At 53.2% G+C, this 57,671-nt stretch carries 44 protein-coding genes and 1 pseudogene (1 of these 45 running past the window's edge); 25 read left to right on the top strand and 20 right to left on the bottom strand.

Features of this window, described 5'->3' with window-relative positions; all coding sequences use genetic code 11:
* Nucleotides 1–92: superoxide dismutase (locus tag IKB43_06900; GenBank protein MBR2469863.1), on the top strand; the 92-nt coding region annotated here is incomplete at its 5' end.
* A gap of 18 nt (nucleotides 93–110) precedes the next feature.
* Nucleotides 111–743 carry a PH domain-containing protein gene (locus IKB43_06905; protein MBR2469864.1) on the top strand — a complete coding sequence of 211 codons (633 nt, stop codon included), beginning with the start codon at nucleotides 111–113 and terminating at the stop codon, nucleotides 741–743.
* 299 nt (nucleotides 744–1,042) lie between these two features.
* Here IKB43_06905 and IKB43_06910 read toward each other — a convergent pair whose 3' ends face one another.
* The 6 genes and pseudogenes from IKB43_06910 to IKB43_06935 form a co-directional block, all read right to left on the bottom strand.
* Nucleotides 1,043–3,172, bottom strand: a complete 2,130-nt coding sequence (locus IKB43_06910) for an elongation factor G (GenBank protein MBR2469865.1) — start codon at nucleotides 3,170–3,172, stop codon at nucleotides 1,043–1,045.
* A gap of 241 nt (nucleotides 3,173–3,413) precedes the next feature.
* Nucleotides 3,414–4,070 (bottom strand): EcsC family protein, encoded by a 657-nt coding sequence (locus tag IKB43_06915; protein MBR2469866.1) that lies wholly within the window; start codon nucleotides 4,068–4,070, stop codon nucleotides 3,414–3,416.
* A gap of 51 nt (nucleotides 4,071–4,121) precedes the next feature.
* Nucleotides 4,122–5,972 carry an MBOAT family protein gene (locus IKB43_06920; protein ID MBR2469867.1) on the bottom strand — a complete coding sequence of 617 codons (1,851 nt, stop codon included), beginning with the start codon at nucleotides 5,970–5,972 and terminating at the stop codon, nucleotides 4,122–4,124.
* An 812-nt stretch (nucleotides 5,973–6,784) separates the two neighbouring features.
* Nucleotides 6,785–7,732, bottom strand: a pseudogene (locus IKB43_06925) (hypothetical protein).
* 44 nt (nucleotides 7,733–7,776) lie between these two features.
* Complete coding sequence (locus tag IKB43_06930; protein ID MBR2469868.1) at nucleotides 7,777–9,504, bottom strand: hypothetical protein; 1,728 nt, start codon at nucleotides 9,502–9,504, stop codon at nucleotides 7,777–7,779.
* A gap of 132 nt (nucleotides 9,505–9,636) precedes the next feature.
* On the bottom strand, nucleotides 9,637–10,935 hold the full coding sequence (locus IKB43_06935) for a histidine--tRNA ligase (GenBank protein MBR2469869.1): 1,299 nt from the start codon (nucleotides 10,933–10,935) through the stop codon (nucleotides 9,637–9,639).
* 156 nt (nucleotides 10,936–11,091) lie between these two features.
* Between IKB43_06935 and IKB43_06940 the strand changes: the two genes are divergently transcribed.
* A complete protein-coding gene (locus tag IKB43_06940) occupies nucleotides 11,092–13,020 on the top strand; it encodes a hypothetical protein (GenBank protein MBR2469870.1) in 1,929 nt (642 codons plus the stop codon).
* Between the two features lie 612 nt (nucleotides 13,021–13,632).
* Here IKB43_06940 and IKB43_06945 read toward each other — a convergent pair.
* Complete coding sequence (locus tag IKB43_06945) at nucleotides 13,633–14,061, bottom strand: hypothetical protein (GenBank protein ID MBR2469871.1); 429 nt, start codon at nucleotides 14,059–14,061, stop codon at nucleotides 13,633–13,635.
* A gap of 491 nt (nucleotides 14,062–14,552) precedes the next feature.
* On the opposite strand from IKB43_06945, the gene rpsO reads away from it, so the two are divergent.
* The 4 genes from rpsO to nadE all read left to right on the top strand — a co-directional run bounded on the left by rpsO (nucleotide 14,553) and on the right by nadE (nucleotide 20,680).
* Nucleotides 14,553–14,825 (top strand): 30S ribosomal protein S15, encoded by a 273-nt coding sequence (rpsO, locus tag IKB43_06950; protein MBR2469872.1) that lies wholly within the window; start codon nucleotides 14,553–14,555, stop codon nucleotides 14,823–14,825.
* 21 nt (nucleotides 14,826–14,846) lie between these two features.
* Nucleotides 14,847–17,099 carry a polyribonucleotide nucleotidyltransferase gene (gene pnp / locus IKB43_06955; GenBank protein ID MBR2469873.1) on the top strand — a complete coding sequence of 751 codons (2,253 nt, stop codon included), beginning with the start codon at nucleotides 14,847–14,849 and terminating at the stop codon, nucleotides 17,097–17,099.
* A gap of 310 nt (nucleotides 17,100–17,409) precedes the next feature.
* Nucleotides 17,410–19,101: an HD domain-containing protein gene (locus IKB43_06960; GenBank protein MBR2469874.1), complete on the top strand. Its 1,692-nt coding sequence runs from the start codon at nucleotides 17,410–17,412 to the stop codon at nucleotides 19,099–19,101.
* 34 nt (nucleotides 19,102–19,135) lie between these two features.
* A complete protein-coding gene (gene nadE / locus IKB43_06965) occupies nucleotides 19,136–20,680 on the top strand; it encodes an NAD(+) synthase (protein MBR2469875.1) in 1,545 nt (514 codons plus the stop codon).
* A 131-nt stretch (nucleotides 20,681–20,811) separates the two neighbouring features.
* Here the strand turns inward: nadE and IKB43_06970 are convergent, their stop codons facing one another.
* Together IKB43_06970 and IKB43_06975 are read right to left on the bottom strand one after the other, a co-directional pair.
* Entirely contained in the window at nucleotides 20,812–21,414 is a 603-nt protein-coding gene (locus tag IKB43_06970; GenBank protein MBR2469876.1) for a peptidylprolyl isomerase, read from the bottom strand.
* A gap of 47 nt (nucleotides 21,415–21,461) precedes the next feature.
* Complete coding sequence (locus IKB43_06975) at nucleotides 21,462–23,936, bottom strand: U32 family peptidase (protein ID MBR2469877.1); 2,475 nt, start codon at nucleotides 23,934–23,936, stop codon at nucleotides 21,462–21,464.
* A 47-nt stretch (nucleotides 23,937–23,983) separates the two neighbouring features.
* Between IKB43_06975 and IKB43_06980 the strand changes: the two genes are divergently transcribed.
* The 8 genes from IKB43_06980 to IKB43_07015 all read left to right on the top strand — a co-directional run bounded on the left by IKB43_06980 (nucleotide 23,984) and on the right by IKB43_07015 (nucleotide 32,724).
* A complete protein-coding gene (locus tag IKB43_06980; GenBank protein ID MBR2469878.1) occupies nucleotides 23,984–25,981 on the top strand; it encodes a tetratricopeptide repeat protein in 1,998 nt (665 codons plus the stop codon).
* Nucleotides 25,982–26,142: 161 nt separating this feature from the next.
* Nucleotides 26,143–26,595 (top strand): nucleoside-diphosphate kinase, encoded by a 453-nt coding sequence (gene ndk / locus IKB43_06985; protein ID MBR2469879.1) that lies wholly within the window; start codon nucleotides 26,143–26,145, stop codon nucleotides 26,593–26,595.
* A gap of 36 nt (nucleotides 26,596–26,631) precedes the next feature.
* Nucleotides 26,632–27,477, top strand: a complete 846-nt coding sequence (locus IKB43_06990) for a succinate dehydrogenase cytochrome b subunit (GenBank protein MBR2469880.1) — start codon at nucleotides 26,632–26,634, stop codon at nucleotides 27,475–27,477.
* A 17-nt stretch (nucleotides 27,478–27,494) separates the two neighbouring features.
* A complete protein-coding gene (locus IKB43_06995; protein MBR2469881.1) occupies nucleotides 27,495–29,408 on the top strand; it encodes a fumarate reductase/succinate dehydrogenase flavoprotein subunit in 1,914 nt (637 codons plus the stop codon).
* Nucleotides 29,409–29,416: 8 nt separating this feature from the next.
* Nucleotides 29,417–30,184, top strand: a complete 768-nt coding sequence (locus IKB43_07000) for a succinate dehydrogenase/fumarate reductase iron-sulfur subunit (GenBank protein ID MBR2469882.1) — start codon at nucleotides 29,417–29,419, stop codon at nucleotides 30,182–30,184.
* 286 nt (nucleotides 30,185–30,470) lie between these two features.
* The gene (locus IKB43_07005) at nucleotides 30,471–31,262 is read left to right on the top strand and encodes an amino acid ABC transporter substrate-binding protein (protein MBR2469883.1); all 792 of its coding nucleotides are present in this window, start codon (nucleotides 30,471–30,473) and stop codon (nucleotides 31,260–31,262) included.
* On the top strand, nucleotides 31,262–31,921 hold the full coding sequence (locus tag IKB43_07010) for an amino acid ABC transporter permease (protein ID MBR2469884.1): 660 nt from the start codon (nucleotides 31,262–31,264) through the stop codon (nucleotides 31,919–31,921). Before IKB43_07005 ends, IKB43_07010 begins: the two co-directional genes overlap by 1 nt.
* 8 nt (nucleotides 31,922–31,929) lie before the next feature.
* Nucleotides 31,930–32,724, top strand: a complete 795-nt coding sequence (locus IKB43_07015; protein ID MBR2469885.1) for an amino acid ABC transporter ATP-binding protein — start codon at nucleotides 31,930–31,932, stop codon at nucleotides 32,722–32,724.
* A 55-nt stretch (nucleotides 32,725–32,779) separates the two neighbouring features.
* On the opposite strand, the gene IKB43_07020 is transcribed toward IKB43_07015, so the two are convergent.
* The gene (locus IKB43_07020; GenBank protein MBR2469886.1) at nucleotides 32,780–33,751 is read right to left on the bottom strand and encodes a KamA family radical SAM protein; all 972 of its coding nucleotides are present in this window, start codon (nucleotides 33,749–33,751) and stop codon (nucleotides 32,780–32,782) included.
* Nucleotides 33,752–33,791: 40 nt separating this feature from the next.
* Between IKB43_07020 and efp the strand changes: the two genes are divergently transcribed.
* Entirely contained in the window at nucleotides 33,792–34,376 is a 585-nt protein-coding gene (gene efp / locus IKB43_07025) for an elongation factor P (protein MBR2469887.1), read from the top strand.
* A 120-nt stretch (nucleotides 34,377–34,496) separates the two neighbouring features.
* On the opposite strand, the gene IKB43_07030 is transcribed toward efp, so the two are convergent.
* Complete coding sequence (locus tag IKB43_07030; protein MBR2469888.1) at nucleotides 34,497–35,483, bottom strand: hypothetical protein; 987 nt, start codon at nucleotides 35,481–35,483, stop codon at nucleotides 34,497–34,499.
* Between the two features lie 111 nt (nucleotides 35,484–35,594).
* Nucleotides 35,595–36,014, bottom strand: a complete 420-nt coding sequence (locus tag IKB43_07035; protein ID MBR2469889.1) for a hypothetical protein — start codon at nucleotides 36,012–36,014, stop codon at nucleotides 35,595–35,597.
* A 121-nt stretch (nucleotides 36,015–36,135) separates the two neighbouring features.
* Between IKB43_07035 and thiL the strand changes: the two genes are divergently transcribed.
* Nucleotides 36,136–37,113, top strand: a complete 978-nt coding sequence (gene thiL / locus IKB43_07040) for a thiamine-phosphate kinase (protein MBR2469890.1) — start codon at nucleotides 36,136–36,138, stop codon at nucleotides 37,111–37,113.
* A 134-nt stretch (nucleotides 37,114–37,247) separates the two neighbouring features.
* On the top strand, nucleotides 37,248–39,047 hold the full coding sequence (gene tadA, locus IKB43_07045; protein ID MBR2469891.1) for a Flp pilus assembly complex ATPase component TadA: 1,800 nt from the start codon (nucleotides 37,248–37,250) through the stop codon (nucleotides 39,045–39,047).
* A 28-nt stretch (nucleotides 39,048–39,075) separates the two neighbouring features.
* On the opposite strand, the gene IKB43_07050 is transcribed toward tadA, so the two are convergent.
* From IKB43_07050 to aroE, 7 genes are all read right to left on the bottom strand, one after another.
* Nucleotides 39,076–40,365, bottom strand: coding sequence for a MiaB/RimO family radical SAM methylthiotransferase (locus tag IKB43_07050; protein ID MBR2469892.1), 1,290 nt, complete (start codon nucleotides 40,363–40,365; stop codon nucleotides 39,076–39,078).
* A complete protein-coding gene (locus tag IKB43_07055; GenBank protein MBR2469893.1) occupies nucleotides 40,362–41,642 on the bottom strand; it encodes a SpoIID/LytB domain-containing protein in 1,281 nt (426 codons plus the stop codon). Before IKB43_07055 ends, IKB43_07050 begins: the two co-directional genes overlap by 4 nt.
* Nucleotides 41,643–41,777: 135 nt before the next feature.
* Entirely contained in the window at nucleotides 41,778–42,320 is a 543-nt protein-coding gene (gene def / locus IKB43_07060; GenBank protein ID MBR2469894.1) for a peptide deformylase, read from the bottom strand.
* Between the two features lie 2 nt (nucleotides 42,321–42,322).
* Nucleotides 42,323–42,691 carry a preprotein translocase subunit YajC gene (yajC, locus tag IKB43_07065; protein ID MBR2469895.1) on the bottom strand — a complete coding sequence of 123 codons (369 nt, stop codon included), beginning with the start codon at nucleotides 42,689–42,691 and terminating at the stop codon, nucleotides 42,323–42,325.
* Nucleotides 42,692–42,755: 64 nt separating this feature from the next.
* On the bottom strand, nucleotides 42,756–43,739 hold the full coding sequence (locus IKB43_07070; protein ID MBR2469896.1) for a GDP-mannose 4,6-dehydratase: 984 nt from the start codon (nucleotides 43,737–43,739) through the stop codon (nucleotides 42,756–42,758).
* 88 nt (nucleotides 43,740–43,827) lie between these two features.
* Entirely contained in the window at nucleotides 43,828–45,441 is a 1,614-nt protein-coding gene (gene aroB, locus IKB43_07075) for a 3-dehydroquinate synthase (protein MBR2469897.1), read from the bottom strand.
* Complete coding sequence (aroE, locus tag IKB43_07080; protein MBR2469898.1) at nucleotides 45,441–46,313, bottom strand: shikimate dehydrogenase; 873 nt, start codon at nucleotides 46,311–46,313, stop codon at nucleotides 45,441–45,443. The genes aroB and aroE overlap by 1 nt, the downstream gene beginning before the upstream one ends.
* A gap of 83 nt (nucleotides 46,314–46,396) precedes the next feature.
* Between aroE and der the strand changes: the two genes are divergently transcribed.
* The 3 genes from der (at nucleotide 46,397) to IKB43_07095 (ending at nucleotide 49,546) form a co-directional block, all read left to right on the top strand.
* The gene (der, locus tag IKB43_07085; protein ID MBR2469899.1) at nucleotides 46,397–47,824 is read left to right on the top strand and encodes a ribosome biogenesis GTPase Der; all 1,428 of its coding nucleotides are present in this window, start codon (nucleotides 46,397–46,399) and stop codon (nucleotides 47,822–47,824) included.
* On the top strand, nucleotides 47,772–48,407 hold the full coding sequence (gene plsY / locus IKB43_07090) for a glycerol-3-phosphate 1-O-acyltransferase PlsY (GenBank protein ID MBR2469900.1): 636 nt from the start codon (nucleotides 47,772–47,774) through the stop codon (nucleotides 48,405–48,407). Before der ends, plsY begins: the two co-directional genes overlap by 53 nt.
* A 107-nt stretch (nucleotides 48,408–48,514) precedes the next feature.
* Complete coding sequence (locus IKB43_07095) at nucleotides 48,515–49,546, top strand: NAD(P)-dependent glycerol-3-phosphate dehydrogenase (GenBank protein MBR2469901.1); 1,032 nt, start codon at nucleotides 48,515–48,517, stop codon at nucleotides 49,544–49,546.
* On the opposite strand, the gene IKB43_07100 is transcribed toward IKB43_07095, so the two are convergent.
* Nucleotides 49,543–50,487 carry a flippase-like domain-containing protein gene (locus IKB43_07100; protein MBR2469902.1) on the bottom strand — a complete coding sequence of 315 codons (945 nt, stop codon included), beginning with the start codon at nucleotides 50,485–50,487 and terminating at the stop codon, nucleotides 49,543–49,545. The two genes, IKB43_07095 and IKB43_07100, sit on opposite strands and share 4 nt — an antisense overlap.
* A gap of 58 nt (nucleotides 50,488–50,545) precedes the next feature.
* Here IKB43_07100 and IKB43_07105 point away from each other — a divergent pair, with 58 nt between their 5' ends.
* The 4 genes from IKB43_07105 to dnaE all read left to right on the top strand — a co-directional run.
* Nucleotides 50,546–51,169 (top strand): class I SAM-dependent methyltransferase, encoded by a 624-nt coding sequence (locus IKB43_07105; protein ID MBR2469903.1) that lies wholly within the window; start codon nucleotides 50,546–50,548, stop codon nucleotides 51,167–51,169.
* 38 nt (nucleotides 51,170–51,207) lie between these two features.
* The gene (locus tag IKB43_07110; protein MBR2469904.1) at nucleotides 51,208–53,082 is read left to right on the top strand and encodes a hypothetical protein; all 1,875 of its coding nucleotides are present in this window, start codon (nucleotides 51,208–51,210) and stop codon (nucleotides 53,080–53,082) included.
* Between the two features lie 6 nt (nucleotides 53,083–53,088).
* Nucleotides 53,089–54,057: a glycosyltransferase family 2 protein gene (locus IKB43_07115; GenBank protein MBR2469905.1), complete on the top strand. Its 969-nt coding sequence runs from the start codon at nucleotides 53,089–53,091 to the stop codon at nucleotides 54,055–54,057.
* Between the two features lie 99 nt (nucleotides 54,058–54,156).
* Nucleotides 54,157–57,671 carry the 5' portion of a DNA polymerase III subunit alpha gene (dnaE, locus tag IKB43_07120; GenBank protein MBR2469906.1) on the top strand. The gene runs 361 nt beyond the window's last position, so 3,515 of the gene's 3,876 nt are visible here — the first part of the coding sequence; it begins with the start codon at nucleotides 54,157–54,159; its stop codon lies beyond the right edge, outside the window.

The following is a 57,671-nucleotide window of genomic DNA, read 5'->3' on the forward strand; positions in this document are numbered from 1 at the left end:
ACTACATCGACTACCGCAACCGCCGTCCGGATTACCTGAAGGCGCTCTGGAGCATTGTCAACTGGGAAGAAGTCAACAAACGCCTTGGCTAGTTGTTCAACGAGCGGCTTATGGACAACGAATTGACGCTTTTGATAGGGAAGGGCGAAAAGATCCTGTACGCAGGTAAGCCGGATAAGACGTGCTTCATTTTCGAATGCATTTTCAATCCGCTACTCCCGTTTGCGGTATTGTGGGGGCTATTCGACATGTTCTTTATCGGGGCGGCTTTCTCTTCGGATAAGGCGGACGAAGCAGCCTTCTTTATCGTTCCCTTCATGGCGCTCCATCTGATGCCGGTGTGGATTTACTTGGGCGGGGCGCTGCTCTCGTTCAGGCGGTATCGCAATACGGCCTACATTGTCACGGATAAGGGAATCTACGCATCCGGCGGTATCTTTGGGAGAACTTACAAGTCAAAGCCGTTTGCGGAACTTTCGCATGTGGATTTGCACCGCGGCATTTTTGATCAGTGGTTTGGCGTGGGCGATATCATTACGACCTCTGCTCAGGCTAATCCCGCAACGCTGAATGGGCGTAGAACATCTACCAACGCGGGTATTTCTATTGACAGCATCGCCAATTATGCGGAAGTGTACAAGCTCGTGAAACAGCTGCAAGAAGACATCTACACCGACGTGATGTACCCCAACGACTTGCGTCCCGCGGAAAATCATGGGTATAAATCCAGGTATCGCGGGTAGAGGCTTTGGATTGTGCTTGAGCAAAAAACAGTATTAACCGGGGGCGGTTGCGAGAGAAACGGCAGCGTAGTAAGTAACTTAGCCGAGTCAAGCCGTTTCGGTCGTCCGTGAGCAACAAAGCCCCCGGTATTAACCGGGGGCGGTTGCGAGAGAAACGGCAGCGTAGTAAGTAACTTAGCCGAGTCAAGCCGTTTCGGTCGTTCGTGAGCAACAAAGCCCCCGGTATTAACCGGGGGCGGTTGCGAGAGAAACGGCAGCGTAGTAAATAACTTACCCGAGTCTAGCCGTTTCGGTCGTAATTATGCTCTAGCCTTGGCCTTGTCGCCGTACTTCTTGATCAGTTCTTCCTGGATGTTCTTCGGCACCGGAGCATACTTGGCGAATTCCATGGTGAATTCGGCCTTACCCTGGGTCATGGAACGCAGGTCGGTAGCATAACCGAACATTTCAGAAAGCGGGACTTCGGCGGTAATGGTGGTGGTGCCCATTTCTTCGCTAGTTCCGGTGATGGAACCGCGGCGCTGGGACACGTTACCCACGACGTTACCCTGGAATTCCGTCGGCGTGGCGATTTCGACCTTCATGATAGGTTCGAGAATCTGGGCACCGGCCTTGGCGAAAGCTTCGCGGAAAGCCATGCGGGCGCAGATCTGGAACGCCATGTCAGAGGAGTCCACCGGGTGGAACGCACCGTCCTGGACTTCCATCTCGATACCCACCACCGGGAACCCGATGAGGGAACCGGCTTCCATGCAGCTCTGGAAACCCTTGTCGCAAGAGGGGATGTATTCCTTAGGAATACGGCCGCCCACGACGGAGTTCACGAAGTTGTAAACCTTGTCGGAGTCGCCTTCCACAGGCATCGGGCGCATCACGCCGGACATCTTAGCGAACTGACCCGAACCACCGGTCTGCTTCTTGTGGGTGTATTCGAACTTGGCTTCGCGGGTGATGGTTTCGCGGTAGGCCACCTGCGGGGCACCGGTCTGCACGTCCACCTTGTATTCGCGACGCATACGTTCGATGTACACGTCCAGGTGAAGTTCGCCCATACCCTTGATGATGGTTTCGCCGGATTCCTTGTTCACTTCCACCTGGAAAGTGGGGTCTTCCTTGGTGAAGCGGTTCAGGGCCTTGGACATGTTGTCCAGGTCGTCGCGGTTCTTGGCTTCAATCACGAGTTCGATAACCGGGTTAGGAACGTGCATAGAAGTCATGTTGTAGTGGTTCTTGCCGTCGGTAAAGGTCGTACCGGAGGCGCAGTCGATACCGAACAGGGCCACGATGTCGCCAGCGCCGGCTTCGGTGATATCCACCATTTCGTCGGCGTGCATACGCACGAGACGGCCCACGGACACCTTCTTTCCGGTGGCCATGTTGGTAATCATGTCGCCCTTCTTGAGGGTGCCCTGGTACACGCGGATGTAGGTGAGCTGGCCATAGCGGTCGTTCACCAGCTTGAACGCGTAGCAGACGAGAGGAGCGTTGTCTTCGGACTTCAGGACAACTTCGGCTTCGTTGTTGTCCAGGTCGAGGGCCTTGTTTTCGACGTCGGTCGGGCAGGGGAGGTAGTCGATAACGCCGTCCAAAAGCTTCTGAACGCCGATGTTCTTGTGGGCAGAACCCATGAACACGGGAGTGATGTCCAGACGGATGGTGGCTTCGCGGATGGTCTTCTTGATGAGGGCCTTGTCGATTTCATCTACACCGTACTGGCCTTCCATGGCCTTTTCCATAATTTCGTCGCTGTAGTCAGCGCAGCAGTCGATGAGCTTGGTGCGGTATTCGTTGGCCTGATCCACCAGTTCGGCGGGGATATCCTTTTCGATCATGTCGTCGCCGTTGGCGCCTTCGAAGTAGTAGGCCTTCATTTCCACCAGGTCGACCACGCCCTTCAGTTGGTCTTCGAGACCGATAGGAATCTGCATCACGCAGGGCTTGTGGTTCAGCTTTTCGCGGAGCATTTCGGACACGCGGAGCGGGTTTGCACCGGAGCGGTCGCACTTGTTCACGAACACGACGCGCGGCACATGGTAGCGCTTCATCTGGCGGTCAACGGTAATAGACTGGGACTGCACGCCTTCCACGCCGGTGAGCACCAGGATAGCGCCGTCCAGCACACGGAGAGAGCGTTCCACTTCGATAGTGAAGTCCACGTGCCCCGGGGTATCGATGATGTTGATGGAGTCCTGTTCACCGCTCTTGGTGTGGGTCCAGTTAGCAAACGTGGCGGCAGACTGAATCGTGATGCCGCGTTCGCGTTCAAGTTCCATGGAGTCCATCGTGGCGCCGACGCCGTCTTTACCACGAACTTCGTGGATAGCGTGGATACGCTTTGTGAAGTAGAGGATGCGTTCGGTGAGGGTAGTCTTACCCGAGTCGATGTGGGCAGAAATACCGATGTTTCTGTGTTTTTCGATGTTTTTCATTTTTTATTCCACAAATGGAGTTGATGTTTGTTTGAGTTGCGCCCAAATGTAGAAAAAAAAGCCCCCGTTCTCAAGGGCTTGCCATCCACAGGTGCCTATAGTGAGCAAAAAAGCCCCAGTTATTAAACTGGGGCGTTTGCGGTCTTTATAAGGGGGCTATTGTAGGTAATAAACTCCGGCCCTAGCCCCCTGGCTCGCACTTCGTTGCTCACCACCCCGAAAATTCGGAAAAGAAAGGCTTTTATGCGGTAGGTTCGTCGGTGGACTGTTCGTCGCAGGGCTTTTCGTCTTTTTCCTGATCTGCCAGTGCCCTAAAGTAGGCGGCAGCCGTCTTTCCGACTTCTAAGGTGTCGTAGAAGGCGTAGGCACCGTTCCCGAGGGCCCCGATGGCCGGAATTGCCCGCAAAAGAGTCTTGCCCAGCAGCTTGGAGGAGATGCTGGCCCCGATTTTTGCAAGAATGGCCTTGATGGCGGTAGCGGAAAGCTTCTGCACGATAATCCTGCTGCCCGTGCGGACGGCAATGTCCCGCAAAAGCTGGGCGGCACTGTGCCGGAACAGGCACCAGATCATGGCTTCCCGGCTGAGCAGGGCCAACTTGCCGTAGCTGGCGGCAATGTCCGCTACCAGCTGGGCCTGAATTTTCCAGATGGCGGCAATGTCCGGGATGGCAGTAAGGATACCCGTGATGCCTGCGGGTATAGAAAGGGAGGTGCTGACCGTAGCCGATTTCCAGGCGGCCCGCTGGGCCAACAGCCTGGCCTTGTCGTCGGGGTTCTGGATGGGGGTATAAAGGGAACCGGGGATATCCGTAATCAGCTCGAAAAGGAGGGTGGAAGCCTTTTCCGATATCTTTTTCAGGGTCTCTTTCTTGTCTTGCTTTACAATTTCTTCGGCCATAGGAACCTCTGCCAGGGAATGTAGTAAATCGAGTTAAAAAAAGCTAAAACTCTAGAACTGGAAGTAGATAAACGGGCAGCTGTCGGCGCTCATGAACTGGTACATCACGAAGATGATGAACGCCGTGCTTGCAACCATCAGGGGGATGGGCTGCGAAGCGAACATGATGCGGTAGCGGCTCTTGAATTTTTTGGGAATCCAGTGGATAAGCATGCCGGCTACAAACACCAAAATGATGTTGATGTGTTCCCAGGCGATGGTGCCGAGAGTATCCCACTTCCAGGCGGTGCCCATTTGCTGGACCATGTTCTTGGCGGTGTTCCAGGCCACTTCGTTGGCCTCTGCCGGGTCCAGGTTGGAGCCTGCGCGGAAGAAAAGGCGGGTAAAGGTGATGAACACGAAGGTGAGGCTCACGTTCCAGGCCACATAGAGCCAGTGGAAGGTCTTGTCGCTGAACAGGCGGAAAACCAGCACGGAATAAATGCCCAGGAAGAGCACGCCGAACCACACGGTGGTAATGGCGAAAATGGCGATGTGGGTCTGCTTGAATGTGATGGCGCTGACGGCAAACAGCAAGAATGCGGCGACGGCACGGAAGTTGATGCTCCGCTTGACCCAGATCTTGTTGAACACCTGGCCGAAACCATTGAGGCCACCCCAGATGATAAAGTTCCAGCTGGCGCCGTGCCACCAGCCGCCTACGACCTGTGTCGCCATGGCGTTCATGTTGGTGGTGATAAACTTGCGGGAGTCGGGCTTGACGTAGGCATAAATGGCGATGTAGAGGAAGAATACGCCCAGGGCGACACCCACCCAGACACTGCCCGAAAGTAAAACGGCCACCAGGCTTAGGAATCCCATCCAGAAGAAGGTGCCCACAGAGGCGCCACGGTTACCGCCCAGCGGGATGTACAGGTAGTCGCGCCACCAGCTGGAAAGGGAGATGTGCCAGCGCCGCCAGAATTCCGTGGGGGAGAGCGCCTTGTAGGGGCTGTTGAAGTTCTGGGGCAGGCGGAATCCCATCAGGAGCGCCACGCCGATGGCGATGTCGGTGTAGCCCGAGAAGTCGGCATACACCTGCAGCGAATAGGCGAACAGGGCAATCAGGTTTTCAAGTCCGGTGAACAGCAGGGGCGTATCGAACACACGGTCCACGAAGTTGGTGGCCAGGTAGTCGCTCAAGATGACCTTCTTGGCAAGGCCGTTCAGCACCCAGAACACGGCAATGCCGAAGGTGCGGCGGGGGAGGAAATATTTTTTGTAAAGCTGCGGCACGAACTTGTCGGCTCGCACGATGGGGCCCGCCACCAACTGCGGGAAGAAGGTGAGGTAGAACCCGAAATTCAGGATGTTGTCAACAGCCTTGATTTTTCCGCGGTAGATGTCGATGCAGTAACTGATGGCCTGGAAGGTAAAGAAGGAAATGCCCACCGGCAAGATGATGGTATCTACTAGGGAATTTGTGCCGAACATCTTGTTGCTGGCCGCCGCAAAGAAGTTATAGACGTGCAGCTCGATGCCGGTAAAGTCCCGCAGGGCGTCCAGGAAGAAATAGGAATACTTGTAGTAGCACAGCACCAACAGGTCGATAATGACCACGATGATCATCCAGAGTTTCTTTTTCCAGTGCTGTTCGGCCTTTTCGATCCACTTGCCGATAAAGAAGTTCGCCACCACGCAGAACACGAGAATGCACACGTAGCTTCCGCTGGTCTTGTAATAGAAGAACATGCTGGTGGCAAACAGGAATGCGTTCCGGAGCAAAATGCGGTTCTTGACCAGGGTGAGGATGGCGAACACCACGGCGAAGAAACCCCAGAAGTAGAACTGCGTAAACAGCAGTGGACTGTTCGGGTCAAACGAAAACGTTCTAGTAAGATATGGTATCAAGTAATCCAACATAAAGTGTCATCCTGTTACCTGTTGCCTCTTTCGTCTTTCGTCTGTAGGGCCGTAGGCCCGTTCTCTCGTCTAGTCTGTGCGGGTAAATTGGCGATGTGGTCTTGGTAGGCCTGGATAAGGGCCTTGTAGAACAGGTCGCCCAAAAGGTTGTAGCCGGACAGGTTGAAGTGGACCTTGTCCTTTTTGGCGAGGCTTGCGTGTTCCCACTTGGCCATGGAACCCAGGCCGCCCATGATACTGAACTTGTCCCAGACGCCAGCCTTGTGCTTGTCGGCCAGCATAAAGAAGGACTTGCGGGCCACTTCGCCATTGCCGTGCTGCACGAACTTTTTCCGCTTGACCTTGCGGAACATGTCGTTGTTGGTCTCGAAGATAAACGCCACGTCGGGGTTTACCCTCTTGAACCGTTCGATCAGCCTGTCGTAATCTTCACGGAACTGCTTGTCGTTAAAGCGCTGCACGTTGGCATCGTTGATGCCGATGGCAAAAATCACCAGGTCCGGTTTAAAAAACGCCATCTCTTTTTCGAACTGTGGGCAGACTTCTTCGAAGTAGTCGTGGACCTTCGCACCGTTGATGCCTACGTTGGTGTAGATGATTCCCGGAGAGTCGTTTTCGGAAAGGATTCCCGTGAGGGTGAATCTGGGCCGTGCATTTTTCTTGACCGAGTCGGGGACGGCTGCAGGTTCCGTGAAGCAGTGGTCGTCGGGATTGTTGGTGGGGTCCTGTTCCCCTTCTTCGTAGTTGATGTTCGCCTTCTTGGCGGCCAGTTCGGCGCACCGGTCGCGGGCCGTAGAATCTTTGGTCTTGGCTTCTTCGCGGGCGAGACAGGCGGTGTCCAGCACGTCGCATTCCCCCTGGAACATGGAGTCCCGCGCCACCTCTGGCGCTGCGTTTTGCAGTTGTGCGTTCTGCAGGTTCAGCACGTTGGCCGGAACTTTTGCCTTCTCTGTCTTGCTGGAATCTTTGCCGTCCAAAACCGCACCTCGAGCCTCGGGCCCCGAGCCTTTCTCGTCTGACTTCAGCGAATCCGTCTTCAGGGAATCCGCCAGCCTGGCGAGGGAATCCTGCAGCAGGGAGTCGTTGATGAACTGCGCTATGGAAGCCTGTTTTAAGGAGTCCATCCAGCGGAACTGAATCTGGATGGTGTCGATGGGACGCGGACTTTCGAAAACGTAACTCTGGCTTATGGTGTCGTGTACGCCGTAGATGTCGGTGGAATCCACCCGCAGCACGGGAACCACGTCGTTGTTGTCGCTGTAGCCGAACAGGCGGAAACGGGTCTCTCCCCAGATGGGGGCGGAGTTGTACTTGTCCAGCATCAGGGTGATTTCGGCACGGGGGTCGCTGGTGCTGACCGCAATGCCCAGCAGTCCAAGCGGTTTAGAAATTTCGCGCTGGACGTTCTTGTTCTTGTCCCAGATGCCCTTGTAGTAGCTGGCGTAGCTGGAGGGCGTGTTGGTGCGGGCGGCGGAGTAGGGGAACACGAAGCCGCGGCCCGCCGAGGCTCCCGGGTATTCCTTGATCATGTGTTCGCGGATACGGCCCGAAATCACGTCGGCTTGCAGGTGGGATCCGCCTACGTGCATGATTCGCACCTGCCCCTTGTTCTCGAACACCAGAGTGTCCATCTTTTCGAAAAACTTGGTGAAGGCCTCGTTCCCTTTGGGGAACTGGATGATGTTTAAGGTGGTGTCGATAAAGTCGTACTTGGCAAGGTCCAAGCTGTAACTGCCGGGGGCGATGGTCAGGTCCTTGGCAAAGGCCGAAAGGGCCGCGAGGGCGACGACGAGGAGGAAGCGGATCATGGGGCGGCATCCTCCTTCGTTACGCTAGAATCCTGTGTGGGGGTGTTAGGGGGTGTCCCCCTAGGCGAAGGGGTAGCGGATGACGCGTCAGCGCCAGGAGCGGGGGGAAGGCTTTCCCCCTTTGTTTCGCTGGCAGAACTGTCTTGCCCTAATTCCGAATTCTGAACTCCGAATTCCGAATTCTCCTTCCACTGTTGCAATTCCTTCATCTTTTCGTCGTTGAGGCCGTGGCGGTCGCGGAACTTGAAGTAGTCGTAGTGCATGCGCAGTGCCGCGCAGAACAGGTCTCCCATGTAGGCGGCGCCCCTGCGGGTGAAGTGGATGTGGTCGGTGAAGCCGAGAGCGGGTTCGCGGTTTGCCCACTTGATCATGGAGCCGTTTCCGCCCATGACCCGGTGCATGTCCCAGTAGGCGGCGCCGTTTTCGAGAGCCACTTCGCGAAGGGTCTTGATGGTGAGGGGGAGGCCCGGGTAGGTTTTCCATTCGCCATCCACCTGTTTTGCCATGTCGGCGGGGCCGATGAACAGGATGTCGGCGTCGGGGTTCGCCTTCTGGATAGCCTGGATTTGCTTGGTGATGAGTTTCTTGGTCCAGTCCACATTGCCGCTGTTGGTGCCCGGCACCAGGTTGCCGCCGTATTCCATGATGATGAGCCGGGCGTTCATGGCCTTGTAAGATTCCGCCAGCAGTTGTGAATCGATGCGGTGGAAGACCGTGCCCGAAGAGCCGCGCATGGCCACGTTATCGACGGCCACACCGTAGGCGCCGTCGGCGGAAATAGCGTAGATTTCGGCGCTTCCGTCCAGGTAGATTTTGATGTTGGAGGTGGTGTCGGGGAGTTTCCAGGTATAGACGTTGAGCTTGGTGAGCCGTTCTACTTCGGGGGCGGCCGCCGTCTCGAAGGCAGTGCGCTTTTTCACCTTGAAGGTGCTGTCTTCGTTCAGGCCCACGGTATCTGCGTAGGTGCGCTGGTAAACCAGCTTGAGCCGTAGCGACCCACGCTTGCCGGCGAGGACCTTTACCGTAGAGTAGCCGCCTACGTGGGGGAAGGCGTTCTTGCGGTCTTCCCGTTTCTTGATGCCGATGACGGCGGATCCTTCCAGGTCGGCGAACTGGGCCAGGGGGCCGTAGCGGTTGTGGTCCGCCTCTTCTTCCTTGGGACCGAACAGTATGTAGCGCTTGAGTTCCCCTTCGTTCCAGTGGCTGGTGGTCTGGGATGGGATGGTAAGGATGGGCGGCATCATGCCCGGACCTGCGCCGCCGAATTCGGCCTGCAGGTCTTCGCGGATGGTGGCGGAAATGCGGTCTTCTTCCAGCTGGGAGTCTCCGTAGTGGACGATGTGGACTACGTTGCTGTCCAGTTCCGCGAGCTGAAGGTGCAAGAAGAAACGGTCGAACCAGGCGGGGTCATCGCCCGGCAGGTCGAAGCGGGTCTTGCCGCTCTTGAAAAAGTCCTCGTAGTACTTGAGGGAGTCGCTGTAGGCCGCAAATTCCTTCCTCTTGGTGGCTTCCATCATTTCCCGGATGGCCTCTTCGGGGTCCACGGCCGTGGAGTCGGCGGCGGAGTCCTTGGGCGCCTGCTTTTCGAAGATGTCGGTGAGCTTCGGGTAGCGCAGGGTGTATTCGCCCACCTTGATGCCACCGTCAGGATAGACTACGGCGATGACGCCGAGGACGACGAACAGGCTGATGATGGAAAGAAGGACTTTGAGGGGGGACATCATATAGTAGGCAGTAGGAAGTAGTTATTAGTTACTAGTTACTAGTTACAAGAGATTTTTAGATACAAGAAGTGTTTTGTTGTCTGCAACTCTAGTAACTCGTAACTTAGAACTTGGAACTGTCGCAAAGCGACCTTAGTCTTTTCTCACCTCGGTTTTTAAGCGTTCAACGATGGCGTCTGCGTTACCCACGAACATTTCGCCGGTGCGCATGTCCTTGTATTCGAACTCGCCGGCCCCTGCCTTGGAACCATCCACATAGACGACGATTGTGGCACCCTGGTAGTTGGCCTGGTCCAGCTGCTTGCCCATCTTCATGGGGGCGAGAGGGTGGGACACAACGTTTCCGCCTGCGCGGAACATCTGGGCGGTCTCGAAGACCTTCTTCATGTCGTTTGTGAAGCTTGCGATGTAAAAATCCACGCTCTGCTTGGGGCTGGGGAGCAATTTGTGTTCGGCCAAAAGGTCTGCCAGCACCACGTCGCCCATGCCAAAGCCCACGCCCGGGATCCGCTCGCCGCCCAGTTTTTCGGTAAGGCTGTCGTAGCGGCCGCCGCCGGCGATTGCGCGCATGGATTTGCCCTTGTCGAAGACTTCGAACACGATGCCGGTGTAGTAGGCGAGACCGCGGACAATACTCAGGTCCAGGTTCACGCAATCGCCGTAGCCCGCGGCAGCGAGCGTCTCAAACAAATCTTCGATTTCTTTGAGTGCGGCGGCCGCGTTTTCACTCTTCACGGCGCTGCGGACTTCTTCGAGGCTCTTGCAGCTCATGAAGTCGTCCAGCTGCTTGATCTGTGTTTCGGAGAGGCCTGCTTCGGTGAGAGCCTTGGCAAACGCCTCGGGCCCGATTTTCAGGCGGCGGTCCAGCACCGGGTAAACAAGGGCCGGGTTCGGCGCACCGATTTCTTCCAGGTAGGTGGCCAAGAGCTTGCGGCTGGAGACGCCGATGGCAAATTCGTTGTCCTTCAGGCCGAACTTGCGGAGCATGGTGGCGATGGCTGCCATCAGGTCGGCTTCGGCGTAGATGCTTTCGGTGCCGATAATGTCCATGTTCAGCTGGAAGAATTCGCGGAGACGGCCCTTCTGTGCCTTTTCGTAACGGAATAGGCGCGGCATAGAGAACCACTTGAAGGGCTTCTTCAGTTCCCGGGCCTTCTGGATGACCAGGCGGGCAAGGGTCGGGGTCATTTCGGGGCGGAGCGCGATTTCGCGGTCGCCCTTGTCCTTGAAGTTGTAAAGCTGGCTCACGATTTCTTCGCCGGACTTGCCCGTATAAAGCTCCAGATGCTCGAACATGGGGCCTTCGTATTCTTCGTAGGCGAAACTTGCGGCGGTGCTCCGCCAAGTGTCAAAGATGTAGTTCTGGATGCGCTGCGCTTCCGGGTAAAAATCGCGGGTGCCCTTGGGCAACTGAGGGATAGAAATGCTCATAGTGGGCGAAAATTTAGAAAATTGGGCGTTTTGCGGGCTGAAATGGGTTGTGAAAGTCCGTTGAAAAAGGGTCGTTTTACATTTTTTTCCTAATTAAGTGTGCTTTCCCGTTATAAAAAGAATATATTACTGAAGGGGAGCATTTGGAAGGTGTCTATGAGTCTTTTTCAAGGAAGAAGTTTTGTGGTGTTGTGCATGGTGGCCGCCAGTTCCATGTCGGTTGCCTTCGCCAAACAGGTGAATGTTTCTACTACCACCGAATTGACTTCGGCTACTTTGAATGCCAAGGCGGGGGATACCATCTGGGTAGCTTCGGGCAAGTATGAACTGCCCTCATCCAACTGCCAAAACGACAAGTTCGTGAACGAGACTGGCCGCGATTGTGGCCGCATCTGGCTTGGTGCCGACGGTACTGCCGCGAATCCGGTGGTCCTCGCAGGTTCGGACCCTGCAAATCCTCCTGAGATTTATGGTACTGCAGTCAACAGCAACTACGGTATCCACGTAACGGGGAATTACGTTGTTCTTAAAAACCTGAAAATCCATACCTTCAGTAAGGGCGTGGTGTTCGATAATTCTGTCGGTGCCCTGATGGAAGACTGCGAGGTGTACCACACGGGAACGGAACTGGTCCATGTTCGGGATTCCAGCCAGCAGGTGACCTTGAACCGCAACTTTATTCATGGTTCTGGGTTCGATGTTGCCCAGTACGGTGAAGGTATTTATGTTGGCACTTACTATAAGGGTTGGGCGTCGTCGCAGCAGTCCGATAAGAATGCCGGTTTTTGGGGCGAAAGTGCATCGCAACACCGTTATAGTGGTTATGACTGGCGCGTGAATGATACGAAGATTACATGCAATATTGTGAAGGCGACAACGGCCGAGAACATTGACGTGAAGGAGGGAACTGTCAGGGGCGTTGTCCAGGGTAACATGTTTATTGGGGATAGTACCAATTATGATGGCCAGGTGGACCATGATGATGCGAACATCGACATGAAGGGTGCTTCCTGGACCGTTACCGGAAACTACTTCTACAATTCGCTCAAGCAGGGATTGCCCTACTACAATTCCCATTTCCGTTACTATGTAGAGGAAGTGGTGATGCCTGCAGATGGAAATAAATCGGGATCCAATGTAGGCAAGTATGAATCTTTTGTCAATTATCCGGTCACCGCCGATAAGTATGCCCAGAAAGGCTGGTGCGACAACAGCGGCACTGACAAGAACGACTGCGTAGAAAGCAAGAACCACGTGGTAGAGGAAATACGGGATGTCCGCAATGACTGTGCGGAACTTTTCAAGATACCGGAGTCTGGCATCGGGTATTCGTCAAGCTTTACGCCGCCGTCCAGTGCGTCGGTCAACCCGTCCAGTTCTTCTTCGGCCATTTCCTCTTCGGGAAGTACCTCTTATGAGACCGTGCGTTACGAAGCGGAAGATGCGACTTGCACCGGGTGTACTGAAAAGACAAATCAGGCTGCATCGGGCGGTAAATATATGCGCACCGAAACGACGGGTAACATCACCTTCAATGTCAATGTACCTACTGCTGGGACATACACGGTCACAATCCGTTTCAGCAACACCGCTTCAAACGCCAAGACTCAGGATATCTACGTAAACGGAACCAAGGTGAAATCCCAGGAATTCCCGGTGACCCTTGAAGGAAACTTGGGCGGGGCTGCCGCGGCCTTTGAGGATATGCCGGTTCAGGTATCGCTGAAGGCGGGGGCCAATACCTTCGCTATCATCAAGAACTGGGGGCATGTGGACATCGACTACATCGAGGTGGCTGTTCCTAATCAGAGCGGTCCGTCGTCTTCGGCGTCGGTGACATCGTCCACGTCCGCAATACCCGCCATTACGGTAAACGGCTCCTCGTTCAGGGCCTATGCCGTGGGCAAGTCCATTCATCTTGAAGGGGTGCGTCCAGGCCAGGCTTGCGCTGTGTTGGACATGCAGGGGAGGGTGCTACACTCTGGCCGGATTCCTGCGGCGTCGGGCGTTTCTGTTAGCGTGACCCGCGCAGGTGTTTACCTGGTGCGGGTCGGCTCTGGGGTGCAGGTCGTGAAGGTTCGCTAGAAATCACTTATTTCAATTCGAATTTTCTCGAAATCGCCCACTAAATAGTTCTTCTGTTTAGTGGGCTTTCTATTTCTCTCGGCTCGTAAAAAGCCTCGATAAGAAATACTTTCTGAATATACCTTTATTTGTGCGGGTTTGTTAGCGGTTGGATCGCTGGTTGCGAGCCCATTTTTCGAGGTTGTTTGCGGGTTTTACTCTCTAATCGTCGCAAAAGTTGTCGTATTGTATTTGAACAAACGGAGGGCAGTCTTTGCAAATTTTGTTGCCGTAGTCTACGAAAATTTTGGAGTTGCTGTGTCGCTTGATGAAAAATTGGTAGGTTTCGGTAATAGTAGAATCTGGTTGTCTGTAGGATGTGATTTTTATTGTCCAGTTGAAATTTTCTAGGTCGCGATTGTCTTGACTCCAGGAAAAATACTCGCTGGTGTCTTTCGTTGAATAGATCAAGGAATCTCCGGCTGCGATTTCAACATATAGGGAGTCCGTATCTGCGGATGTGTGAACGATAATTCCGCTTCCGCATAACAACTCGCCAAAAAGAGTTGAATTCAGATCGCAGGAACAAAGCAGAAGGAGTAGAAGGGCAATCAAAAAACGCATAAGAGACCTTTAACTATTCTTTTCGATTAGTTTGTAATCGGCCAATTCGCTGCATTCTTTTGTGGGCGGTGTGTTGAACAGTAAAAATCCTTCAGGCTGCTTTGTCAGATAAATGGCGGTAACTCCGCTACCGACATCTATGGTGTATGGGTTTGCCTGTAACCATTGATCATTGCAGAAAAATTCAATTTGAAGTTCGTATTCGGAATCTAGCCTGTTTCCAGCGAGTGTTGTTTTTAGGTCCTTTGTTCCAATCTGTTGTAATACAGTGTCTTTGTCGTGAATAACGGTTATTTTTAGAGAATCGGCGATAGGTGGATGTTCCGTGTGGATGCCGACATGGACTTCATCGTAGTCTGCGTCGGGAAAGCGGTCGCATTGGCAAAAGAGCAGAGGCAATGCCAAGATGAGTATTTTGGCGATGGTGGAAGATTTCATATCGGTAATATACATTATTAGGAATTTTGTTGTATGGGCCGCCATGACATTGACGGGGTGTTAGGGGCGGAGCCCCTAGGAGAGGGGGTAGGCGAAATATAGACGAGAGATCGCTGCGCTGGTAGACGAGAGACGAAAGATAATCTTAGCCGCGTTTTTCTCTCGTCTTTCGTCTGTAGGCACGTAGTGCCGTTCTTTCGTCTAATATGGAGCCGAGGGGGAGGCTTCCCCCTTTGTAAGGAGAGGAGATCCCCGCCTTCGCGGGGATGACAAGAGTGTGGCGGGCCTCGCAATGTCAAATTAGGGCGAAATTCCCGCTATTCTAGTAACTAGTAACCAGTAACTAGTAACTTTTTTTCCTATCTTTCCCCCCAAGTTGCATTTTTGCCTTGGTCCTGCGTCCAGATTCGCCAATTCCACTGGGCCTAAAGCAGGGAAACTCGGGCATAAACATGTAATTAGTTAAACAATCAAAAAAAGGAATGGCTATAATGGCTACTATCACTAAGGAAAAAGCTGCAGAGCTCACCGCCAAGTTCGGCGCCAACGAAAAGGATACCGGAAACGTCCGCGTGCAGGTCGCTATCCTCACCGAAAAGATCAAGAACCTGACCGAGCACATCAAGACCCACAAGAAGGACTTCCACTCCCTGCGCGGGCTCTCCATGATGGTCGCAAAGCGCAAGAACCTCCTCAAGTACTACGGCGAAAAGGACATTGTCGCCGCTCGTGCTCTCATCAAGGAACTCGGTCTCCGCGGCTAATCTGCGGACTGGAGATAATCTATGTCTATTGATGCATATCATCAAAAGTACGGCAAGATGCTGGACCCCAAGGAAGTGTCCGTGACACTCCCCGACGGTCGCGTCATTACGTTTGAAACGGGCCGTATTGCAAAGCAGGCACGTGGTGCTGCCGTCGCCAAGATGGGCGACGCCTTCGTGCTTTCTACCGTTTGCTACGGCGAAGAGAAGGAAGGCGATTTCTTCCCCCTCACCGTCGAATACCGCGAAAAGGCCTACGCTGCCGGTCGCCTGCCGGGCGGCTACAACAAGCGCGAAGCCGGTCGACCCTCCGACGAGGAAACTCTTTCCGCCCGTATCATCGACCGCCCGATTCGCCCGATGTTCCCCGAGAACTTCACCCGCGAAGTCCAGGTAATCGTGCAGGTTCTTTCTGCTGACCGCAAGTTTGCACCGGATGTGCTGGGCGTGTCCGCAGCATCCCTCTCCATCGGTCTTTCCGAACTGCCCTTCGAACAGCAGGTTGCCGCCGTACGCGTGGCCGTTGTCGATGGCCAGAACATCGTGATGCCCACCTACGAACAGATGGCCTGCGCCGATCTGGACCTGGTGGTCGCCGGTACCGAAGATTCTGTCTGCATGGTGGAAGGCGGTGCCTACGAAGTGTCCGAAGACACGATGATCAACGCAATTCTCGCCGGTCACGAAGCCATCAAGCTCATGTGCAAGGCCCAACAGGAACTGGTGGACCGCTGCGCTAAGCCGAAGATGGAACTCAAGCCCCAGCACGTTGGCGAAGCCCACGAAAAGCTTCTCGCCACGGTGAAGGAAGTCGTGTGGGACGAACTGAACAAGGACGTCCACTCCAACATGGTGAAGACCGACTTCTATCCGGCTATGGCAGACCTCTGTGCGAAGATGCTCGAAGACGAACGCATTCTCGCCATCATCGGCAAGGACGAAGAACAGGATCCTGCTCTCGTTGCAGACGCGAAGGCAATCTTCAGCGACTACGAACGCACAGCCATGCGCGAAATGATCCTGAACGAAGACGTGCGCCTCGACGGCCGTACGACGACCGAAGTCCGCCCGATCGAAATCGAACTCGGCGTTCTCCCGAGCGCTCACGGTTCTGCGATCTTCCAGCGTGGCGAAACCCAGGGTCTCGTGGTCTGCACGCTGGGCTCCAAGGCCGACGAACAGCGCTACGAAAGCCTGCAGGGCGAAGGCTCCAAGAGCTACATGCTGCATTACAACTTCCCGCCGTACTGCGTGGGTGAATGCAAGCGCCTCGGCATGAGCCGTCGTGAAATCGGTCACGGCCACCTGGCCGAACGCTCTCTCGCTGCCGTTCTTCCGCTGCCGGAAGACTTCCCGTACACCATCCGCGTGGTTTCCGAAATTCAGGAATCCAACGGTTCTTCTTCCATGGCCTCTGTTTGCGGTGGCTGCCTCAGCTTGATGGACGCTGGCGTTCCTATCAAGGCTCCGGTCGCAGGTGTCGCCATGGGCCTCATCTCCGAAAAGGGTTCCGTGAAGGAAGGCGGCAAGATCAAGATCCTGACCGACATCACCGGTACGGAAGACCACCTCGGCGATATGGACTTCAAGGTGACGGGTACTGCCGAAGGTATCACTGCCTTCCAGATGGATATCAAGATCCGCGGCATTACTCCGGAACTCATGCGCGAAGCCCTGGAGCAGGCTCGCCAAGGCCGTCTGCACATTCTCGGCAAGATGGCAGAACTCGGCCTCGCCGCTCCGCGCCCGCACGTCTCCGAGAAGGCTCCGACCATGATCAAGATGCGCATCCCGACGAACAAGATCCGCGACGTCATCGGTTCCGGTGGTTCCGTGATCAAGGGCATGCAGTCTCAGACGGGTTGCACCATCAACATCGACGACGATGGCAACATCGACATTGCCGCCCCGAGTGGCAAGGCCGCTGCAGTCTGCCGCCGCATGATTGAAGAACTCACTGCCGAACCCGAACCGGGCCGCAAGTACAAGGGCAAGGTCAAGACGATTCAGCCCTTTGGCGCATTCGTCGAAATCCTGCCTGGTCGCGACGGTCTTGTGCACATCTCCGAACTTGCCGACCACCGCGTCGATAAGGTCGAAGACGTTGTTCACGTGGGTGACGAAGTCGAAGTGCTCTGCCTCGGTGTTGACCCGAAGGGCAAGGTGAAGCTTTCCATGAAGGCGCTCCTCCCTCCGAAGGCTGCCCCGGCTGAAGCTCCGGCCGCAGAAGCACCTGCTGCAGAAGCCGCTCCGGAAGCTCCGGCTGAAGGCTAAGCAGACAAATTAACGCTTTGGCTTAGATAAATTAAGCATCCCGCCCAATTGAGGACGGGATGTTTTTTTGCACCGAAGATGCCCACGCGAAAATACGCAAGCCAACATTTCTGTCGAGAGCAAAGCGTATTTGAGCGTGTCGGGAGGGTCTTAGGGAGGGCTTGTGCCCTCCCTATTCATTAAAGCGACGTGATAATTCCGTAACAATAAAAACAGATTCCGCGCGAATAATTCCAAAATAATTTGTTCAAACCGAAAAATTCAATATATATTTAATGTTGGAAGCTTGAACGAATAGGGGTGTTTGGCAATGCTCGTTGCTTATTTTGCAACTCTCTGCGTTATCGCAGCGATTAACATGATACTCCAGTATCGTGTTAATTCCAAGCAGAATGGACACTACTCCCTGCTGTTTTTCTCCGTATTCATTTCGTGCTTGGGCCACCTGATGCTGGCCCTGTCCTCTGGCCGGGACGAGGCAGTCCTTGCGAACAAGGTGATATACGCGGGGACCATCTTTTTGCCGCTTTTCACCTTCGATGCGAGCCTGTCCGTTTGCAAGATTCGCATACCCGCCTTGGCTCACGACCTGTTCATGCTGGTGGTGTTTGTCATTTTCGGCATGTCATTGACGGTAGGTTTCAACGATTTTTACTACAAGTCTATCGAATATATCCAGATTGAAGGTGCTGGTAACTATACCGCCGTGTACGGGGTTGGGCACGCCATTTTCAACTGTCTCATGGTTGGCTATGTGGTCTGCAATGTGACACTGATTGTCTATGCCTTCATGAAAAAGAAGAACGTGTCATTTAATAGCCTTATCGCCCTTTCGCTGATCGAAATCGTTTCCATTTTGTCGTTTTTTACGTCACGGTTCTTTGAATATGACACCCTGATTATGCCTGCAGTTTACGTGTTCGCCCAGTTTGCGCTGCTCTACATTTGTTACCGGGTCAAGCGTTACGACGTGGAACAGTTTATTTCCCAGGTGCTGGAAGGCAGGAATACGGACAGCTTTGTTTTGGTTACTTCGAAATACAATTACCTGGGCTGCAACGAGGTGGCTTTCGAGACATTCCCGAACCTGAAAAAATGCAGGATCGATTACAGGTTTCCCAATAATTCCAGGTTGAACCGGCTGCTTATTGTGTGGATTAAGGAAATGTCAAAGGGCATATTTGTCACTGAGAAAAAGTTCAAGAAGGCGGACAAGTTCTACAAAATCAGGTACGCCGAACTCCCTCTTTCTAGGCGAGAAAAGGCGTTCATGTTCAAGATAGAAGACGAGACCGCCATCCACAACTACATCAATATGCTGGGTGCCGACAATGTGCGCCTGGAGCAGATGCTCAAGGACAACGATTCCCAGATTCACACCCTTCAGGAACAGATGCTGGTTGGCATGGCCCACATGGTAGAAAACCGTGACAGCAATACGGGAAGCCATATCAAGCGTTCTAGCAACGTGGTCTCGATTCTTGTGGATTACCTGCGTAACAAGGATAGCCGCAGTCTTCCGGATTTCTTCTACGACACCTTGATTACGGCGGCTCCCATGCACGATATCGGCAAGATTGCCGTGGATGACCGTATCTTGCGGAAACCCGGTCGTTTTACTCCGGAGGAATACGAAGAGATGAAGAGTCACTCCGAGAAGGGCGCCATGATTGTCGAAAACCTGCTGACTTCGGTGGAGACTCCTGAATTCGTGAAAATCGTGTGCAACGTGACCCGCTACCACCATGAACGTTACGATGGGGGCGGCTATCCGAACAAGCTGAAAGGGGAGGATATTCCTTACGAGGCCCGCATTATGGCGGTGGCCGACGTGTACGACGCCCTGGTGAGCCAGCGTTGCTACAAGGAGGCCATGTCCTTCGACAAGGCCTATTCCATTGTCGTGGAAGGAATGGGCTCCCAGTTCGACCCTTCGCTCAAGGAGTGCTTCGAGGCCTGCCGTGCCAAGCTGGAGGCCTACTACCGCGGGCTGAAGGAATAAAAACCTATATTTTCTGCAAAAAAACGGAGCTTATATGAAAATCTTTATGGCTCAGCTTTTTGTGCAGGCTGGAAAACCCGAAGAAAATTTTGAGACAATAAGGGTCGCCGTGGAAAGAGGCAAGGCGGTCGGTGCCGACCTGGTGCTTTTGCCCCAGAACGCTATCGAAGGTTCTACCATGCTGGGCTCCCTGGGGGACGAAGTCGAGTTTCTCCAAAAATGTGGGGGCTTCAGGGACAAGGTGGCGGAACTTTCCCAAGGAATCGAAATCCTGCTGGGCGGGAGCGACATGCTTTCCGAAGGTGGAATGTTTTTTAGTAACGGTAAGCCTGCCAAGTGGGGCTACGATTTCGAGGTTCTTTCTGGACTTTCCACCTTTACGGAAGGCAAGAACCTGGTTGTCCGCAACGCCTGTGTGGGCCATGCAAAAAAATTGCAGTGGCCGATTTTCTACCTGGATTTGGTAGGTACCGAAAACAGCGGCAAGAACATTTACGCCATGGACGGCGGCAGCGGCATTTGGGACAAAAGCGGAAACCAGGTGTTTGCCATGCCCCGGTTTGAATCGTCGGAATGCCTGGTAGAGGTGGGTGAGGACGGTTCTGTTTCTGGATTCCCACAGAATACCGTTGTGGAGCCTGACCGTATTGCCCTTATCCACGATGCCTTGGTATTCATGATTCGGGAGAACCTGAAAAAGTTCCATATTCCCCGCATGGTCATCGGGGCTAGCGGCGGTATCGACAGTGCCGTGTCGGCGGCCCTCTATGCGGAGGCCATCGGTGCAAAGAACGTTTACCTGATCAACATGCCCACCCGTTTCAATTCGGCCACCACCCGGAATGCGGCGGCAGACCTGGCGAAGAATCTGGGCAGCCCCTACATGGTGGCGCCTATTTCTGCCATCGTGGAGTCCGTTTGCAACAGCTTGGGACAGTGCAAGTTCGAAGGGGACGATACGCCCATAAAGGTAGAAGGCATCAACCACGAGAACCTGCAGGCCAGAACCCGCTCGGCATCGGTGCTGTTGACGGTGGCCTCTGTGCTTGGAGCGGGCATTACCTGCAACGGCAACAAGAGCGAGGCTACCGCTGGTTACTGCACCCTGTACGGGGACAGTTGCGGTGTCATGTGCGCTTTGGGCGACCTGTGGAAAACGGACGTGTATGCTCTGGCCCGTTACATCAACCGCGACAAGGAAATTATCCCCCAGGCCTCTATAGACGTGCCTGCCAGCGCAGAACTCAGCGACGCTATGAACGTGGACGAAGGAAAGGGCGACCCCATCAAGTACCCGTATCACGACAAGCTTTTTGCCGAATGGGTGGAATGGGGGAGCAGTCTGGAAAGCACGGAAGCCCGCCTGGCGGCAGGCTTTGAAAGCTACTGCAAGGATTTGGGCGTGGATCTGGAGTATTTCAAGTCCCTGTTCAAGACTCCCGAAGAGGCTTTGCAGGACATGCGGGCCTGGCACAGGCGTTTCCGTGGGATTGCCCTGGCCAAGCGAATCCAGTTCCCGCCAATACTTTCTGTTTCGGGTCACGCCTTCGGCGCGGAATACCCGGAATCGCAGGTGTAGATTAGGATCTAGGGGCTAGGATTTAGGGGCTAGGGGCGAGAACTGACGGAGACAAGAAATTAATGTGAAATGTGTGATGTGAAATGATAAGTTAAGAATAATTCATTCCACACTTCACATTCCACATCGCCTCACACCCCGTGGTGCTTGTCGTGGTTAGGGCAGCCGCAACCGCCCTGTCCGTCGCAGTTTTCCTTGTGACCTTCGCCACCGCATTCGCACTCGTGGCCTTCTTCGCCGCACTTGCAGTCCCCTTCGCCCTTGCCGCCACAGCAGCAGTGGCCCTTGGGGTTCAGCTCCTCTTCGGTGGCCTCGCGTACAGAAACAACTTCGATGGCGAAGTTCAGGTTCTTGCCCGCCAGTTCGTGGTTGGCGTCGATGACCGCCTTGTCTGCTGAAACGGACTTGACCCGAATGGGCATGGGGCCCATGGGCGTCTGGGCGTAGAAAATCATGCCGGGTTCTACCTTTTCTACCCCCTGGAACACGTTCAGCGGGACCTCTTGGGCGAGGGTTTCGTCGTATTCGCCGTAGCCTTCGGCGGGGATGACCTTCACGTCGAACTTGTCGCCAACGTCATGGCCCACCATGGCCTTTTCAAGACCGACCACGATCATGTGGGCGCCCTGGATGTACTGGAGCGGTTCGCGACCTTCGGAAGAGTCAATGACTGCTCCTTCGTCGGAGGTGAGGGTGTAGTGCATCTGGACCACGGTCTTGTCGGCGATTTTCATGTTTTATCCTTGTGTGATGGGGTAAAAAGTAGGCGAAATATAGAAAATTACGCTTTCTTGCGGTCGTGCCAGACGCTTTCATTGAATAGCTGGCCTTCGGATAGACCGTATTTTTCTTCGACTCCTGCCATACGGGTGGCTTCATCGATGGAAATCCTTCCGCGAATGGCCTGGGTGTAGATGGAAACCTTGCGCCGCACCGTTTCGGCGTCTTCTTGCAGCATTTCGAGACGGAAATGGCTTACGGCGTTTTTTTGCAAATCCGGCAACAGTTTCAGCGCCGATTGGGGCTTGCCAACGAACAACGTGTTTCGGCATTCGGCGTCACTTTGCAGAAAATGCCGCTCTCCCTTGTGGTCCAGAATTTCCACCTTGTGCTGGGTGCAAATCTTGCCGCATTCGGGGAACCGCCTGCCGGTAGTGAGGGCACGGGCGAACGCGCAGTATTCGGAATGGAACGCGGGCATGTACTGGTGGAGCGTGAGTTCCAGGCGGCTTCCGTCAATGCTGTTCAGAAGGTCAAAAAGTTGGGTGCTGTTCAGGTCCCAGGAGGGGTGAAGCGTTTGCAACCCCTGCGAGAGCAACCAGTCGTAGCTCAGGCTGTTGGCGGCGTTCAGGCTGTAATCACCGGCGAGCGGGATGCCGCTTTCGCGTAATATGGCCAGTGCACCGAGGTTTCGCACCAGCGCAAAGTCGGGGCAAAGTCGCAGGATGTTCTTGAGGTAGTGGCTTTCGCCGGGCTTGTGGATGCGGAGGGTGGCCATGCCTGCCTTGAAACCGAGTTCACGAATTTGTTCTAGGGGCTTGTCGTATTTGACGCCCCAGTCAAAGTCCATGATGATGCTCTCTATATCAAGGCCTTCAAGGGCGGCAATTTGTTCAGGACGGCGGACAAGGACCGAGATGAGGGGTCGTGCGGCGTTTCCACCCTCAACCTTCATGCCAAACTTCACACTGTTGAGAAGTGCCCGTCCCGCAGTGGCGCTCGGATTCAGTTCGTGCCATTCGCAGCGTTTGTTGTCGAGCTGTTCTATGGCCTTCTGGCGGAGTGTCCGCAGGAGTTTTCCCGGAATGAAGGCTCCGCCCTCGATGTCGACTTTGAGTTTCCCGAGGCGGTAGGCAGTTCCACTTAGTGCCGAAAGTTCCTTTTGGGCAAGTTCGCGAAGTCCATTGGCGGCGTCGGCGTCCTTGTTTCGTGATGCCTCCAGAACGGTTTCGCTTTCGGCTATCGCTTTGTTCTGGAATCCATCGCTTACCTCCAGGTGAAGCTTTTTCCCGATGTCACCCGAAAGGACCATGTCGACGGGGATTCTTTTCATGAATTCCCTGTCGGTAAAGGTCTTGCGCAGTTCCCGTTCCAGGGCGGGAGAGTCGTTGCGGTAACATTTCATTCCCGCAGTGACTTTGCGGGTGTCGAAATCCTTGCCGAATGTCAGGGTAAGCGTTTTTCCCTGCACCTTGATACCGTAGAGCCTCGAACCTATGCTGATATCCCTTTGCGGATCTTCAAAGAGTATTCCGTCGCCAGGGCGGGGGAGACCAGCGTTGTTTTCAATGTCAATCTGCCCGCACCCCACCTTCATAACCGTTCCGAGGAACATTCCGTGGTGGTTGCTGAAGGTGCCGTCTACAAGTTCCTGGTGGTTGTCGCCGTCGAGCCAGCCTGTCCTAAGCCCGCGGCTGAAGAGCACTTCCAGGGGCTCGGTGTCTATGTCTTGCAGGGGCTGGCTGTCAAGAGCCTTGCGGTAGGTTCTTGAAACCGCTGCCACGTATTCAGGACTTTTAAGGCGACCTTCAACCTTGAGTGAATCCACGCCGATTTCTTCAAGGTCGTTCAGTTTCGGGAGAGCACACAGGTCGTGAGGGCTGAACAGGTATTTGGCGTCGGTATCCCGATATTCCTTTCCGTCCACGAAAATGCGGTAAGGAAGCCTGCAGCTCTGGGCGCATTGTCCCCGGTTGGCGCTCCGGCCTCCGAAGTTTTCGCTGGTGAGGCACTGGCCTGAGTAACTCACGCACAGAGCCCCGTGGATAAAAACCTCCAGTTCCAAATCTGTGGCGGATTTTATGGAGGCAATTTCTTTTAGGGAAAGTTCCCGTGCCAGGACGGCGCGGTTGAATCCCAATTGTGCCGCCAGGTTCACCGACTCTGCACTGGATAGGGTCATCTGGGTGCTGGCGTGAATTTCTTGGCTTGGAGCGATGGCCCGGATTAGCCTTGCTAGTCCAATGTCCTGGATGATGAAGGCATCGGGTTTTAAAGATATGAGCTTTTCCAAAAAATCGGGGAGTTCTTGGAGTTCTCGTTCAAAGACCAGTACATTCATGGCCAGGAATGTACGCACGCCCCGCTTGCGGGCGTACAGGATCATGTCTTCTACATTTTCAAATGTAAAATCTTCGGTACGGCCTCGGGCGTTCCAGTGGGGCACTCCAAAATACACCGCATCGGCACCGTTGTTGACCGCGGCGATGAGCATTTCTCGTGTCCCTACGGGGAGTAGCAGTTCCGGTTTTTTCACGATAAAAAAATAGTTTTTTTCTTATATTTGCAGGACAGAGGTTATTTATGAAGTTTTTTTATTCCCTGGTTCTCCTTGCCCTGTGTTTTTTTCTGACGAGTTGCAATGGTGTCGGAAGCAAAGATACCGTCGTGGCAAGAATAGGCAATGAAACGCTTTATGCTGAGGATTTGGATTTCTTGACCCTGCAAAATCCTGGTGAGTCAAACTCCGAAAGGTACAAGCTTGCGACAGAAAATCTCATGTTCTCTTTGGCTAAGGTTTCTAAGGCGACTGGCGAATCTAGATCCTATGACTCCGCATGGAAAGTTTATGAACCGATTGTTAGGAATCGCTTGCTTACAATTGTCTATACACGGTATCACTTGATGAACCGATTTGGATATACCGATGAAGATTTGAAAAAGTATTTTGACGAGCATCGCCGTGAATTCGATAGTACGGCGACGTATATGACTGTTCGTGAAGAAGTTGCCGGACGATACTACCTGTCACAGAATCAGGATTCCCTGAAGTCTTATATTCAGCAGACCTTGTCTGAAAAAAAAGACCCCGCCAAAGCAGATTTTTCTAAAGAAGATGATATCAAAGAACTGGAGCGGTCCTTTATCAAGTTACATAAGCAGGCGATGTCGCAAAAGGTAAAAGAAATGATGTCTGATTTGGGAACGGTTGTCGTTGAAAAACCTGTTCCCAAAGATCTCCATAAGTTCTATGAAGATAACAAGGACAAGTTTATGACGGATCCAGGTTATGAAGTTTATCATGTGGCCATGAAGGATTCCGTAGTGCTAGCAAAGACTATGGCAAATGTCAAGGATTTGGAATCTTTCAAGGCTGTGGCAGCGACCATTAGTGAAAAAGAAGAAACTTCGGACAGCATGGGCTATGTAGGCCGAATCAAGAAAAATCATGCGTTGCCCTATGGAATTGGGTTGATGCCTGCCTTATGGCCCGAATTGGAAAAAAAGGTGGCTGGATATATATCCACTGTGATTCGGTCTATGTCTGATTCGCTCTATCACAGTTTCTATGTACAGGCAGTCATTCCGTCGGAACCCAAGTCGTTTGATCGTGTAGAAAAACAATTGGAAAATATGTATGCCGAAGATGTGGCAAGCCTTGATTCGGCAACGGTCTTGATTTCTGATAATGGAAAGATTGTTTATACAAAGGCCGACTTGCTAAAAATCTTCGAAGCAGAACCGGGGATTCCCTACAATAAGGATACCCATTACAATATAGTCAAGATGCTTGCTCAGGCTTATGCCGTTGGAGAAAAAGCTAGACAGGAAAAGATTGATGCTTCTTGGGAGTTCAGGGCGCTTGTGCGGGGAGCCCGTATGGAATTTATAACAGCTCGTTATGATAGAAACCTGCAAATGAAGAAACCCGTGGATTCTCAGATTGTAAGCAATCTCAAGAAGTACGAATATCTCTTGAATAAAGAAACGAAGTATAAAGGCCGTTCTTATGAAGAGGCGGAAATCTTGGTCGAAAATAATTTGAAAGGTATCGCCATGATGAACGAAGATATTATCGTCAATATGGAAATCTGGAATAAAACGAATGTATTTTTCTATGATCAATCCAAGGCGATTTTTGTTCCGGTTACTACAGCAGATGGGCTCATGGCTTTGGGAGATTCTGCTGCCCAAAACCAGAATTTCGATACTGCAATTGCGGCCTACCAGAAAGTGATAGATTTGTTTGCTTATCGGGATACGCTTTTCCGTACGGCGGCCTATAATTTAGCCCAGACTTACTCCGATGCCCAAAAGTATGAGCGCTCGGCGTCGGCCTTTGAAGCATTCTTGCAGGTGTGGCCAGATGCTCCCGAAACGGAAAAGGCCATGTTCAGTTTGGGCTTTGTTTTGAACGAAAACTTGAAGCAGAATGACCGTGCCCTGGAGGTCTTGGAGGACTTCCAGAAGCGCTTCCCCAAGAGCGAACTGAAGGAATCCGTCGATTGGCTGGTGGAAAACATCAAAAGTGACGGAAAACTGGCCGAAGACCTGATGAAGAAGATTGAGGCTGAAGAGTGAGCCTGCGGCTCAGTTAGTAGTTCTAAGTTCTGAGTTACTAGTGTTTAGGAATCATGCAACCCCGAATTTCTAGTAACTAGCCCATAGGGCGTAACTAGTAACTAATAACTTTTCCCACTAATAACTATATTTCCCACATCTTAAACTAAAAGGTACCTACTATGGAAATGACATTTGCAATGATCAAGCCCAATGCCGTCAAGTCCGGCCTTATCGGGCGCATTATCGACCGTTACATCGCTGCAGGCCTCTCCGTCTGCGCCGTGAAGATGCACCAGATGACCTCTGCCGACGCTCGCGGCTTCTATGCCGAACACGTTGAGAAGCCGTTCTTCCCGGAACTTGAAGCCTACATGACCAAGGGACCCTCCGTGATGCTCGCCCTGGGTGGTGAAAATGCCATTGCCAAGGTTCGCGCCATCAACGGTGCCACCAATCCGGCCAAGGCGGAACCCGGTACCCTCCGCTACGAATTTGCCCCTTCCATGACCGAAAACGTGGTCCACAGCTCCGACAGTCCTGAATCCGCCAAGCGCGAACTCGACTTCTGGTTCAAGGAAGACGAACGCTACGCTTACGAAATGCTTTTCCCCAAGGCCTGCTGCGTTCTTTAAGTTTCAAAATAAACCCCCTCAAGGAGACACAACTCAATGCAATGGATCATCAAGTATCTTACCTCGTCCATTGGTAAGAAGCAGATCATGGGATGCACGGGTGCCTTTTTGGCCCTGTTCATCTTTGGCCACATGTGTGGCAACTTCCAGCTCTTGAACTTTGACCAGGCTTCGGCCCAGGCGTCCTATAACGCCTACACCGAGTTCCTGACCGGGTTCAATCCGCTCCACTTTCCCATCAAGATGATTTACCTCGTCGAACTGGTGCTGGTGGCTGCCTTCGCCCTCCATATCTTCCTTGCCATCAAGCTGAAGATCGAAAACAAGAAGGCCCGCGGCGGTATCGACTACGAACTCAACGTCCGCAAGGGCAAGAAGACCTTCGCCACCTTCACCATGATCTGGTCCGGTCTCTTCATTCTCGGTTTCCTCGTGCAGCACCTCATGATGCTCAAGTTCGGCGAACACTACCTGTACATGAACGACAAGGGAGAAATCGTCCGCGACATGTGGCTCACCACTATCCAGATGCTGGGTAATCCGGCCTGGGCAGCCTTCTACGTGATCAGCATGTTCGTCATCGGCATGCACCTGTTCCACGCTATTTCTTCTGCCTTCCAGACCATGGGCATTGCCCACCAGAAGTGGACTCCGGTCATTGATCTGGCCGGCATCCTTTACAGCATCGTGGTGGCTCTTGGTTTTGCCGTCACTGCCGCCGGTGCTTTCTACCTGGCCAATCAGCCCGAGACCCAGGCCCTGATCGAAAAGTCCCGCAGCCTCCAGCCGCAGTACGAACAGCAGCTCAAGGCCAAGGAAGCCGCCAAGACTTCTTACGTGGTTCCTTCTGTTGGCACCGTCGAAGTTTCTTTTAACGCTTAATTTTAAGGAGCCCACTAATGATTCTTGATTCTAAAATCCCCGGTGGTTCCATCGAAGAAAAGTGGACCAAGCACAAGTTCGAACTCAAGCTGGTGAACCCCGCCAACAAGCGTAAGTTCACGGTGATCGTGGTTGGTACTGGCCTTGCCGGTGCATCCGCTGCGGCATCCCTTGCCGAACTTGGTTACAATGTCAAGTCTTTCTGCATCCAGGATAGCCCCCGTCGCGCACACTCCATTGCCGCCCAGGGTGGTATCAACGCTGCCAAGAACTACAAGAACGACGGCGACTCCGTTTACCGCCTGTTCTACGATACCGTGAAGGGCGGTGACTTCCGCGCTCGCGAAGCCAACGTGCACCGCTTGGCTGAAAACTCTAACCTCATCATCGACCAGTGCGTCGCCCAGGGTGTTCCCTTCGGTCGTGAATACGGTGGCCTCCTCGACAACCGCTCTTTCGGTGGTACGCAGGTTTCCCGTACGTTCTACGCCCGCGGTCAGACGGGTCAGCAGCTCTTGCTCGGTGCCTACCAGGCTCTCATGCGCCAGGTTGCCGCCGGTAAGGTGAAGATGTTCCCCCGCCGCGAAATGATGGACCTCGTCGTGATCGACGGCAAGGCTCGCGGTATCATCGTCCGTAACCTCATCACTGGCGAACTCGAAAGCCACGTGGGTGACGCTGTCTGCCTTTGCACCGGCGGTTACGGTAACGTCTACTACCTTTCTACAAACGCCCAGGGTTCTAACGTGACGGCCGCTTTCCGTGCCTACAAGCGCGGCGCCCTGTTCGCTAACCCCTGCTACACGCAGATTCACCCGACTTGCATTCCTCGCCACGGCGACCTGCAGTCGAAGCTCACTCTGATGAGTGAATCTCTCCGTAACGACGGTCGTATCTGGGTTCCGCGCAAGGCGGGCGACACTCGCAGCCCGGACCAGATCCCCGAAGAAGACCGTTACTACTACCTCGAAGAAAAGTACCCGAGCTTCGGTAACCTGGTGCCCCGTGACGTGGCATCCCGTAACGCCAAGCAGGTCTGCGATGCAGGCCTCGGCGTGGGTAACACCAAGCAGGCCGTGTACCTCGACTTCGCCGACGCTATCCAGCGCATGGGCGTTGCAGGCGTTTCTGCCAAGTACGGCAACCTCTTCCAGATGTACGAAAAGATTACCGACGAAGACCCGTACAAGGTCCCGATGCGTATCTTCCCGGCCATCCACTATACCATGGGCGGCCTCTGGGTGGACTACGATCTGATGTCCACGATTCCGGGCTGCTTCGTTCTCGGTGAAGCCAACTTCTCCGACCACGGTGCAAACCGCCTCGGCGCTTCTGCTCTTATGCAGGGCCTCTCCGACGGTTACTTCGTCATTCCGTTCACCATCGGCGGCTACTTCGCGGGCACCAAGCTCGAGAAGGTTTCCGAATCCGATGCCGCGTTCGAAGACTGCAAGAAGCAGACCGAAGAACGCATCCACAAGCTCCTCTCCATCAAGGGTCACCGCACTGTTAACGATATCCATCGTGAACTCGGTAACATCATGTGGGAATACGTGGGCATGGCCCGTAACGAAGCCGGCCTCAAGACCGCCCTCGAGAAGATTCCGGCCCTCCGTGCCGAATTCTGGGAAAACGTCAACGTGCTCGGTTCCGAAGGTTCCTTCAACCAGAACCTCGAACGTGCCGGCCGCGTGGCTGATTTCCTCGAATTCGCCGAAGTCCTCACTCTCGACGCCCTGCACCGCAAGGAATCTTGCGGCGGCCACTTCCGCGAAGAAAGCCAGACTCCGGAAGGCGAAGCCAAGCGCGACGACGAGAACTTCTGCTACGTGGGTGCCTGGGAGTACAAGGGCGACGGTGTCGCACCGGAACTTTCCAAGGAACCTCTTACCTTTGATAACGTCCACCTCGCTACTAGGAGCTACAAATAATGAGCGGACTGAATTTGACTTTGAAGATTTGGCGTCAGAAGGATGCCAAGACCAAGGGACAGTTCGAAACTGTCAAGATCAACGATGTTTCTCCGGACATGTCCTTCCTGGAAATGCTCGACATCGTGAACGAAGAACAGATGAAGCAGGGCAAGGAAGGCTTTGCTTTCGACCACGACTGCCGCGAAGGTATCTGTGGCATGTGCTCTCTCGTCATCAACGGTATGCCGCACGGTCCTGACCATGCGACTACCACTTGCCAGCTTCACATGCGCAAGTTCAAGGATGGCGATACCATCGTAATCGAACCGTGGCGCGCTGCCGCATTCCCGGTTATCCGTGACTGCGCCGTGGATCGTACCGCTTTCGACCGCATCATCCAGGCTGGCGGCTTTGTTTCTGTGAACACCGGTGCCGCTCCTGAAGCTTCCACGATTCCGGTTCCCAAGGCTGATGCCGACCGTGCCTTCGACGCTGCCGCCTGTATCGGTTGCGGTGCCTGCGTGGCCGCCTGTAAGAACGCTTCTGCAATGTTGTTCGTATCTGCCAAGGTCTCTCACCTCAGCTTCTTGCCGCAAGGCAAGGTTGAAGCGAAGAAGCGCGTCTTGGCCATGGTCGCCCAGATGGACAAGGAAGGCTTCGGCAACTGCACGAACCTTTACGAATGCCAGGCCGCATGCCCGAAGGGTATCACCGTGGATTACATCGCCAAGATGAACCGCGAATACCTCGGCGCAACCGTGACCTACGCCGAAAAGGTGTACGGGAAGGACTAGCAAGCCGAGCGTCGCGAGCAAGCTCGCTTGCTCATGACCGAGGCGCCGCGAGTCTTGCGGCAAGTTGCGTAGCAACTTGGCGAACGACTAATAGGTATGAGGTGTGAGGTCGGTCGCTTCGCTCCCTTTGAGGTGTGGGGCCGGCCTTTCAGGCCTTTGAACATGTCATCCTGAGCGGAGAGGCGTAGCCTCGGAGTCGAAGGATCCAGACCAGCATTAAAAAGGGACCGCAGCGATGCGGCCCTTTTTCTATATTTCGCTTGTAAATCAAAAAGAGGACTTCAAGATGAAAAAGATTTTTGCGATGTTTGCGGCGTTTGCGTGTGCCGCGGTTCTTTCTGCCTGTAATGACCAGAAGGCGGAATCCAAGGCTCAGGCCGATGAATCCCTGAACAAGGTGAAGGCGGCGGGCGAGTTCGTGCTCGGTCTCGACGATTCCTTCCCGCCGATGGGTTTCCGCGACAAGGACAACAACATCGTGGGTTTCGATATCGATCTCGCTACTGAAGTTTGTGCGCGCCTGGGCGTGAAGCTCAAGACGCAGCCGATTTCCTGGGATGCGAAGGAACAGGAACTGAACACCGGCAAGATTGACTGCATCTGGAACGGCATGAGCGTGGACAGCGCCCGTGCGAAGGCGATGAACCTGAGCGACCCGTATCTCAAGAACCGCATGATTTTCACGGTGAAGGACAAGGCTCTTGCAAGTCTCGCGGCCCTCGCCGGCAAGAAGATTGCCGTGCAGAACGGCTCTACCGCCCAGAAGCTTTTGGATGCTTCCGAAGCGGGCAAGGCCGCCAAGGAAATCGTCCCGTTTGACGACAACCAGACGGCGCTCATGGATTTGGACAAGGGCGGTGTTGACGCCGTGTTCCTGGACGAAATCGTGGCCAAGTACTGGATTGTGACGAACGCGAAGGACTACACGGTGCTCGAGGAAGGCCTTTCCGACGAAGTCTACGCCGTGGGTTTCCGCAAAAAAGACCAGGCCCTGCGTGATGCCGTGAATTCCACCCTGGCTGCCATGAAGGTTGACGGCAAGTTCGACGAAATCTCTGCCAAGTGGTTTGGCAAGTAATGTCGGAACTATCAACGCTTTTGCCTATCCTTTGGGGCGGCTTCTGCACGACGCTCGCCATTTTCGGGCTTACGCTCCTGTTCTCGATTCCGCTGGGTCTGCTTGTTGCGGTCCTCAAGATGAGCAAGTGGCGCGTGGTGCGCTACCCGGTTTCGTTCTACATCTCGGTGATGCGCGGCACTCCCTTGCTGCTCCAGATTGTGGCGATTTATTTTGGCTCCTACTACCTGAGCGAATATGCGGGCGTGGATTTTTCGTTTGATCGCTTCCCGGCGGTAATTGTGGCATTCTCGATAAACTATGCGGCGTATTTTGCCGAGATTTTCCGCGGGGGCATTCAGTCTATACCCAAGGGGCAGTACGAGGCGGCCTACATGCTGGGTATGACCCGCACGCAGACGTTCTTCCGCATTATTCTCCCGCAGGTGGTAAAGCGCGTGGTACCCGCCAGCGCTAACGAAGTCATCACCCTGGTGAAGGACACTTCCCTTGCGCAGGTGATTGCGGTGACGGAACTTTTTGCGTTGGCCAAGAAACAGCAGGCCGCCTACGCGAGCATTTACCCGCTGTTCGTGGCGGGTGTATTCTACTATGTGGCGAACCTTTTGCTGAGCGTGATTTTTGCCTACGTGGAACGCAAGCTCAATTACTATAAGTGAGGCGTGGAATGGAAAACGTGAATGAATCTGCGCCGATCCTCAAGGTTGAACATGTCAAGAAGTCCTTTGGTGACTTGCATGTGCTCAAGGATATCTCGTTTGACCTGAAGGCGGGCGAGGTGCTCTCGATTATCGGGCCCAGCGGCTCCGGCAAGAGTACGCTGTTGCGCTGCCTTACCCAGCTCGAAACGGTTGACGGCGGCCTGGTGCAGGTCGACGGCAAGGACATGGTGGTCCCTAACGCTTCGGCGAAGGGCCCGGCAGTCAAGTACGCTCCGGCGAAAACGCTGCGCGATATCCGACTTTCTACGGGATTCGTGTTCCAGAACTTCAACTTGTTCCCGCACCTGACTGTGCTTCAGAACCTTTGCCTCGCTCCGGTGCGCGTGCTGGGGGACGAACGCAAGGATGCCCGCGCCATGGGCCGATTCTTGCTCAAGCGCATGGGCCTCGAGGGCAAGGAAAACGCTTACCCCTGCGAACTCAGCGGTGGTCAACAGCAGCGCGTGTCCATTGCCCGCGCCCTTGCGATGAACCCGAAGATTCTTTTCTTCGACGAGCCGACCAGTGCCTTGGACCCGGAACTCACCGGCGAAGTGCTCAAGATTATCAAGAAGCTTGCTGAAGACAAGATGACCATGGTCATTGTGACTCACGAGATGGCCTTTGCCCACGACGTGGCAGACAAGGTTGTCTTTATGGACGGCGGCGTCATCGTGGAACAGGGAACCCCCGACCACGTGTTCCGCGAATCGGGCAACGAGCGCCTGGCGCAGTTCCTGTCTAGGTTCACAAATACTTGATTTTTGATTCCGAGGCTGTTGTTTTACAAACTTCGGCGATGTAGGCTTCTTTATATTATATCGGGGTCTTGCTTTTTTCGCCGGCGATTTCCCGGACGAGTTTCGGCACCAGGTAGCCTGGCAGCTTGGTGCGGATTTCTGCAATCAGTTCGCGCGCCCGCTCATCGGAAACTTCAAAGTGGGCGACCCCGTTGGCGTGATCCAGCTGGTGCAGGTAGTAGGGGAGAACTCCCTGTTCAAAAAGTTTGCGACAGAGTGTTGTTAATTTGTCTGGACTATCGTTTATACCTTTCAAAAGAACGCTCTGGTTGAGTAGAGTCCAGCCGCAAATTTTGAGGTTGGCAAACAGGGCGGCTGATTCATCGTCCAGTTCGTCGGCATGGTTCACGTGTGACACAAGAACGCAGCTGAATCGGGAGGGCAGTTCCCGCAACAGTTCAAAATGCTGCATTACAAGGTCCGGACGCATTACGGGGAGTCTTGTGTGGATGCGAAGCGTTGTAACCGAGGGGTGGGCTGCGATGGATTCAATCAGGTCGCGGAAGGCTCCGGGCGAAAGCGTGAGGGGGTCGCCTCCGGAGAGGATGACCTCCCATACGTCGCTGTGGGTGTCGAGCCAGTTGCTGACTTCGCGAGCCACGTCGGGTCCATTCTGGAAGGGATAGTTCTTGCGGAAGCAGAAGCGGCAACGGACACCGCAGGTGGCGGTCGAGACAATCAGGGCTCGCCGGTCGTATTTTTGGATAACGCAGTCGGACTTGCCTGCGGGCAGGTCTCCTACCGGGTCGTCAACGAATCCGGGAACCTTTTCCCGTTCTACGGTAAGGGGCAGAACCTCGCGAAGGAGTGCTTCGGGGTGGCTAGACTTTTTTATCAAGTCGGCGAAATGCCTTGAACAAAGGAATGGAAATTTGGGCGAAAGGTCGAGTCCGTCTTTGCTTAACTTTGAGATGGTGCTTGAAAAATCACTTCCCAAATAGTCTAAAAAGTCTGAAATTTGTGTAAAAACAGTCCCTGGGTTTTCCATTATATGCTAAATTTAGCTTCAAAATCAACAAGAGGATAATATGGGTACTGTAAGCACCAACGAATTCCGCAAGAAACTTAAAATCATGGTTGATGATCAGCCGTACGAAATCATCGAAAACCAGTTCGTGAAACCGGGTAAGGGCCAGGCCTTCAACCGTGTTCGTATCAAGAACCTGGTGACTGGCCGCACTCTGGAACGCACCTGGAAGAGTGGCGATACGGTGGAAGAAGCCGACGTGACCTTCACTGAAATGACCTACCTCTACAATGACGGTTCTACTTGGTATTTCTTGAACAACGAATCCCAGGAAACTGAAGAAATTTCCAAGGAAGCTCTGAACGGCTGCGAAGTCTGGCTCCTGGACGGCGCTACCGTAGAAGTGACCTGGTGGAAGGACCCGAAGTCCGGCGCTACGCTTCCTATCGAAGTGATTCCGCCTACCTTCGTTGACTTGATGATTGTGGACGCTCCTCCGGCAGTGCAGGGCAACACCAGCGGCAACGTGATGCGTGAAGCCACCCTCGAAACCGGTGCCAAGGTGATGATTCCGCTGTTCATCGAAAACAATACCAAGATCCGCGTGGATACCCGCGACGGTTCTTACCTGGAACGCGCGAAGTAATTCTAAAAACAAGGCGCACCTTTGGTGCGCCCACGATAGAACCCGCCAACCGAAGATATTCGTAAACTCTGGGGCGGGTTCTTTCGTGTCGGGAGGGTTTTAGGGAGGGCTGTGCCCTCCCTAGTCGCTTATAGCTTTCCTAAACACCCGGGCGACTTCGTCCGGGTGTTCGCTTTTGAGCCAGCTGAGGGTCTCGGTACCGCGGTAGCTCCAGGCGAAGATGTTGTCGATGCCAGCCTTGCGGCTTTCGGCTACGGCGATGGCCAGGTCGTTTTCGCGGCCTGCTTCGATCTGGTAGGCCTTAATCCACATCTGCACGGCCTTGCCGTATTTGGCGGCCACGGTCACGAGCTTGCGGGCGGTCTCGGCGTACTTTTCCCGGACCCATTCTTCGGTGGCGCCCCGTTCCCAGTAGGGATCACTGGCGATTTCATCTACGCTGCCCATGGATGCCACGCGGCCCCAGTCGTCGAGGCCTGCTGGGAACCAGGGTGGCAACATGCACACGCAATTGCGCTTGCCGCGAGTGTGAACATCTTCCGTCATTTCTTTCAAAAAGTCGATAAGGCTGTCTTCGCGGAACTTCAACACGTCATCGGTGAGTTCGGCGGGCATTTCGTACCCGAAGCGAGCGCGGAAAAGCCCGCGGCACTTTTCACACCTGCAACTCCAGTTGCTAAGTCCGCCCTTCTCAAAGTAAAAATGGGGTTCGTCCCAAAAGACGGTGCTTACTTTGGTTGCACAGACGGACTCAATCCAGCGATGCATGTAGGACCGGAATTCCGGATGGTTGGGGCAGGCGGCCACCTTGGGCTTGCCGTCTAGCGCCACCTGGCACAAGTCGTGATTACGTGCGGTCAGTTCGGAATAGGCTTCTCCGCCGAATACGCGGCCCACCCCCCAGGGGTTCACGTAGACCGTTAGACCTAGCTCGGCGGTCCGGTCCACGATTTCAGCCATGGTACCGTAATAATACTGCTGGTCTTCTTCGCTCCAGGTGTGGAGCACGGCGTTGAAACCTGCCGCCTTGATGTCTTGCATGTCGGAAAGAGTATGCCTTGGCGTGCGCACGCCGAAATAACTGACGCCCTTAAATTTCAAACTCATATCGGAAAAATAGTTACTAGTTACTAGTTAGTAGTTACTAGTCTTCATGGCAAATGTCTCTAGTAACTAGTAACTTTTAACTCAGAACTATTAATTCGCTCGTAGGGCGAATTAACTATTTGCCCACTGCGGTGTGGGGGTCTTCCGTAGCACCTGGTCCAGGGTCTCCCGCCACTCGTCTTCGGTAAGTGGCCTGCGTATCCAGTACAACCCCTCATCTTCTTTTTCGATGGGCATGGCATCCGGGACAATTTCCACAATCCAGGATTCGGGAATGCTGTTGCGGAGCCTCTTGCTGAAGGCGATGTTCATGTCGGTGGGCCTGTCGGCGTGGTCGAAGATGATAAGCGCCGGGGAATCTCCCGTAATGAGCGCCGTCTCCAGGATGTTTGCCGCTTCTTCGATGGTGTTGCAGGTGTACATGGTGGAATCTTCGGCCATGTCGTTTTCCAGAAGCCAGCGGAGAGTCCACTGGCTCAGGCGGTCCAAGCTGCCCGGTGAAGAAGGGGCTATGAAGAATATGTGTCCCACGGCCTAAAGTATAGAAAGATTGAAACCCCTTTTTTAGGGTCAAAAAGGGCTGTTTTGGAGTGAAATCTATTATTTTTGAGATAGGAAAAACATATCAAACATTAATCAACAATTAACGCACATGTTTCCCGACCTTGGCGAATTCAGACTGATAGACGGCATCCTGGAAAAGTCGTTGCCCTTAAAAAAGGAGGCCCCCGAATTTCGGGATTGGCTCCCCGTAGGCGACGATGCCGCCGAGTTTGACGGCTGGCTTGCCACCAAGGATCTGTCCGTAGAAGGGACCCACTTCCGCCTGGACTGGTCCACGCCGGAACAGGCCGTGGAAAAGCACATCGTTTCCAACGTCTCGGACATTTCGGCCATGGGAGGCAGGCCACGGCTGGCCCTGTTCGGCCTGTGCGTCGGTAAAAACTGGAGCGAAGACACGGTGCGTCGGGTGTCTGCTGCGGTGGCGGAAGGATTTGCCAAAAGGAACATCGCCCTTATCGGGGGCGATACCGTTTCAGGTGAAGTGGGAATGTTTTCTACGACTCTCATAGGCGAACAGGTGGCGCCTACCCGCCTGCTCCGGAGTGGCGCTAGGGCTGGCGACAGACTGTTCGTTTCGGGAACTCTCGGGCGCTCTGCCGCAGGGCTCTGGCTGTTGCAGAACCGCCCCGCCGGTTTCGAGGAATTTCAGGACCTAATTCAGTACCACTTGAGCCCCTCCATCCGGGAGGACATCGGCGCACGTCTTGCCTCTACGGGCGTTTGCCACGGTGCTTTGGACATCAGTGACGGCCTTTCTTCGGAGCTGAACCATTTGGCCCTGTCATCTGCAGTTTCCTTGGAGGTGGAGGCCAATCGGATTCCCGTAGACCCTCGGGTTTCGGAAATGTGCAGCCGATATGGCCTAAATCCTATGGATTTTGTGATGGATGGCGGTGAAGAATACGTGCTTTTATTTACCGTTTCAGCCAAAAATGATATATTTTCAATAGAAGGTTTCCCCGACGGGGTATACGAGATTGGCTCGGTTCAAGAAGGTGCCGGTGTCTACATGCTCGAAGAAGGGAAAAAGAAGATTGTTAAAGCTCAGGCTTGGTCGCATTTATGATAAGTAACACAAAAATGAACTTGGGCCAATTGCTGATTCGTCAGGGTGTCCTGGACGAAGACCAGCTGGCTCACGCCACTTCGGAACACAAGCGTACCGGAATCCCTCTGGCGAAGATTCTCATCCGCCTGGGCATGGTCAGCGAAGATACCCTTACGAGCATCTTGGGTGTGCAGATGCAGTCCACAACCAAGATGCGTATCGGCGAGATGTTGCTCGCCCAGAAGTACATCACCCAGGAACAGCTGGACCAGGCTCTGGAAGAGCAGAAGAAGACCGGCAAGCGCCTTGGCCGTACTTTGGTGGACTTGAAGTTCATGCCCGAAGAACGCCTGGTGGAGATTCTCTCCAAGCAGTTCGAAGTTCCCTATGTAAGGCTTGAAAATTTTGCTATCGACCCCGAGGCCTACACCTACTTGCCCGAAGACTTGTGCAGGACTTACAAGGTGGTTCCCCTGTTTGTTTCCAAGGGCGAAGATGACCGCCGTGTCCAGCGTGAAGCCCTGACCATCGCAATGACTGATCCCACCAACATGCGTGTGATCAACATCGTGAAGTTCAAGGTGAAGATGGAAGTGGACATCGTCATGGCCTCCGACGCAGATGTGGTCAAGACTATCGACCGCGTGTTCGCGGGGCGTAGCACTTCCGAAGAATCCTTGGCGGAGCTGATTGGTGAGACCAAGGATGGCGAAGAACTGGAAACCGTGGAACGGGGTCAGGGAAACAGCGACGAACCGGAACTGACCGACGAAGAAGGCCGCCAGGTGGTGCGAATCGTGACCACGCTGATTCACGAAGCCATTGCCCGTCACGCCTCTGATATTCACCTGGAACCCCAGGAAACCTTCCTCAAGCTCCGTTACCGTATCGACGGCGACCTGCAGGTCATGTCACCCATTCCTGCCCGCTTGATGCCCCAGATTCTTTCCCGTATCAAGCTCCTTTCCAAGATGGACATCGCCGAAAAGCGTAAACCCTTGGACGGTCGTTTCACGGTGCGTTACAAGGGCTCCGAGGTTGACCTTCGTGTGAGCTCTTTCCCGATATCGCTCCGTAAGCGCGGTGTTTGTGAAAAGATCGTTATGCGTATCTTGGACCCGAACTCGGGTCAGTTCCCCTTGAAGGACATGGGCTTTGACCCCCGTGTGCTCAAGCAGTTCCTGGATGCCATTAACGCTCCTAACGGTATTGTACTTGTGACCGGTCCTACGGGTTCCGGTAAGTCTACCACGCTTTACGCTTCTATTCGAGAAATTTTGGATTCCACCATCAACATCTCTACGATGGAAGACCCTGTGGAACTTAATATTGACGGTGTGAACCAAGGTCAAATCAACAACGCCGCAGGCTTTACCTTTGCCGCGGGCATTCGCGCCCTGCTCCGTCAGGACCCGGATGTGATTATGATCGGTGAAATGCGTGACCAGGAGACGTCGTCCATGGCTATCGAAGCTGCATTGACGGGTCACTTGGTCTTTAGCACGCTCCATACCAACGATGCTGCCGGAGCATTCCCCCGTCTGCTGGAAATGGGCCTGGAACCCTTCCTGGTGTCAACCGCTATCAAGGGCGTGCTTGCCCAGCGTCTGGTGCGCCGCATCTGCAAGTACTGCAAGGAACCTGTGGAAATATCTCCGTCCCTCCGCGAAGAACTCCACCTGTCTCCCGACATGCAGTTCTACCATGGCAAGGGGTGCGACAAGTGCGACGGTTCTGGTTACAAGGGCCGTTGCGGTATCTACGAGTTCCTGGTGCCTAACGAAACCGTGCGTAACCTGATTATCAAGCGTTCCTCCGGTGACGTCATCAAGCGTGCCGCCATGCAGGAATGCGACATGATTACGCTCCGTATGGACGGTATCCAGAAGGCCTTGGACGGTCACACCACGCTGGAACAGGCGGTGGGGGCCTCCGCTGCCGACGACGTCTAATTTGTCGTAAAGGTTATTTCTGAAAACTCTAGAGCCTTTCGCCTATAAGGGCGAAGGGCTCTGCTTTTGTAATGCGCACTTGTAGAGCTTTGCCTGCCGGGATGTTCCCCTGCAGGGCCACGGGGCGGTAGGCGCTGTTTCGCGCGATGGTGGTGCCTGCCCGGTGGCCTTGTTTTTCGGTCACGACCGTGCAGGTCTTGCCGACCCAGCGCTGGTTGTTTTCTTGGGCGATTTGCTGGAAGGCGTCGAACAGCTTTGCGGAGCGTTCGTGCTTTACGCTGTCTGAAACGGCAGGCGTGTCGGCGGCGTTTGCTTCTTCTATGCGGGCGGCAACGGTTCCCTTGCGGGCCACGAACCGTGTAATGTTACAGACGGTGGGGCGGGTTTCCTTCAGCAGGTCAAGGGTCTCTTGAAAGTCGGCGTCTGTTTCTCCAGGGAAACCTACAATCAGGTCTGTACTGAGGGTGAACAGCGGGAACTTTTCTTGCAATTCCAGCGCAAAGCTACGGAAGTCTTTCACGGAGTGCTTGCGGTTCATGAGCTGCAGGACGCGCTCGCTCCCGCTCTGGACAGGAACGTGCAAGAACTGGTAGAGCCGTTCGTCTTGAAAACATTCCAGCAATGCATCTTTATAGCCGAGGATGTGCCTCGGGTTTCCCATGCCCAGCCGGATCTTGTAGTTTCCGGGAACCTGGGCGAGAATTTTTTGCGTGAGGTTTGCAAGGTTCGTGCCGGTGTCAAAACCGTAGCAGGCGCAGTCCTGTCCGGTCAGCTGAATCTCCAGGCATCCGTCGTCCACCAGGCGCCGGACCTGATCCACGATGGCGTCTTCGGGCTGGCTTTGGAGTCGTCCTTTTACCAGCTTTGTGGAGCAGAAGGCACAGGCATCCAGGCAGCCTTCCTCGATGTTCACGATGCCTACGAAGGGGGACTGCCGGAGGATTCGCTTGTCATTCTGGAGCCCCTTTGGGGCGATAGAATCCGTGGATTCTATCGCCTTCAAACTCGTGAACGATACCTTGTCCGAAATCTTGCGGGCTTCTTCCTGGAAATCCTTGGGGGCGCATCCTGTTATAAAGACGGGTGCCTGCGGAAAAGTCGTTACCGCCTGCTGCAAAAGCTTCAGGGCGGTTCCGTTCCCCTTGACGGTGCACACGTTCAGGTAAAAGGCAAGAGGCTGTTCCGTCGGGAATTCAAAAGAGATGGAACAATCCGGATGTTGGGCGGATAGCGCCCGGGCGATTTTTTCCCCGTCGCCGAAGTTGGCGGCACAGCCCTGGCTGAGGACTGCAATGACAGGCGATGCGGCGGAACTCATCTTTCGAACCGCTCCAGGGTGATTCCCGGATAGTAATGGCTCAGAATTTCGATGTAGCTCTGACCCGCCTGGGCCCTGGCCCGCACGCCCATCTGGCACATGCCTACGCCGTGGCCGAATCCCCTGCCTTCGAGAATCCACTTGCTGCCGTCCTTCTTGACGGTAAAGAAACTGGAGGGCAGGATTACGCCGCCCTTGCGGAAAAGCCAGCGTACCTTGTCGCCGCGGACTTCGAAAGTTCCCGCGTCCGTAGTGACCGCAAGTGTCAAGATGCGCCCGCTTTTAAGCAGGTCTTTGACGGTAATGTCCTTGACTTTCTTGAAGGGAGCGACTTTCGCCTTGGAATCCCTGGCGTTCTGGACAAAGAGTTTCACCAGTTCGTCACTTTCGAAAGTCCGTTCCCACTTGATGTAGCTGGACTCCTTGCACCAGGGCGTTCCATCGCTTCGTAGGTCCGGCTTGCTCTTGAGGTAGGGGAGGTTCGGCTTTTCCCAGGTGTCCAGCGTCTCGGACATGCCTCCGCAGGTGGAGTGGTAGTAGGCGGTAATGAACTCGCCATTATACATCATGACCTCGCCCTTGGTCTCCTTGACGGCGCGGTCTGTCAGGGCCGTTGCGCTCTGGAGGCCTTTATACACCTGGTCCTTGGTGTCGGCGAACACGTCAAAGCCCAGGGATTCCCGGCTCCCGAAATGCTTGTAGGCGTAGGTGCGGGCGGCTACCGCCTGGGCCTTCAGCGCTTCGAAGCGGCTGCTGTCCAGCTGTCCGATTTCGTAAGGGATTACGCCCCGCAGGTAATCTTCCATGTCCACCGTATTGATGGCGTTGATTTTCCCGTTGTTGTAGGAGATGGTAAAAAATCCCGGATAGCAAGAGGTAGAAAGCAGCTTTTGCGTCGGCGCGATAGAGACGCACTTGCCGTCGTCGATATCCTTTTTAACGGCGGTAAAAGAATTTTCCTTCCCCTGGAATTTCAACTCCTTGCCCTTGACGGTAATATGGATAACCTCTCCGCCTTTTGAAAGGTACAGTTCCTTGACGTCGGTATAGACCCCTACACGAAGAGGCCTATTCAAGTTCGTCGGTATCTTTTCCGCCTGGACTCGGGCCAAAGTATCTCCGGATTCCGTCTTGATTTGCGTGGACGCAGGGGCTTCCCTCGGGCCTTTCACCTGGACGTCGGAAACGTTCGTCGCTTCGATGGGCCTGAAATCTACAATCTCGGGCTCTTCAACGCTGGAGTCTTTTTTGACGGTCTTGGCCGCAGGAGCGGGCATGTCTGGCAGCTCAAAATCCTCTGCGGCACTTGTCGTTACGATAAGCGCCAGAAGAAAAAGAAGCGTTGTTTTGTAACCGGGCATGACATTACCCATAGCTCACACCTCAAAGCGAGCCTGCGAGCGCCCTCATACCTATTTACCTTTCTTCAGCTTCGCCTGGGTCTCTTTGGCCATCTTGCGGAGCTTGGACTGGTTCATGGTGCGGTCGGCAGTAGAAATCTTATCTACGAAAAGGTCGCCGTTCAGGTGGTCCGATTCGTGCTGGATGCAGCGGGCAAAAAGGCCTTCGCAGTTGTGGATTTCTTGGGGCTCTCCGTTGATGTCGAAAAAGCGGACGCACACCTTGTTGGGCCGGACCACATTGCAGAAAATGTCCGGGAAAGAAAGACATCCTTCGTCATAATCCACAGGCTTGGCGTCTTCTTCCGCTTCCCATTCCGGGTTGAACATGATGTAGGGCTTGGGATCTTCTTCGCCGGGAATAGCGGTATCGATGACCACCAAACGGATGTTCTTACCTATTTGGGGAGCGGCAAGGCCGCAGCCCGGCGCGTCGTACATGGTTTCCAGCATGTCCTTGGCCAGCTGACGCAACTCCGGAGTAATCTCGGTAACGGGTTCGCTCTTTTTGCGGAGAACCGGGTCACCGTAAATGCGGATAGGTAAAATCGCCATGATTACTTCTTTTCTTCGGTCTTGGTGTCGGCTGCAGGAGCGTTCATGATTCTGAGAATGGCGCTCTTTTCAAAGTCGATCAGCGTGGTAGAGCCGGTGCGGACCGTGACGATGTTGTCTTCCATGGAGGTGATGGTGCCGATGATGCCGGCGGTGGTCATCACCTTGTCGCCCTTCTTCAGTTCCTTGCGCATCTGGTCCATCTGCTTCATTTCTTTCTGCTTGGGGCGGATAAAGAACAGCCACATGACCACGAACAAAAGGATAAGGGGCAAGAAACTTGCGATGGCGCTGGGCTGCTCGGGGGCTGCCTCTTCGGCAAAAGCAATGGCAGAAGCGGACAGGGTAATCAAAAGGGTCTTGATTTTCATAATAAAACCTTTATTAAATGTGGATGAATATTACGGGCTCAAATTTAGAAAAAAGGTGGCTGCGCTACAGAGGTAGGTCTTTCCCGAGGCCCATTTTCAGTTCGGTTCGGCGGCGGATTACCATTTCGTTGAAAAGGTCCGTGAGGCTGTCTTCGATGCTGATCATGGGTTTCCACCCCAGGTTTGTCATTTTGGTGGGGTCCCCAATCAGTAGGGGAATGTCGTTGACCCGTTCGTACTTGGAATCGAAACGGAAATCCACGCTTACGTCGGCGATATCTACCAGCATTTCTACCAGTTCCCGGATGGTGTAGGACTTGCCGCTGCAGATGTTGAAGGTCTCGCCGGATTCAGCGGTGTTCAGCACCTGGATCATACCGCGGGCCACGTCTCGCACGTCCACCACGTCGCGGCTGATGTCGAGGCTTCCGGAATAGATAACGGGTTCGCTACCGTAGAACTTGATTTTCACCAGCTGGTAGGTGATGGAGGGAATCACGAAACGGCGACTGTGGTGGGGCCCTGTAAAGTGGAAGGGGCGCACAAACACAATGTGGAGTCCGCTGGCATTGATAAACTGGTGCCCCAGGAGTTCCATGCAGGCCTTGGAGGTGGCATAGGGCGTCATGGGGTTCGGACGGTCGTCTTCTTTGTGCAGGTAAGTCAGGTGTTGTTCCGTACGTCCGTAGATTTCGCTGGAACTGAGCAGCATGATTCGGGCCTTGGGGCATGCCTGTCGTGCGGCCTCCAGCAGGTTCTGGGTTCCGAGTAGGTTGATGTTCAGGGTTTCGTAAGGTTTCAGGTACGAAAGCCCTACAGAAGACTGGCTTGCCAAGTGGTAAATATGGGTAGGAGCTACCTTCTGGAGCATCTCGTAGACGTCCTTGAAGTTCAAAAGGTTCCCGGTGAGGTATTGCACACCGTCCACCTTCTGCCAAGGCTGGGGCTGCTCGTCGCTAAAGCTGAACAGCTCGTGATTCGTGCCGCTCAAGCTGGAGAGGATATGAAATCCGAGAGCCCCTGTACCACCTGTTACCAAAATACTCATTCTAGTCCTTCGCCTTCGGCATAGTTCTGAGTTACTAGTTCTAAGTTACTAGAAATTTTTTTTTTGCTTCTCTAGTAACTAGTAACTCCTAACCCCTAATCGCTTCCCACGCTTTCGCTACCGTTTCCTTTTCAATATTAACAACTTTTTCGACTTTCCCAATCTCTGTAGGCAAAATATAAACTCTTGTGCCCTTTTCGGCCTTTTTGTCCACGGCCATGGCATTCCAGGCCTGCTCCGTATCCACATTGTAGCTTTTCGGGAATCCGAGACGGTCTAGAAGGGCGTTCTGCCTGGATTCTTCTTCGGCGGAGAGCTTACCCAGGAGTACGGCTGCACGGGCGGCCACCCGCATGCCGAGGCTTACGGCTATACCGTGGCTGAACATGTTGTAGTTGGTGAGCTTTTCGATGGCATGTCCGAAGGTGTGGCCGTAGTTCAAAATGGCCCGGAGTCCGGATTCCTTCTCGTCAATGCCTACGACTTCGGCCTTGATTTGGCAGCTCCTGAAAATCAGGTGACGCAACACGCTATCGTCGTGTTTCTTGATGCCTTCTACGTTTTCTTCGATGTAGCGGAAAAATTCCTTGTCGTAGATGACACCGTACTTGACAATTTCGGCAAGGCCTGCCAAGTATTCGTTTTCGGGAAGGGTGGCAAGCACCGCCAGGTCGCACACTACGGCCTTGGGCTGGTAGAATGCCCCGATCATGTTCTTGCCTTCGGGGTGGTTTACCGCCACCTTGCCACCTACGGAACTATCCACCATAGAAAGGAGGGTAGTTGGGAACTGGATAAAGGAAATTCCCCGCTGGTAGGTGGCGGCCCCAAAGCCCGCCATGTCGCCTACCACGCCACCGCTGAACTGCAACAGACTGCTCTTTCGGGTGTAGTTCCGGTGCAGCAAGAAACTGAAAAGCTGGTTCAGGTTGTGCAGTGTCTTGTTCCGCTCTCCGGCCTGGAACTTAAAGATGGGGCAACGGCCCGCCTGGCCCCGCAACTGCGAGAGCATTTCGTTCTGGACCTTTGCGATGGTGGTGTCCGTACAGACCAGAAATTCGTTGGACGGTGCCAGCCGAAGGCCTTCCAGAAGGGCCTTGGAATCGGGAATGATGTTCCTGCCGATAAAGATGGGGTAGCGCCCGCCGCTGGAGGGGCACACGTCCAGGGCATGGTTGCTCCAGAACTTTTTCATGTGCAGGATTTTTTCGATGACATGGGCTTCGGTGTAGTCGTTGGAACTTTCTACGCTGAAGTCGGCCTGGGCGTAGTTGGGTTCACGCTCTTTCAGCATGACCTTGATTTTGGCAAGGCGTTCTTCGTCGCTCAGGTTGGCAAGCAGGGGCCGGGTGTTCTTGCGCCCGATGCGTTCCGAAAGGATTTCGGGCTTGGCCCACAGTCGGATGATGAGACCGTTTTCCCGGATAATCTTGATGTTGTCGGCCTGGGTGAGCGCGCCACCACCCAGAGAAACCACCTGGGGTGTTTCGTTACTGCAGATTTCGGCAATGATTTCTTTTTCCTTCGCCCGGAAAAAAGCTTCTCCTTCTTGTGCGAATATTTCGGAGATGGACTTTCCGACCCGCTCCACGATAAGACTGTCGGTGTCAACGAAGGGGCGCTCCAGTCGTTCTGCCAGAGCCCTGCCGGTGCGGCTCTTGCCGCTGGCCATGAAACCCGTAAAGAAAATATGCCTTCTCATTAGATACCCTCCATTCCCTTGCGCATGATATTCAGCAGTTCTTCGTCGGTATGCCCCTTCACTTGCTCGGGGAACCACTTTTTGAAACTTTCCAGACCCTGGTGCACCAGCATGCCTTCGCCGGTAACGGTCTTGCAGCCCTTTTCGGCGGCCAGTTTCAGGAGCTTTGTCTTGGGCGGTGCATAGACTATGTCGCAGACGACTTGCTCAGGGTTCAGGCTGTCCTTGTCCAGGGGCGATTCGTCTTCGTTTGGCGTCATGCCCACGGAGGTGGCGTTGATGATAATCTTATATTCCTTGGAAACGCTAGGGAATTTCTGGAAGGTGAATACGGAAATTTTTTCGCAGTCCTTGAACAGCGGGTTCAGTGAACCAGCCAGGGCTTCGCCCTTGTCCTTGTTGCGGCACACGATGGCAAGCCTGTTGCCTTGTTCCATCAGGGTGTAGGCGATGGCCTTGGCCGCTCCGCCGTTTCCGAGAAGGGCGACAGTGGTGTTTGCTGGTTGCACTCCGTTTTCTTCCAGGTTGCGGATACAACCGTAGGGGTCCGTGGTGGTTCCGCAGAGAGTGCCGCCGACGATTCCCTCTTTCCAATAAAGCGTGTTTACGCTTCCGGTAAACTTGCTGATGGGACTAAGTTCGTCCACCAGTTCCATGACGGGAGTCTTGTAAGGAATGGTGACGTTTGCCCCCCTGAATTTCATGGCCCTGAAGCCCTGGATAGCCTGGGCGAAATTCTCCGGTTCTGGCCCAAAGGGCAGGTACGCCGCGTTGATTCCAAGCGCCTTGAAAAGCGCATTGTGCATAAGGGGGGATTTGCTATGGGCAATAGGGTGCCCGAAAACGCAAAGGGTTTCCGTTTTTCCGTTCACATGAACCTCTTTTGTCCGCCCACCTGGGGCTGAACTCTAAACAATACATCAATAAAGATATAAATATTCTATATTTGTATGCGATGAAATTACCTGTGGTGTGTATTATCGGACGGCCCAATGTCGGGAAGTCCTCTCTTTTTAACCGGATTCTAGGCCGCAGGGCTGCCGTGGTATCTGACCGTGACGGCGTGACTCGCGATAGGCATTACCAGAATGCAAATTACAAGGGTCACGAGTTTACGGTGGTAGATACCGGTGGTTTCTTGCCGGACGATACCATCGATGTCTTGGCCGACAGTGTCCGTACCCAGATTTTTAACGCCGTCGAGGAATCGGACCTGGTCCTTTTTATGGTGGATGTCCGTGTGGGCATTACCAAGTTGGACCAGCAGTTTGCAAGGCTTATCCGCAAGCTGGATAAGCAGGTGATTCTGGTGGCCAACAAGAGCGAGAACCTGGGCGACCGTCAGGAAAGTTACGAGTTCTTGAAGTTGGGCTTTGGACAGCCCCGTACCATCAGCGCCTTGACGGGCTATGCCTGCCTTTCTTTGATGGATGAAATTGTCGCAGTGCTTCCGACCCCTGTGCGTGGGGAACGGAAAGAGGAACGGCCCATCCGTTTTGCCATCCTTGGTCGCCCTAACGCGGGCAAGAGCACCCTGTTGAACCGCTTGATGGGCGAGGAACGGGCTGTGGTTTCGGATATTCCGGGTACCACCCGCGACTCCATCGATTGCACCTTTACCGTAAACGGTGTCAAGTTCGTGGTGACTGATACGGCGGGCCTTCGCAAAAAGGCGAAGGTAGAAGACGAGGTGGAAATTTTCAGCAATATGCGCACCATGGAAAGCATCCGCCGGTCGGACCTGTCGGTGCTTCTGGTGGACTGCACCCGAGGGCTCCAGGTTCAGGACTTTAGAATCATTACCGAAATCCGCAAGGCGGGGAAGGGCCTGGTTCTTGTGCTGAACAAGTGGGATATTTTACCCGACAAGACCGAAAAGTCCTTTGACCGCATGGTCAAGGAAATGCTGGAATGGGAACCCATGCTGGAATACGTGCCCATTCTTTCCATCAGTGCCAAGGAAGGCCTTCGCGTAAACCGGGTTATCCAGTCTATTCAGACGGTATATGCCAACTGCCGTCGCGTGCTGGGCCGTGACCGAGTGGCCGAAAGTTTTGCGAATTTCTTGCAAGAAAAGGCGCCTCCCAGCCACAACGCCCGTGTGGTGGCCCTGACCCGAGCCTGCCAGATTCTGGTGGAGCCTCCCGTGATTGCCATCGAGACCCGCACACCGGAATTGGTGGACGAATCTTACAAGCGTTACCTGCTCAAAAAGTTTTACGAAGAATTCCAGCTACAGGGGGCACCCCTCCGCTTGAATTTTGACCAGAAGTTAACCCTCAGAAAGGACGAAGAACTTGAACAGTTTGCTGAGTCTTCCGATAGCGTACTTGTTGGGGTCGATCCCCAGCGCGATTTGGATCGCAAAAATCGCGAAAGGTAAGGACTTTGACATTCGGGACTACGGTTCCAAGAATGCAGGTCTCACCAACACGTTCCGCGTGCTGGGCTGGAAACCGGCACTTCCGGTAGTGTTCCTGGATTTGCTCAAGGGTTTCTTTGGACCCTGGATTGCCGCACAGATGTGTGCCTCTCAGGTGGCAGCCGGTGGTGAGGATTATTCCCATTGGGTGCCGCTGGTGGCGGGCCTTCTGGTGATTTTGGGCCATAGTTTTACTTGCTTTGCCGGATTCCGTGGAGGTAAGGGTGTGCTTGCCGCTTTGGGCGTTTTTCTGGCCCTTTGCCCAATTACCGCTCTTAGTGCTTTTGGCGTGTGGATTGTCCTTACGGTTTCTACCAAGTATGTTTCGGTTGGGAGCATTGGAGCTTGCATTGCCCTCGGGGCTTTTGCCGTGATGGGCTACTTGAAGTTACCGTTTCCACCAGACGAAATCAACTTGGGACTCATGATTACTTGCCTTATTGTGGCGGTTTTTGTGATTGTGAAGCACAAATCCAACATCAAGCGGCTTTTGAACGGCACGGAGAATGGATTTGGCAGCAAGCGGAAGACTCCGAAGGCATAAATATTGTAGATTATTGATGTGTTGAGTTATTAGTTCCGAGTTACTAGAAAGTTTTACTACAACATCTCTAGTAACTAGTAACTAGAGTTTTAATTAGGGACGACAGTATGAAGGTTACAGTATTAGGAACTGGCGGCTGGGGACTTACCCTTGGTCAGGTGGTTTATGAAAATAAGTGCGAAGTTTCCTTTTGGACTAACTCGCAGGCCGAAGTGGATTTGCTCTCGACGGAGCACCAGTACAAGGACAAATTGCCCGGTGTGATTTTCCCGGCAGATTTCAAGTACACCACCGACATGAACGCCGCCCTCGATGGTTGCGACATGGTGCTTATTGTGGTGCCCTCTCAGTTTATGGGCGGTGTCGCCAAGAATCTCGGTAAGTGGATGCCGGCCAAGGGCAAGGAGCCTGTGGTAGTCTGTGCCACAAAGGGCATTCTCGAAGGCACGAACCAGCTCATGAGCGAAGTCCTTTTGGAAAACGTTCCCTGGCTTACCGAAGACAAAATGGTGGCCTTTAGCGGGCCTTCCCATGCCGAAGAAGTGAGCCGCCATATCCTTACGGCCATTGTGGCCGCCTGTGTAAACGAAGAATCCGCGAAGTTTGTGCAGAAGGTCATGAGCTGCAGCTACCTGCGCGTGTACAGCTCTACGGATATCGTGGGCATTGAACTTTGCGGTTCTGTGAAAAACGTTATCGCCATTGCCTCTGGCGTGCTTTATGGTCTTGAAGCCAGCGGCAAGTACAAGATTGGAGACAATTCCCGTGCAGCCCTCTTGACTCGCGGTCAGGCAGAAATGTGCCGCCTGGGCAAGGCCCTCGGGGCAAAGTCCGAAACCTTTGCTGGCCTCGCCGGTATGGGTGACTTGATTGTGACTTGCCTTTCCCAGCACAGCCGTAACCGCTATGTGGGGGAACACATCGGTAAGGGCGAAACCATCGAACAGGTTCTCGCCGGCATGAAAATGGTGGCCGAAGGCGTACCCACCTGCAAGAGCACCAAGGCTCTTGCCGACAAGCTGGGTGTAGAAATGCCCATCGTGAACTCCGTCCATGCCCTCCTTTTCGAAGGAAAGAAGGTGGACGATGTCATCAAGGACATGTGGGGTCGCGAACTCAAGGAAGAAGTCTGGGGCTAATCCTTCTTACTTCCGACAAGTACCACAGCTCCTTGCAAGGCTTGGAACAGCAAGGGAATGTAACCCAGCAAGCCTGCGGCAAGAACTAGATGCGCAGGAATGCCGAGGATTCCGGAAAAAAGGGCTATTTGGACTCCCTCGCGAACGCCAATACCGTTAAGAGAAACGGGAAGCATGGCGACTACGATGGTGATGCTGGTAAAGACTACCAGGATGCCGATATTGATATCGACACCCACCGCCTTGAAGTAGGCGAAACTGGTGAAGAGGGTCAATAGTTGTAGCCAAAGTGAATCCAACGAAGACAACAGCAGTTGTTTTTTGTGTTTTCTGTAAATAGAAAGACTATACTGCAACTTTGGAATAAAGTGAAGTTTGTTGGTAATATATTCAGGAAAGGGAATCTTGTCAGAAAACAGACAGCAGAGGATAACGGCAATGCAAACCAGTAGAGCAACGCACATAATGAGGGTGTAAACCGTAGGTACGTTGATTTTTGACAGGGCGAAGGGAAGCGCTACAAAGAAACACAGGAACATGGCAAGGAGTCCTTGAATGCGTGAAAGAAATACTGCCGAAATGGATTGACTGGTCTGGTTGAATTTTTTTCCGAATGCCAAAGATTTTACAGCGTCGCCGCCAAAGCCGGTAGGGAGCAGGTTGTTAAAAAAATACCCCAGGGCTGTGTAAGCGTAATAGGTCTTGAAGGGGATTTCTGGCCCCTGTACCGAGAGACCTTTCCAGCGGTTGGCCTGGATGAGCATGATTAGGTTTGCGGCAACGAGCATGACCACCACCCAAGGTATCATGGCCGTTGTCCAGTTCTCCATGACGCTTGCAAAAGGAATCTTGTAAAAAATGTAAGCGAAACCACCCACGCTTACAAGAAGCTGGAAAATTTTTTTTATCCAAGGCCCTTTGGCTGTCTTACCTGCCGTCATTGCCTGTAAAAATAGCATTTTTACCAAGAAAATTTTATATTTTGGTAAAGAGGTTTTTATGTACCCGAATAAAGTTCGTTATGATATCGCTATGCTTGTCCCTCCAGATGCTAAAACCGTCCTGGAAATAGGGGCTGGCTCCGGCAAGAATTGCGTGATTTATCCCAAGGATTCCTATAAGGTGGCTATAGAGCCCGAAAACAGGACAGATTGCCAGACCGCCGAAAACTTCCCTGGTGGCTTTAACGAATATCATCACGTTCTTTACGAAGACTACAAAGAAGACCGCAAGTTCGACCTGATAGTCATGTGTGATGTTCTTGAGCACGTGAACGATCCCGTGGACCTGATCAATTTTTGCAAAAGACACCTGACCCCGGAAGGCCATATCCTTCTTTCTCTCCCCAATTTTATTTGTGTTGAAAATATCCTCAAGATTGTCTTGACCAGGGATTTCCGCTATGTGAAGGTGGATCAAGGGGAAAAGGCTCTCGGCGTTCTGGATATTAATCATAAGACGTTTTGGACCAAGAAAAGCTTTATCCGCTTTGCCAAGGAAAATGGCCTAGAAGTCGAACGTATTGTGGGAATCCGCAAACAGCTGAAGTTTATGCCAAACGTTTTGAGCCATTTAAGTTATATTCCTTTTCAGTATGGTTTCTTGACTAAAATCAAAAAATAGGAGGGCTCGGTATGAACGTGCTCAAGACTCTAGCTGCTGTGGTTACTTTCGTTCTGCTTGTATGCCTGTGCGGCTGCTCTGAAAAATCGATGTTCGATTCGTCTGAACAGACCTATTCGACTGTAGGTGTGACAAGAATTGATGCCTCCTTGGCAAAGGCCCGTCTTGCTCAGTGCTCCAGAGATGTGGAACATTTTTGGGCTGTGGATGGAGATACGCTTTCTATTGAAGTAGACGATACGTTTTCTGATAATGGCTTTGCCGTAGAGGCGGATGTTATTATTGAATCGCATCAGGGCTATATTACTTTGGCTTCTGCCGGGGTAGATGGCGATGCCGATGCTTGGGCACTTCGTGTTGAAAACGGAATTCCGTTTTTTACATGGCGGGATGCTTCTACAGAGGGCCGGTGGCTTAAGTTGGAGGCCCAGGCTCCATTAAAACTGAACGAGCTGGAAACGGTTCGGGCAGAACGTGTTGATTCGCTTACGGTTTTGTATGTTGATGGGGAAATCTGTGCTGCAGGAATTGCTAGCGGTACGGTGCGCTCCCTGGAAGGGTCCTTCACTATTGGATTTGACCCTACGGAGGTTATGGAAAATACGCCTGGTCGTGTGATGTGTGTTCGCTTTGATAAAGTCCACAATATGAAAATAGCGGGAAAGCCGGAAGAAACTCCAGTCAAGTCCATTGCCGAAGATTGGGATTCTTCTCAAGAGGAGTGGATTGCCGCATGGGAATTTAACGACCCAGCCCATATAGGCCGGGACTATACAGGAAACGGATTTGACGCCACCGTTGGTGAGGGAACGGTGTTGAATGACGAAGGCATTGCTGTCTTCGATGGGGCCTCCGGTCTGAGAATACCCCTTTCCGACAGTTTGCTCCAGAATGAATTCGTTGTAGAAACCCGGGTCAAGGTGGATAACTTTGGGTCAATGAAGAACATCATTGTGGCCGAACCCCCTGGACGTGGCGTAGATGGTTGGATGCTTCGCGTAGACGAAGAAACCCTTCGTCTGCATTTGCGGGATTCGGAAAAAGATGGTGACAATTGGCAGGTTTTTGCAGGAAAAGATCTAGTGTTGGGACAGTGGATGAAAATCCGGGTGGAACGCTCCGCGGATAGTATCCGGGTGTTCCAGAATGGAGAATTGACGGTTGCCGCTTCTTACCATGGCGATGTCACCCAGCAAAGGTACGACTGGGCAATCGGCTATGACGCAATGAACCAGAATTATCATACCCGCTATTTTGAGGGATCCATAGACTACATCCGCTATGGGCATTTTACGAAATTTAGTGAAGGTTCCATGACAAAAATTGATGACTCAAAGGGAAACCTGCTGGTGGCGTGGGAATTCAATGACCCTGCATTCGTGGGCCTAGACAAGATGAGTAACAATTCTGTCAAAATTGCTGAAGGTTCGGTTGCGGTAGTGGACAAGGCTTTGAAATTGGATGGAAAGTCGGGCCTGCCCGTAAATCTTACTTCTACATTCTGCCGCAAGGACTTTGCTGTAGAAGCCAGGGTGAAACCGACTTCATTTGGTAAAATTCAGAATGTATTTGTGGCTGAGCCTCCAGGACGTTACGGCGATGGCTGGATGGTACGAATTGATGATGGGGTCCTTAGGGTTCACTTGCGTGACGAAGATGTTGATGGCGTCGAGTGGAAAATCTTTACGGGTAATGAATTGAAGATTGGTGAATGGACTGAAATTCGCGTAGAACTGGCTTCCCAGAAGCTCAAAATTTTCCAAGACGGAAAGTTGACTTTGGAAACGGAATACAAGGGTGATGTTTCCCAGTTAGGTTACAATTTGTCTGTTGGATATGACCTGATGAATCAGTTGTATCATGACCGGTACTTTGCAGGATCCATTGATTATATTCGTTTTTACGGATTGTAGTTTTAAATGGACGTAGGTATTATCAATTATAATGGCGGCTCGGAACTTGCGGAATGCGTCAAGAGCCTTTTGGCGCAAACTGTGCCGGTGCGGGTTCTTGTTTTTGATAATGCTTCTACAGACAATTCCATTCAGAATTTAAAAAAGCAGAACCTGAATTGTTTCATTATCGAAAACGGTGAAAATTTGGGCTATGCAGGAGCCTGCAACGGACTTCTCGAAAATATGAATGCCGATATCCAGGTGCTTTGCAATATGGACCTGGAGTTTGATCCGACTTGGGCGGAAAATCTTTTAAATTGTTTTGACCGTCATCCAGAAGCAGGTTCAGTAGCGAGTCTGGTGATGGAAAAAAGTGGCGTGGTGAATGCGGTAGGTGTTCAATTTGGAGCAGACCTTTTTGCCAAAAATGAAGCCAGCGGTTTGAATATCGCCGAAGCGGACATTCGCGAAAAAGAGGTTTTTGGCTGTTATGGCGCCGTGATGAGTTTTCGTAAGGTGGCTGCAGAGGCCGCAGGTAAGATGGATGCCAGTTTTTTCCTTTTTTTTGAAGAAACGGAATGGTATTTTCGCCATAATTTAGCCGGATTCAAGACCGTGTTTTGCCCGGGGGCTAAAGTCTATCACGAACGCTCCATGACTACGGTGCGGTATTCACCTCGCAAGTTGTTCTACTCGGAACGGAATCGCTTGCGTACGGCGGTAAGACTGTTGCCGATGTCCGATGTTTTTAAACTCCCTTTCCGCGGTTTTGTTCGCTACTTGAGTATGGCGAAGGGTGGTGTGCCAGGGCAATCTGGCGACGGCAAAAAACTTTCAAAGATTTCGATTTGTAAAGCCCTTGCCAAGGCTTGGTTGCAAGCTTTGTGGATGTTGCCCAATGAGCTTCGGGTGCGAAAAGAATATCATCGCAAATTTGAGAATGCCAGTCTCAAGGCTCGCAAAATACTTGATGCGTATTCCCTTAATGCATAATTACTTAGATGTTTGTGGCTAGTCTGTAGGATGTAGCCCATAACTCAGAACTCAAAATAGATAACTGTATTGGATGCGCAGATTTACTAAATTGCAGCTATGGCTTTTGTTCACCTGCAAGTTCATTCCGAGTTTTCCGTTTTAAAATCATCGGCCCGTCTCGACGGCATATTGGAAGCTGCCGCTGCAGAAAATGCTCCTGCGGTGGCCCTTACCGACCATGGCGCCATGTTCGGCATCCTGGAAATCCAGACCCGCGGAAAAGACCTGAACAAGAAACGCAAGGAACAGGGACTCCCGCCAGTCAAGACCATCTACGGCTGTCATGTCTATGTGGATTCGCCAAGCGCAAACCAGAAAGACCCGACAACTTATGAACGACTAACCCTCCTGGTAGAAAACGATGTGGGGTATTACAACCTGCTTCGTATAGTGAGTTTCCGCTACGAAGATGGAGACCGCTGGGCCGAAATCCCGTCGGTCCCGCTGTCGGTGGTAAATGAACACAAAGAAGGCATTATCGCCATTGCAGGGGATTTCTTTAGCCGCTACGGTCAGAATGTGGCTGCCGGCCGCAACAGTGTTGGCCGGGAATACATAGAATCCCTGGACAAAATTTTTGACCGGGACCATCTTTACCTTTCGGTTTGCGATAACGGAATTCCCCAGCAGAAATTGCTGAATGACTACAATGTGCAGTTGGCGGGGGAGCTAGGCCGCGAAGTGGTGGCCGTAGCCGATGTCCATTATATTAAGCAAGAAGATGCCCAGGCCCACAAGGTTTTGCGCTGCATTTCTCTTAAAGAGACTCTGAACGATTTTACGGATAAGCGTTTCCCTACGGACCAGTTCTATTTTAGAACCGAACAAGAGATGGTGGCACTGTTCGGCCACATTCCTGGCGCTATCGAAAATACGGTAAAGATTGCGGATCGCTGTAATTTTACAGTAAAAACCGGCATTGGCGACGAATATTGGCCCCGGTTTAAGATTCCCGAAGATTTTTTGGCCTCTGAGGAATACCAGAGTATCAAGGCCATCATGAAGGCGGAATACGATGCGGAGTATCCTGTTGTTCGCGAAAGGGAACTCAAGGGAGTTATCAAGGATAAAAAGAAAAAGGTGACGGCATCTTATTGTGCCGACAAGGGAATGGCTGAAGACGCCCTGACCGACGAAGATAAAGCGGAAATTGAACGCCTGTCCCAGCCTGAATTTTTTGACGACGACGACAACAATGCTTGGGAGAAAAACGTGCGTCGCTGGTGCAAACCGGGTGGCGATGCGGATATTTACATTACCCACCTTTGTAACCAGCGTCTTAAATGGCGTTTCCCCAACGAAGATTTTAAGTTCCCTGCCCACGATACCGAAGTGGCGGCCCGCATGTACAAGGAGCTGAACTGTATCCGCAACATGAACGTGGCAGGCTACCTCTTGATTGTGTGGGACTTTATCAACTGGTCCAGGGAACACGGGATTCCCGTAGGTCCCGGCCGTGGATCTGCCGCAGGCTCTCTTGTCACCTACATTATCGGCATTACCGACATCGACCCGCTGACCTTTGACTTGCTTTTTGAACGATTCCTGAATCCGGAACGCGTGTCCATGCCCGATATCGATACGGACTTTTCGGATAGGGATCGCGGTCGCGTGATTGACTACGTGACCGAAAAATACGGCAAGGAGTGCGTGGGCCAGATTATCACCTATGGCATGCTCAAGTCCAAGGCGGTGATTACCGATGTGGCCCGCGTTTTGGGTATTCCGCCGCAAGAAGCGAAAGCCATTACCAAACTGTTCCCGCAGCGGACTTTGAATTTCAGCTTGAAGCAGGCCTGGACGGGCAAAGACAAGAAGGGGAATAACCTGGAAGACGGTTATAGCCCGGAACCCCTGCAGGCCATGATCAATAGCCGTGCCAGCTACCAGAACCTGTGGGACATCGCCAAAAAACTGGAGGATTTGCCTCGCCAGACAGGCGTGCACGCCTGTGGTGTGGTGATTACGCCGACTCCGATTTATAACCTTGCGCCCTTGTACCGTGCCGCCCCTGAAGATACGCCGGTGGTGATGTACGACAAGCATTACGCCGAAGATATCGGGCTTCTGAAGATGGACTTCTTGGGTCTTATTAACTTGTCCATCATTCAAGACACGGTGAACATGGTCAAGAAGAACCGTGGCATCGAGCTGGACATGGGCCATATCCCGCTGGATGACAAGGAAACCTTTGACCTGCTGGGCAAGGGCATGACCACGACGGTGTTCCAGTTCGAATCTCCGGGTATGCAAAAGTATTTGCGGGAACTGAAGCCTACCCGAATTTTTGACCTTATCGCTATGAACGCCCTGTATCGTCCGGGGCCGTTGGAACAGATTCCCCACTTTATTGCCCGTAAGCAGGGTAAAGAAGAAATTGACTGTTACCACCCTGACTTGGAACAGGTGCTTGGCGAAACCTACGGCGTGATTGTTTACCAGGAACAGGTAATGAAACTGGCCCAGATTCTGGGCGGATACACCCTGGGTGGTGCTGACAATATCCGTCGTATCATGGCAAAGAAAATGCCTGAGAAGATGGAAAAACTGGAGCCGGAGTTTTTCAAGAAATGTGAAGCCAATGGTTATGATCACGCGTTGATCCAAAAAGTGTGGGACGCGGTGCTTCCGTTCTGCGGTTACGCCTTCAACAAGAGCCATGCTGCCGCCTACGCCTATGTGGCTTACCAGACTGCTTACCTGAAAGCCCATTATGGCCCGGAGTATATGGCCGCTTCCATGACGTCGAAGATGGGCAAGACCGAAGATATCGTCACCATCATTCAGGAATGCAAGCGCTTGGGTATCCCCGTGCTCTCGCCGGATATCAATTCGTCTCAAGGGATTTTTACCGCCAACACCAAGCACCAGATTCTCTTTGGTCTTGCGGGAATCCGCAACGTGGGAATCGGCGTGGTAGAAGACGTGGTGGCAGCCCGTGAAAAGGGAGGCCCTTTCAAGTCTATCTTTGATTTCTGTAAGCGGGTGGCGGAATACCAAGGTTCCTTGAAAGAAAAACGCCCGCCTCTCAGCAAAAAGACTTTGGAATGCCTGATTATGGCCGGCGCTCTTGATGGTCTGCCTGGGAGCAGAGCTGTGCTGATGGCCACGGTGGATAGGGCGCTAGAAGTGGCTGCCCGCTATCAAGAAGACAAGTCCAAAGGACAGATGTCTCTCTTTGATATGGGCGGGGCTGATTCCTCTATTTCTAACATTGCCGAAGTCTTGGAAGAAGCCGAGGAATGGGGCAGCGTAGAAATGCTCAACAAGGAGCGTGAAGTTCTTGGGCTCTGCCTTTCGGGGCACCCGCTTGACGAATTCCGCCCCGAATTGATCGGTTTTACCACCTGCAGCCTGAGCCAAGAAGAATTGGCCCGTAAAGAGGGCTGCGTGGTGGCCGTCGGTGGAATCGTCACGCGTATGCGTTCTATAGAAACAAAGCGCGGGGCTACTATCGGCTTTGGCGAAATGCAGGATTTCCAGGGCGAAGTGGGACTGTTTTTTAAGAAAGACACCTGGGAAAGTTTCCGGGACAAGATTTCCGAAGATGATCGCATTTTGGTGAAGGGAAC

The sequence above is a fragment of the Fibrobacter sp. genome (assembly GCA_017503015.1).
Classification (GTDB): domain Bacteria; phylum Fibrobacterota; class Fibrobacteria; order Fibrobacterales; family Fibrobacteraceae; genus Fibrobacter.

Bases quoted from the DNA above. Each gene is read 5' to 3' on its own strand.
- IKB43_06910 (MBR2469865.1), bottom strand. From the start codon at position 3,172: ATGAAAAACATCGAAAAACACAGAAACATCGGTATTTCTGCCCACATC.
- IKB43_06930 (MBR2469868.1), bottom strand. From the start codon at position 9,504: ATGATGTCCCCCCTCAAAGTCCTTCTTTCCATCATCAGCCTGTTCGTC.
- IKB43_07115 (MBR2469905.1), top strand. From the start codon at position 53,089: ATGGACGTAGGTATTATCAATTATAATGGCGGCTCGGAACTTGCGGAA.
- def (MBR2469894.1), bottom strand. From the start codon at position 42,320: ATGGCGATTTTACCTATCCGCATTTACGGTGACCCGGTTCTCCGCAAA.
- thiL (MBR2469890.1), top strand. From the start codon at position 36,136: ATGTTTCCCGACCTTGGCGAATTCAGACTGATAGACGGCATCCTGGAA.
- IKB43_06945 (MBR2469871.1), bottom strand. From the start codon at position 14,061: ATGAAATCTTCCACCATCGCCAAAATACTCATCTTGGCATTGCCTCTG.
- yajC (MBR2469895.1), bottom strand. From the start codon at position 42,691: ATGAAAATCAAGACCCTTTTGATTACCCTGTCCGCTTCTGCCATTGCT.
- IKB43_06915 (MBR2469866.1), bottom strand. From the start codon at position 4,070: ATGGCCGAAGAAATTGTAAAGCAAGACAAGAAAGAGACCCTGAAAAAG.
- der (MBR2469899.1), top strand. From the start codon at position 46,397: ATGAAATTACCTGTGGTGTGTATTATCGGACGGCCCAATGTCGGGAAG.
- IKB43_06995 (MBR2469881.1), top strand. From the start codon at position 27,495: ATGATTCTTGATTCTAAAATCCCCGGTGGTTCCATCGAAGAAAAGTGG.
- IKB43_06920 (MBR2469867.1), bottom strand. From the start codon at position 5,972: ATGTTGGATTACTTGATACCATATCTTACTAGAACGTTTTCGTTTGAC.
- IKB43_06935 (MBR2469869.1), bottom strand. From the start codon at position 10,935: ATGAGCATTTCTATCCCTCAGTTGCCCAAGGGCACCCGCGATTTTTAC.
- IKB43_07055 (MBR2469893.1), bottom strand. From the start codon at position 41,642: ATGCCCGCTCCTGCGGCCAAGACCGTCAAAAAAGACTCCAGCGTTGAA.
- IKB43_07095 (MBR2469901.1), top strand. From the start codon at position 48,515: ATGAAGGTTACAGTATTAGGAACTGGCGGCTGGGGACTTACCCTTGGT.
- tadA (MBR2469891.1), top strand. From the start codon at position 37,248: ATGGTCAGCGAAGATACCCTTACGAGCATCTTGGGTGTGCAGATGCAG.
- ndk (MBR2469879.1), top strand. From the start codon at position 26,143: ATGGAAATGACATTTGCAATGATCAAGCCCAATGCCGTCAAGTCCGGC.
- IKB43_07015 (MBR2469885.1), top strand. From the start codon at position 31,930: ATGGAAAACGTGAATGAATCTGCGCCGATCCTCAAGGTTGAACATGTC.
- IKB43_07100 (MBR2469902.1), bottom strand. From the start codon at position 50,487: ATGACGGCAGGTAAGACAGCCAAAGGGCCTTGGATAAAAAAAATTTTC.
- aroB (MBR2469897.1), bottom strand. From the start codon at position 45,441: ATGAGAAGGCATATTTTCTTTACGGGTTTCATGGCCAGCGGCAAGAGC.
- IKB43_06905 (MBR2469864.1), top strand. From the start codon at position 111: ATGGACAACGAATTGACGCTTTTGATAGGGAAGGGCGAAAAGATCCTG.
- IKB43_07010 (MBR2469884.1), top strand. From the start codon at position 31,262: ATGTCGGAACTATCAACGCTTTTGCCTATCCTTTGGGGCGGCTTCTGC.
- IKB43_07070 (MBR2469896.1), bottom strand. From the start codon at position 43,739: ATGAGTATTTTGGTAACAGGTGGTACAGGGGCTCTCGGATTTCATATC.
- IKB43_06970 (MBR2469876.1), bottom strand. From the start codon at position 21,414: ATGAAAATCGCCGACAAGACCGTGGTCCAGATGCACTACACCCTCACC.
- IKB43_07005 (MBR2469883.1), top strand. From the start codon at position 30,471: ATGAAAAAGATTTTTGCGATGTTTGCGGCGTTTGCGTGTGCCGCGGTT.
- pnp (MBR2469873.1), top strand. From the start codon at position 14,847: ATGTCTATTGATGCATATCATCAAAAGTACGGCAAGATGCTGGACCCC.
- IKB43_07030 (MBR2469888.1), bottom strand. From the start codon at position 35,483: ATGAGTTTGAAATTTAAGGGCGTCAGTTATTTCGGCGTGCGCACGCCA.
- efp (MBR2469887.1), top strand. From the start codon at position 33,792: ATGGGTACTGTAAGCACCAACGAATTCCGCAAGAAACTTAAAATCATG.
- IKB43_06980 (MBR2469878.1), top strand. From the start codon at position 23,984: ATGAAGTTTTTTTATTCCCTGGTTCTCCTTGCCCTGTGTTTTTTTCTG.
- IKB43_07050 (MBR2469892.1), bottom strand. From the start codon at position 40,365: ATGAGTTCCGCCGCATCGCCTGTCATTGCAGTCCTCAGCCAGGGCTGT.
- nadE (MBR2469875.1), top strand. From the start codon at position 19,136: ATGAAAATCTTTATGGCTCAGCTTTTTGTGCAGGCTGGAAAACCCGAA.
- IKB43_06960 (MBR2469874.1), top strand. From the start codon at position 17,410: ATGCTCGTTGCTTATTTTGCAACTCTCTGCGTTATCGCAGCGATTAAC.
- IKB43_06940 (MBR2469870.1), top strand. From the start codon at position 11,092: ATGAGTCTTTTTCAAGGAAGAAGTTTTGTGGTGTTGTGCATGGTGGCC.
- IKB43_07105 (MBR2469903.1), top strand. From the start codon at position 50,546: ATGTACCCGAATAAAGTTCGTTATGATATCGCTATGCTTGTCCCTCCA.
- IKB43_06990 (MBR2469880.1), top strand. From the start codon at position 26,632: ATGCAATGGATCATCAAGTATCTTACCTCGTCCATTGGTAAGAAGCAG.
- IKB43_07020 (MBR2469886.1), bottom strand. From the start codon at position 33,751: ATGGAAAACCCAGGGACTGTTTTTACACAAATTTCAGACTTTTTAGAC.
- rpsO (MBR2469872.1), top strand. From the start codon at position 14,553: ATGGCTACTATCACTAAGGAAAAAGCTGCAGAGCTCACCGCCAAGTTC.